This window comes from Kurthia massiliensis (genome assembly GCF_000285555.1).
Lineage (GTDB): Bacteria > Bacillota > Bacilli > Bacillales_A > Planococcaceae > Kurthia > Kurthia massiliensis.
Genome location: NZ_HE610997.1, coordinates 51769 through 109439, shown reverse-complemented (window position 1 = coordinate 109439; position 57671 = coordinate 51769). Strand labels below are relative to the sequence as shown.

The following is a 57671-nucleotide window of genomic DNA, read 5'->3' as shown; positions in this document are numbered from 1 at the left end:
TAAACAATTTATGTTTGTAATACAATGTATCATCTATTTGGACATAGCCACTTTTTGGCTTTCCACTTCCGTATACTTTGCCGTCATAATAAAACCGTTTGCCTTGACGAACTTCACCGTCTTTAAACATATACGTTTCATCGTTATACGTAGCTTTTCGTAGCCAGTTGCTAATTTCCCGTTAATGAATAGTCTTAAATCGATGTTGCTGCGACTGCCTAATCCATCATACATATTGAATACGTAACGACCTTTATGCAAGCTACCATTATCGTACAGACGTGTAGCGCCGTTTTTTAATTCTAATAAATGTGTCAGAACCCCGTTTTTAAAAAGGGCGTTCGTTCTTAATCCTGTCTCATCTTCGTATTCATAATCACCTTGAATGAGCGAACCATCTTTAAAGGCATACTTATAACCTTTTGAAATGTAAATTCCTTTTTCAAGGACGCCGTTACGGTACAGTTTCATATTTGGCACTTTACCATATTTAATGCGACCGGTTGTTAGCTTGCCATCTTTGTACAACTTTTCTTTATATACTTGATAGCCTTTAACAACCTTTCCTGTAGCCTTATAAACAAGGGAATTGTTTTTAAGCTTGAACGCCGAATTTGTGTCAGAACCGTTGACGATTAACGTATTCAATTCTACATTATGTGAAAGTGTGACACTATAGCGTCCTTTTTTAACGGTATACGTAAACGAACGAGAAGATTGGTCTGGTTGAATATGCACACGCTTTATGAGGCGATGTTGATCATCGTATAATGAAAATCTTTGATTATTGCCCTTTTTCCCTTTCGGATCCATTAACGTAAATTGTATTTTTGTATCTTTTTTCAGATTAAATGTATACGAAGCGCTTTCTAAAGATGTAGATGCGACCGTCGAATTTAATGGAAGGTGTTCACTTAATTCATATCTGATTTTCATTTTTCCGACGTATGGGTTTTTAATAAAAGCATCTGTTAACACAAGACTTACTTCATATGTCCCGTTTGGTGCATTTGAAGAAAATGTATACTCTGAAAGTTTTTTTGCGGTATATATTTTACCGTTATCGATGTTTCTAAGTTTGAGTGCTTTTACTGCGTCTGCTTTTTCAACAGTATGATTAATAAAGCGTATATGTTTGTCATCTGTTAATTGAATTTTGGCACTTGTTTTGCGTTCTGTGTAGTATGGAAAATCGATTTGATTATTCTGCGGACGAGTACTCACAGACCACACTTGATCCATATCAAATGTACGCTCAGCAAATTTGAAGTGATACGTTGCGTTTGGCGTGCCTTTGACTTTCACATAATACGTTCCTTTTTTAAGTGTGCGTAATTTAGAAGCGGCTTGAACCGGTTCGATTTTTAACGTTGCTTCACTCATTGTTACGGCTGTTTCGTATTGCTTTGTCTTGTTGCCGACAAGTCGATAAAATCCTTCTTGCGGAATGTTTAATTTGAAGTAGGCATAGCCATTTTTATCAAATTGTCCATCTTTTACTTCTAATAATTGCATCGGCATATAAGCTGACGCCGTCGTTGCTACTGCTGTTTCTGCAGACGCAACTGGTACCTCAACAACAGATGTTGCGATAGCTGCAGAAAGCGTTAAAGTGATTATTTTTTTCATTCCCGCTTCTTCATCTCCTTTTATTTAAGTGTGGCAGTTACTTGGATATCAGCTCCGTTTAAGCGTACGTAATAGTTTCCTTTTTTGACTGTGTACGTAAATGTACGCGTCTTATCGCCTTTTTTTAAAGTAACTTTTTTCACAAGTTCATGTTGATCGTTATATAATTTAAACGTTTGATTTTTTGAACTATCAATACCATGTTGCGTAGATAACGTAAATTGTGTTTTCGTATCGTTGGTCGTTACAAACGTAAATGCACCGTGTACACCTTGATCAATTAACCACGTTTGATTCATTGTAAGTGTTGGGGATACGAAATAACGTAATGCCACATGTTGACCGATTGATGGACTTGATGACTTAATTGAAACACTATATGTTCCTTTTAGCGCAAATGTTTCAAAACGATATGCAGATTGTTTTTTCGCTGTATATGTTTTGCCTGTTTGTTCATTTGTTAGTTCAAGGGCATCAATTACTGTTGTATCAGATGGTAAAGCTAAAAATTGAATATGTTGGTTTGCTGTTAAATTGATTTTTGCGTTTGGCTGATTTGTTTGATAAATCGGCACTTTCACGACATTTGTACGATCATAATCTGATGAAGCGGCGTTTAGTACGTTCATCGTTTCAACGCCATACGTACGACGTTTTAGTTTGAAATGATATGGTTGATTCGGTTGGCCTTTTACTGCCATATAGTACGTACCTTTTTCTAAATAGCGTAATTCTGTCGCACCTAATTGCTGAGATTGCTTAACATTTTCAGGATTCTCAGCAGCGAAGATCGTATACGATTTCACATCGTCATTACCAGCAAACGTATAGTTACCTGCAGCTGCTGTTAAATCGACTTTAAAGTACGCGTAACCTTTACCATCAAATGTCCCATCTTGAACATCTAATAATTTCATATCTTGATAAACCGCTTTCTCATCTAACTCATTAAAATCAATCGCTTTGTCTAATAATGCAAATCCTGCTGTCATCGCTTCTTGTAAATGTGCTAAATTTGCTTCAGCATTATAGGTGTTCATCACATTTTTAATGAAACGGAATGTTTTCATACTATCGTTAATCGTTGATGTAGCACTTTCTTTATATAAGTCTACTTTAGGATAATCTGGATTTTGAGACGCCTTAACGATCGCGTTTGCCGCATTGATATTTTTTGTTACCGCGTCAACATAGTCTTGTAGCTGTGCTTTAATTGCTTGTTCATCTTTTTGTTTCACAATGTCCCCGTAACCACTTGTTAAAAAAGTAGTTTGCGTTTCATTATACGCAATATTTAATGCAGCTCCGATTAACTCCCCATCTTCGTATACATTTCCTTCGTATTCACCATCTAGTAATGCCCCATTGTCATAATATAAATCAAATTCTTTGTAAATCTCTTTTAAACGTTGTTGTAATAATTCATGCGTTTCTAATGCCGCTTCACCTAACTGTGTAGCTACATCATCTATTTGTTGCAACTGTCCACCAATTGTACGAGCGATATTTAATGGATCGTCATAATAGAGAGAACCAATTCCATCATCTACTTCATGACCATAGTCATCATAAATCATCGACTCATTTTCATCTAAATAGGCAAGCACATCTGTTGTTTTTTCTTTTAATAATTGAGCAACTGCCTCATCTGACTGATGACCGATTTCTGATTTTAAAGCAACTGTGTCGGCCACTTTCTGTTCATATGTTTTCGTCATCACATAATATTGAGGTATACCCTTTTCGTAGTATCTGTCATTCAACGTACCTGTAAATAGTTGATGATCATAATATAGTGTACCTCCTACAGATGCATAACCACTTTTCGGTTTCCCGTTTTCATACACTTTTCCATCGTAATAAAAATTACCGAAACCAAATCGACTTTCACCTGTAACACCATTTTTAAACATATACGTTTCGCCTTGATACGTACCTTCTTCATAACCTGTTGCGAGCTTGCCGTTAATAAATAATTGTAAGTACGTGCCGTCAATTTCATTTTCGTCGTATGCATACGTATTTAGTACGTAACGGCCTTGATGGATTTTGCCGTTGTCATATAAAGTGTTATCCTTTAATTCCATTAAATGTGTGAGTACGCCATCTTTAAAAATCGCATCGACACCCATTTCCGTTTCATACGTGTAATTTCCTTTAATGAGTGAACCGTCTTTAAATGCATATTTATAATCTTTTGCAATATAGAGGCCTTGTTCTAATATCCCGTTACGATACAACTTCATATTTGGAACTTTGCCGTATTTAACGCGACCTGTTGCAAGAACGCCATCTTTATACAATTTCTCTTTATAAACTTGATAGCCTTTAACAACTTTCCCTGTGTCAGCATGAACAAGTACATTTTTTTTAAGTTTAAACTTCGTATTTGTATCAACAACATTTTTTACAAGCGCTTCAATGTCTGTATTATCTGCACTTACACTATAACGCCCTTTTTTAACGGTATACGTGAACATTCGAGAAGCTTGGTCTCGTTGAATATGCACACGTTTTACGAGGCGATGTTGATCATCATAAATTGAGAATCGTTGATTGTTTCCTTTTTTTCCTTTTGGATCCATTAATGTGAATTGGATTTTCGTATCTTTTTCTAAATTCAGTGTAAATGTTTCACCAGCCGTTGTTTTTGATGACACTCTTTCATTAAACGGTAAGTGTTCTGCTAATGTATATCTCAATTCCAGTTTCCCAACGATAGGATTCTTCTTGAATTCATCTGTATATACAAGATCAACGTGGTATGTACCGTCTGGTGCATTTGATGAAAATGCATAATTAGAGATTTTTTTTGCAATATATGTTTCACCTGTTGCGACATTTTTTAACGACAATGCTTTGACTGCTTTATCTGAAGTAGCAGAGTGTCCCATGAATCGAATATATTTATCATCTTTGAGTTCAAGTGTCGCATAAGCTTCACGCTCCATATAATAAGGTATAGCGATTTTCTTTGAAATTGGCCACGCTTGATCCATATCAAATGTACGCTCTGCAAATTTGAAATGATATGTTGCGTTTGGCGTGCCTTTGACTTTCACATAATACGTTCCTTTTTTTAGGATACGTAATTTAGAAGCGGATTGAAATGTTGCGTTTTCTAATTGCTCTTTATTTTGAGTAATTGCAGTTTTATATTGATCGATATTGTCACCTACAAGACGATAAAAGCCTTCTTGCTCAATTGTAAGGGTGAAATATGCTTCACCATTTTCATCGAATTGCCCATCTTTTACTTCCATTAATTTCATATCTGTATATGCTGATACAGGTGTTGTTACAGTTGTATCTTCCGCCATTACTGTCGGTACATCTATCATAGATGTCGCTACTGCTGCTGTAAGCGTAAGTGTCATCAATTTTTTCATATTTGATACTCCTTCAATATTTTTACCTATTTTTTCTTAAAACTAGGCTCGTAATACTATATTCTATTATGGCATTTTTTGTCTACTTGTTATATCCAACGTAGGTCATAAAAAAAGAGTGAGCCTAGTGCCACTCTTTTTTACTGCGCTATTATTGAATTATGGATGTTGTGACATCTACGCTCCGTTTCTTAATCGCATATTTGAACTCATTCGTTGAATAAATTGCTTTGCCGTCCAAATTAAAGGTCAGTACAAAACATCGAATATTTGTTACCTGTCCATACGCATTACTTTTCATAATACTATCAGTTTGCCTGTTAGCAAGCGTGATACTATGGATTGATTGTCACTCGCCAATCGCTGTATACGCTTTTTCCATCGTTTGTTGAAGCGGTTCTAAGTCTACTGCTATATCATATGTTTGTAACGCGTTTTCAATTGTTCGCAATGTTTCTTTACTCCCTTGAATACGATTTGTCGCGAATTCTATAGCTGGTTTCGCGTTTTCGTAAGTTGGTTGTTCGTGTTCTGCTAAGACAATCATCGCTTTTTCAAGCATTACTTGAAGTGTTTCCACCATTGGTATTACAGCCGCTTTTGCTTGCTCTGGTTTATTTTTATATTCAGCGTTTTCAAATGTTTGTTCTGCACGATATACATCTTCATAGGCAGCTGATAACTCTTTTTCGAATTTCGTATTTTCTAAAAATCCGTTACTGTAAATATTGCCGTTTATTTCGCCATCTAATAGATGTCCATTATCATAATAAAGATTGAAATGAAGATAAATCTCTTTTAAATTTTTCTCTATTTGTACTTGAGCGCTTTCTGTACCTTCAATGCTACGCGCTATTTGTGCAAGTTTTTGCATATCGCCTACTAATTTTTCTTGTGCAATCGTTTCATCATACGAGCCAACATCATCCATTTCCAGATAACTATTAGATAGTTCTGATAAATGTTCATGCATATATGCTGATAATATAGCTGTTGTTTCATTGAATTGTTGAGCGCGTGTTTCAGCTGAGATTGTTGCATCATCTTTTAATGCGATCAATGCTTTTAAATCTAACTCATACGGTTCTTGAATCGTTTTATATTGTAATACACCATCTTTATATTCAGTTTGATTATATTCACCAGTAAATGGTTGATTGTTGTAATATAATTTGTCGTCGTCGCATAATACGTATGTATCTTTTGGTGCTGGTTTTCCTTGTATATAAACAACGCCGTTATAATAAAATGGCGTTGTGCCAAAAAATTCTCCAGTGCCACCATCTTTAAACATATACGTTTCATTTTTATACGTAGCTTCTACATACCCCGTAGGCACTTTACCGTTCACAAATAATGTTAAATAGTCACCATCGAAGACTGTTTCTTTATAAAAGCTACGTTGCATCACATATTTTCCTGTTTTCAATTTACCATTATCATATAGTTTTCCGTTTTTAATTTCGATTAAATGCGTGCGCATGCCATTTTTAAATATCACCTCTTTATCAGTAGCGTGATGCGTATAATTACCTTTTATTAACGATCCATTTTTAAATGCATATTTAAAATCTTTTGTAACAGTGATACCTGATTTTAATACGCCATTTTTGTATATTTTCATTTTTGTACCTTTACCGTATTTTACGCTACCCGCTGCAAGCACACCATTTTTATATAGCTTCTCTTTATAAACTTTATAGCCTTTGACGATTTTTCCTGTTTTAGTATAGACAAGTTTATTATTTTTAATTTTTACTGTTGTTACTGCATTTGTTGTAGGTGCCCCAACAAATGTACATGTCAAAGCAGTTGTTGCCGTAATTGCTACTAATTTTTTCATAGTTTCCCCTCCAGTATAATGAATATTATGACATTTTATGCCTAACTATAATATAAGTCTTATTACATAAAAAACCTTTCCTTTGAATCAGGAAAGGTTTTTTGTATGTACGGATATAAATCCGAGCCTTTATAATTCTCTCAATAAGACATCGAATTGTTCTACAGGTAATGCTGGATGGAAGTAATATCCTTGAATCATATCACCTTTTGCACGTTCAATCACAGCTAACTCCTCAATTGTTTCAACACCTTCTACAACGACAGACATATTCATAATATGTGCTAAATTAATGATTGCTGTCACCATAGACTCGTCATTTGTGCCTGCTTTAATACCACGGACAAATGATTTATCGATTTTTAATGTATCAATCGGGAATGTTTTTAAATAACCTAATGCCGAATAGCCTGTACCAAAGTCATCGATTGCAATAGAAATGCCTAATTCTTTTAATTGGCGAATCGTCTGCGCTACTTCATCTGTGCCATGCATAAATGAGAGTTCGGTAATTTCAATTTCTAAATGGCTAGGATTTAAGCCTGTTTGTCTTAAAATATGTTTGACGTTGCATACAAAATCTTTTTCTTGCAAGTGAAGCGGTGAAATATTGACGGCGACACGTAAATCGATATCAGGATACCTTTCAAGCCAATGCGTCATTTGCTTACAAGCTGTCATCAATACCCATTCACCCAGCATTGGCATTAAACCGACTTCTTCGGCAAATGGAATAAACTTAATCGGTGGAATAAAACCATAATCTTCGTCATACCAACGCATTAATGCTTCCATACCGACAAGACGGTGTGTTTTCGCTTCGAATTTTGGTTGATAAAAGAGCATCATCTTATCATTAAATAACGCATCTCTTAATCTTTTTTCTAAGTCTAATTGTTGTTCAATCATCAAATTCATATTGCAATTAAATGTTAGAATGCGATTACCTTTTTCTTTCTTCGTTTCTAACATTGCAAGATCTGCATACTTTAATAATACTTCTAACGTATCAGCATGTTCTTTATAAAAAGCGATACCGATATTAACGGTAGAATAAAATTGTACATGTTCAATCGTGAAAGCATGTTCAAATAATTGCAAAATCTCATGTGTGATTGTTTCATAATATTCTTTTGTCGTTAAAATAATGAACTGTTTGCCGTTATAACGGAATAAATCGCCGTTTTTCGCGATAATCTCTTGGAATTTTTTTGTAAGCTCTAATAAAAATAAGTCGCCAATAAAATGCCCATAACCATCATTAATTTGTTTTAAACGTGTAATATTCAATAAAATCAATACAGAAGCTTTTTCATCTACTGTCTGATGTCGAATGCATTCTTTAAAGTGAATCTTCAATGAACGTGCATTTCGTAAACCTGTCAGTTCGTCATGATAAGCGAATTGTTTTAAGCGCGATGTATTTTTTTGTTCTGTAATGTCTGTTCGAATTGAAATGTATTGATAAGGTTTCCCTTTTTCATTAAGTACAGGCACAATCACTGTTTTAACCCAATACAATGACCCATCTTTTGCACGGTTACAAATTTCGCCATACCATGTTTCACCACTGCCGATCGTCTTCCATAAGTTTTTGAAAAAAGTTGGAGAATGATAGCCAGAGTTTAGAATGCTATGATCTTTACCGATTAATTCTTGAGTGCTGTATTGGGAAATTTCGCAAAATTGTTTATTCGCCGATATGATTTTTCCTTTTTCATCGGTAATTGCCACAATTACTGCCTCATTTAGTGCACCCATCAAGTTACCGGTAGAAACGTCATCTAATTCTAAAAAATTTAAAATAGGTGATGTTATATTAGAAAAGTCTTTCATCCATTCTCCCTCCAAGTTAAAAACCTAGATATCATAAAACTATTTTACCACAAAACTTATAGTATTTTTTCCGTAATTGTAAAACTATAAAAAAAGATGAATAAATATTTATTTATTCATCTTATATGATTATAAAAGCGTATATATATTAGTCTTTATGATTCAATGGGTTATTTTCAAACACACGCTTGATCATTTCATCTTCTACATGAGTGTAGATTTGTGTAGTAGAAATGTTAGAGTGTCCTAATATTTGTTGTAAACTTCTGATGTCTGCACCATTCTGGTACATCATTGTCGCTGATGTGTGACGAAGTTTATGCGGCGTCAAATTCGTTTTATTTAAATTTGATGAATTATTAATATCCTTAACGATTTTTGCAAGGCGTTGTCTCGTAAGTCTATTACCCTTCTGTGATAAAAATAATGCATCATTTCCACATTTTTCTACATTTTTTTGTCTTTCATGTGTCAAATATAACTTTAAAACTTCAATACAGCGATCGTTCATATAAACGATTCGTTCTTTATCCCCTTTACCGACCACCTTTATGTATCGACCTTCAATATCACTTAACGACAAACGACATAGCTCGGTTACACGTAACCCCATATTCAGTAGAAAAGTCATCATACAGAGATCGCGATAATAATGTGTTTTTGATGGAATATGGTCTAAAAACTGTTGCGCTTCAGGTACTTTTAAATAAACAGGTTGTTTTTTGCTGATTTTTGGTGATTCTAAATCTTCCGCCGGATTTTCAATAATCAAATGTTTTCGTGTTTTTAAATACTTAAAAAAAGACTTTAATGTAGCAACTTTCCGAGCACGTGTTGCTGCACTGTTGTGGCGAATTTCTTCACAGTATTCTAAAAACAAATACATATCTTCTAATGTAATCATTCTAATATGTTCGATTGTTAATTGCTCTAATGAAATGTTTTCTAATTGATCTGTTGGCAAATCGCGTGAAATTGCCAAATGGAATCTAAAAAATAATGTTAAGTCGTATTCATATTCATCACGTGTACGACGAGATTTCCCTTTAATCGCAGTTAAGTAGATTAAAAAGTCGCGTAAAATTTTCGGCTGTTTCTCCATAATATCACCTCATATAATGCTTATTCTAGCATAAAAAAGGTTCCCAAATGTATATTTGGGAACCTTTTTTGAAATTCCATTAAAATATCGCCGTTTTTCCTAAGAAACCCTCCGTCCAACGATATTTTATTTAAATAATCCAATGTGTACATTTCTAATTTATCTCCACTCCCAATGAACCAGCATAGTAACTATATGTAGCATTATAATCTGCCGAATTTTTATGGCAGGTACACCGTAGAGTAAATTAAATCATCATACGACATCTATTAATGTCGAAGCAGTACTTAAAAATCGATAATCGATTCAGAAAAGGAAAATTGATTATTCAAGACGGCTCATTTCTTTAAACTTATCCGCGATAAAGCTTCAAAATAGCAAATGAACATGTAGCAATAATTCCCTATCAAACAACCAACAGCTCACAAATGTCTTATACACGTAACTTCATCTGAAAATTCAGTCTAATTAGTTTTAAAAAATAATTTAATTATGTAAACTAAAAGTATGAACAGCTTATAACAATAAACTGTTTATACTTTACTTTGAAATAAATAGATACCATTTTTCATTGTCGCTTCAATTTCACCCCGTCGGTATAACGTATGTAGTTGACCGACAATTTCTGAAAGTACGAGTGAAAATTGTTTTTCGTAAAGTGGCCCGTAAAATGCCTTTGCTGCTTCACTTGCAGTTAATGGTGTTTTTAATAACGTTTTTAACTTCGCCGCTTTTTGATCGAGCTTTTTTAATTTCAGTAAAGTTGTTTGTGCGACATCTGTAATTATCGGTTGATGCCCCGTATAAATCGTTTCTAAATCCATCGTAGCGAGCTTTTGAAGAGATGCACGTTGTTGCCAATTCGCATGTACATATGTACCGTTTGCTAATGGATCGATAATCGCATTGGTAGACGTATTTTTCAAAACAGTATCCCCCGCGTACATTTCTTTACGTTTCACGTCATAAAAACCTATCGAATCTGTTGAATGTCCAGGTAATGGTATGATTTGAAACCGACCTAGTTGTGTATTGTCTTCTACGATACGATAATCTGCGTCAATTCGTAATTTATGCCTATTTTCATATGTATTCCGTAATGTTGATAATCTCGACTGCGCATCTTCTAAGCAATTCATTTGTTTGTAAAACGTCTCGAAAAATTGTATACGCATATCTAGGAAGTCTCCATCAAATGTTAAACGTGGTTTTGCTTCGGAATGAATGTATACGGGTACATTTTTCTCTTTTAAAACTCGTTTCACTAAACCGACATGATCTTCGTGGTGATGCGTTAAATAAATCGCATCAATATCACTGAAACTCAACTGATGCGCTGCTAGGCAATTTTCTGCGTAAGTTTCAAATGATGGATGTTGAATACCACCATCGATTAACACGAGTTTCCCATCATTTTCTGTCACATAGCAATTAAATGATTGTAACCCACTTTTTGGCGCATTGAATATAATTGGAATCGTTAACATAAGTCCCCTCCTTCTACACGATATTTTACCATGAATAGTATACACTTTCATTTAGTTTACATAATATTAATATCTTTAAAAATAAAATAAGTGCTTCCTAGAAGCTGAACATTTATAATAAAGAATGGTAAAGGAGAGAATTACGATGAATAATTTTGTCGCATTATGCTTAACGGCAATTGTCGGTTTAGTTGGTGCGTTTTTATTCCAACTTATCCATATTCCTGTTCCATTTTTATTAGGACCAATGATTAGCGTGCTCATTTTTTCACAAACGACGAAATGGCGCTTTTATTGGCCAAAGCAAATAAAAAGTTATAGTTTAATGGTGATTGGGTATACACTCGGTACAGCATTTACAATCGATATTTTAAAAAATATGTATACACATATTCCAATGATGGCGATCGTAACGATCATTACGTTTAGCGTTAGTTTACTATTTGCTTGGTTATTAAGTAAATTTGCAAAAGTGGACTTTCCAACATCCCTCTTAAGTAGTGTCCCTGGTGGGTTAACACAAATGCTCGTGCTCGCGGAAGATTTAAAAGGTATTAACGTCACCATCGTGACATTTTTCCATACGATTCGGGTCATGCTAATTGTCGTCTTGATTCCATTTATCGTTCATATTCCAGCGCTTCAAGGGACGGAAAATTATATGCCGACAGCAACAGTAGGTCAAGCAACGACGATACCAATATGGTTATTAGTACTGATTTATACGATTGCTTGCTATATCGCTTTTCGCTTATTTAAAAAATGGCATTTCCCTGCTGCAACGATGCTGGGACCGATTGTGATTACGATTATATTGAGTGTGTTTGTTGGGTTACCAACTTTTGAATTACCGAATTGGTTTATGGCACTTTGTCAGTTTGTCGTCGGTACTTCTATCGGATTGATGTTACACCCTGAACATTTAACGCATAAGAAAGTATTAATGCCGCTAGGACTACTTAGTGCACTAGCGCTCATTGCTATGGCATTCGTTATGAGTGTGTGGTTACTTCCGAGTACCGAACATACGACAATTATTACCGGATTTTTAAGTCTTGCACCTGGTGGTATTGATCAAATGGGGATTGTCGGTCATGAAATGAATGCCGATACGTCGATGATTACGATGTATCAAGTATTCCGCATGCTTTGCATCTATTTCTTTGTACCACCATTAATGACACTTTTAGTGAAAAAATACCGCATCGCACAAAAAAACGTGTAGCTACATGCTGCACGTTTTTTTGTATTTATTATTGATGCGCTGCTGTTTTCATTAAATTTGCAATATCTGATTCTCTTCCTTCATGGAAAGCTTGAACGATTGCGCTACCGACGATGACACCATCGACCGTTTGGTTCATATCTTCTACATGGGCACGCGTAGAAATACCGAAACCTGCGAGCACTGGGATATTACTCGCTGCTTTTAATTGCGATAAATGATTGTGCAGTGTACTATCAAATCCTTTGCGAGTACCTGTAATACCATTCACTGTTACGGCATAAATAAATCCTTCTGCCGCTTCAGCGAGCTGGTCAATACGTTGCTGTGGACTTGTTAATGAAATAAGTTGAACGAGTGCGATATCTTTTTGTGCTAATGCAGGTTTCATTAAATCCGATTCTTCAAGCGGCATATCTGGCACAATTAATCCTTTCACATTCGCTTCTTGTGCGGCCTTTGCGAATGCTTCAATACCGAAATTAATAATTGGATTTAAGTATGTCATCACAACAAGCGGTACGGTCACTTCATCTTTAATCGCTGTTAGTTCCGCTAAAATGTTGCGTAAATTCGCCCCCGCTTCTAATGCGCGAATACCTGCTGCCTGAATAACAGGACCATCTGCGACTGGGTCACTAAATGGAATACCGACTTCGATTGCAGTCGCACCATTTTGTTGTAGAAATAAAATTTGTTTTTTAATATTTTCTAAACCACCGTCACCCGCCATAATGTATGGGATAAACGCTTTATCATTTACCGATTCAATTGCACGTTGTAATGTTGTCATGTTATTTATCCTCCAATGCTTGTTGAACTGTTTGGACGTCTTTATCACCGCGTCCTGATAGACAAATGACTAATATTTCCTCTGGTGACATCGTTTTCGCTAGTTCTGCTGCATAATAAATCGCATGACTACTTTCAAGTGCTGGAATAATACCTTCTGTACGAGATAATAGTTGTAGTCCTTCTAACGCTTGATCATCATCAACTGCATCGTATTTAACGCGTCCTGTATCATGTAATAAACAATGTTCTGGGCCTACACCTGGATAATCAAGTCCAGCTGAAATCGAGTACGCTTCTTGTACAAAACCGTTATCATCTTGTAATAAGTACATGTAGGCACCGTGCAATACACCTTCTTTTAAATCTGCAAATGCTGCAGCATGTTCCCCTGATTGAATGCCTTTACCGGCTGCTTCTACACCGAATAATTTTACATTTTTATCATCAACAAACGGTGTGAACATACCGATTGCATTACTACCACCACCGACGCAAGCTACGACTGCGTCTGGTAAGCGACCTTCTTTTTCGACGATTTGTTGACGTGTTTCATCACCGATGACGCGTTGTAAATCGCGTACGATTGCTGGGAATGGATGAGGGCCAAGTGCTGAGCCTAAAATGTAGTGTGTATCTTCTACATTTGAAACCCAGTAGCGGAGCGCTTCATTACAAGCATCTTTTAATGTACCTGTACCTTGATCAACGGGCACCACTTTCGCACCAAGTAATTCCATACGGAAGACGTTTAACGATTGGCGACGAACGTCTTCTTTTCCCATAAAGACAATACATTCTAAATCGAATAACGCACAAACTGTAGCTGTTGCTACACCATGCTGACCAGCGCCTGTTTCAGCGACGATTTTCTTTTTACCCATACGCATTGCAAGCAGCGCTTGACCTAATGCATTGTTAATTTTGTGTGCACCAGTATGGTTTAAATCTTCACGTTTTAAATAAATTTTCGCGCCACCTAATTTTTTCGTTAAGCGTGAAGCAAAGTAGAGTGGATTTTCACGACCGACATAATCTTTTAAGTAATAATTCAGTTCTTCGTGAAATGTTGGATCTTGTTTCGCTGCTTCATAAGCGGCATCTAATTCATTTAATGCTGTCATTAACGTTTCTGGTACGAATTGTCCGCCAAATTTCCCGTAGCGGCCTTTTTTAGTTGCTGTTGTCATGTACAATCTCTCCCTTTGCTGCTTTAATAAATTGTGTAATTTTCACGCTATCTTTTATACCATCTGTTTCTACGCCACTCGATACGTCTACCATATAAGGTGAAACCGTATCAATTGCTGTTTCAATATTATCAATCGTTAAACCGCCTGCTAAAATCAAATTCGGAACGCTCGTTTTAAGTAACGACCAATCAAACGTTTCGCCACTTCCTGCAATCGGTGCATCTACTAGCATATATGTCGCTTCGTACTGAGATAAAGCCGCCACATCTGCCGCCGTATGTACACCAATTGCTTTAATCGTCGGATATTGTAACTGTTGAATAATGTCATTACCTTCTTGACCATGTAATTGAATAACATCTAGTGGGATACGTGCTGCGATGTCTTTCATCGTTTCAACTGTTTCATTTACGAAAACGCCTACTTTTAGTATGTGAGAAGGCACGTGTTTCGCAAGTTGCTGTGCACGTTCCACCGTAATTTGTCGTTTGCTTTTGGCGAATACAAATCCAACAGCATCTGCGCCGGCATCTACCGCGGCTTGTACATGTGCTTCTTCTTTCAACCCGCAAATTTTTACTTTTGTCATGCTTTCACCGGCTTTTTCACTTGGAATGCTTGAAGCGTTGCGGTAATATCACCGCTTTTCATCAGTGTCTCACCGACTAAAACAGCGCTCGCACCAGCTTGTGCTACGAAGGCTGCATCTTCTGCTGTTTTCATACCGCTTTCACTGACGAGTACGCGACCTTCATCGAATGGAAAAGCTTTCGCGATTTCTGTCGTATGCGTTAATGAGACGTCAAATGTTTTTAAGTTACGGTTGTTAACACCAATAATTTTCGCGTCAATCGCTAATGCGCGATGTAGCTCTACAACATCATGCACTTCGACTAATACGTCTAATCCGAGATTTGTAGCGTACGTATATAATTGTTGAAGTGCGGCGTCATCTAATGCTGCGACAATAAGTAATACGACCGAAGCACCGTTTGCATATGCATAATCAATTTGAATCGGGTCAATGACGAATTCTTTGCAAAGCACTGGAATATCGACCGCTTCAGTTACTTGTCGTAAATCTTCGAAAGAACCTTTGAAAAACGTTGGATCTGTCAGTACAGAAATACATGCTGCGCCTGCTGTTTCGTATGTCGTTGCTTGTAATACTGGATCTACCCCATCGTTAATAATTCCTTTTGAAGGTGATGCGCGTTTTACTTCTGAAATGACTTGTAATGTTGGTTGCTGAAATACATCTAATAATGATGCACGATTTTTACGTGTTGGTACTTCTGGCTTCGGTTGTATTTTTAATGCTGCCACTTCAATTGCTTTTTGCGCTAAAATTTTATTTAAAATCGTCATTATGCTAACTCCTTTATATGTGCTTTGCTATATGCAATGATTGCTTGTAATTTTTCGTACGCCGCGCCAGATGCGATTACTTTACGCGCTACGTGAATGCCTTCTTCAATCGTTTGCACTTTACCTGCTGTGAAGAAGCCAATACCTGCATTTAATAACACTGTATCTAAATAGGCGCTTTCTTTATTTTGTAATACTTGTCGAACGATATCGGCGTTTTCTTTCCCGTCTCCACCTTGAATCGCTGTCAGTGGATAACGTTTTAAGCCGACCGATTCAGGTGTGACAATCATTTCTCGAATGTCACCATTTTCTAAAATTGCTAAACGATTTTCACCTGCAAGAGACGCTTCATCTAAGCCACCTGCACCGTATACGACGACACCACGTTCACGTCCGAGTAATTGCATGACTTCTGCGTAATCACGAATGAACGTTTTACGATTAATACCTGTAAATTGAGCTGTTAATTCAACTGGATTTGCTAGTGGTCCAACGAGGTTGAAAATGGTCGGTTTTCCAATCTTTTGACGAACTTGACCGATTCGTTTAAGCTTCGGATGTACTTTCGGTGCGAAAATAAACGCCAGTCCTTCTCGATCTAATAACGTTTTTAATTCTGCTGTCGTGAAATCTGCATGAATCCCTAACTCTTCAAGCGTATCTGCACTACCAGCTAGACTAGAAATTTTACGGTTACCGTGTTTCGCGACGGGTACACCACCTGCTGCAAGTACGAATGCTGTCGTTGTACTAATATTGAAACTACCGATACCGTCTCCACCTGTACCACAATTATCGATGTAACGTTGAGGTGTTTCTTGAAGCGTTAATGCGTTTTGCTTCATCACTTGTGCAAGAGCCGCAAGTTCAGTTGCCGTTTCACCTTTTGCTGCTAATCCAACTAATAATGCTTCGATTTGTTCAAGCGGTGTTTCCTCTTGGAATAATCGCTCTGCCGCGACTGCCATTTCTGTAAATGTTAAATCTTGTCCTTTGTTGACTTTCTCGATATATGATTGCATATATATGCTCCTCTCAATAATAGAATATTCAAAATGTTTTAAATATAGCTATTCGAGATATTTGAGCGAGCACTGAATGATGGTATAAAAAAATCCTCATGAAAGAATACTCTTTCATGAGGACGATATGTACCGCGTTGCCACCTCAAGTTGAGACGATTGTCTCCCCTTTGCCTGATCATTCAGCATCCGTTAACGAGGATGAATCGTCATTTGCTACTTCGTTCACAAATGCTCTCATAAGTCCATTCACAAGACATTATTATCAGTTTGCACCAACCACTGACTCTCTTAAAATAACGTTTCTTGCTACTACTCTTAATCTTCAATTTCTCTACTATGCTCTGCTACTCTCTGCTCTGCTCTGGGAAGCCTTGCTCTCAAGGCTTTCTACCCGTCCGCTCGAATAAGTTGTTACTAGCTTATACCAACATTTACCTATCTGTCAAGAAAAAATGATAAAAGAATGGATTGCTCGTCTGCAACCCACTCTTTTATCATTGGAATCTTCTTTTCATACTGTACAAATAAATCGTCGAAATGAGCAATAATAAACCCGCACCGATAAAAATTGATTGAATGGCAATGCATTCCGCTAAATAACCTACAAGCAATGTTGCACTACCGAAAGCGATATAATTGAGGACGCTTTGTGCACTATACACTTGTGCTAAGACATGTTCTGTTGTATGCAATTGAATCCATGTTGTCATAGATTGACTTTTCATTTCTTCAAACAATCCGAAAATTATACTTAACACTAAAGCAAGAAGCGGCCATTCATTCCAACCAAATAACAATGTCGCAACTGCAGCACATAGAGAACTGCGAATAATCCAAGTCGTGACATGTTGATTGAAATGCGTTTCGTATTTCGTACATACCATTGCACCGATGAATAAACCGATGAAAAATGCGGTATTGATATAGCCCCACCATGCTTCCGAAACATGTAATACGTCGGCGACAAATATATACATAATTGCCGCAATCCAAACGACGCTAGCAAATGACTCGATGACGAATACGAGATGAATCGTTCTCATCGCCCGATGCCGCCAAATCCATGCAAAACCTTCTATTAGTTCGTCACTTTTCTTCGCGAGCGTTCGTTTTTGAAAAGGCTGACGGTCTTTTAAACCTATGAGGCAAACCGTTGATAAGGTGAATAATATAGCTGTCGTAAATACGGCGATTTTCCCACTCGTCGCCGCAACGAAAAGACCGCCAAGCGCCCATCCGCCAAGCTGTGTGGATTGATTCACCATCGATAAAATTGAATTGGCGCGCAATAAAGCCTCTTTTGATACGAGACGTGGAACGAGTGCGCTACTCGCGGGTTGTGCAACACCATCTAATAAGGCGATACACGATACGACCGTAAATAGAAGTGTTAACTCAAATGGCACCCAAATTAGCACACATAATAACATTGTTTTCATTAATTGTGTCGTTACGAGTAAATGTTTCAAACGGTAACGATTAAACAATAACGGCGCAATACTGCTGCTAATCATACGACCACATACGTTTAAAAATGGTAATAACGCAAGTGTGGTTGCTGTAGCATCATGGTGATATAACACCGATATAAAGCCAACGATGTATAAAACATCGCCTAAATTAGCAAATAATTGACTCGTCCATAAAAATTGAAATGACTGTTTCATCTTCACTACCCTTTCGTGTTTAAAAAATATAAGAAAGGTAGTGGTTACTACATCGGCATCGCTCCTTTTTTTCGTTGATCTTATGTTTGTTCAGCATGATATGTGATAAAGATGAAATATTCAGTCATTTTTGTAAAAATTATACCACATTTATCGGATAACATGAAAAAAAGAGGCTGGGACGAAACATTTTATTTTCCTTTTTTAGCGTTCGCAACAAAAAACCGGAACCGCGCCACAGCACGATTCCGGTTTTTCTTATGCTCATTTGAGATCGTGTTTTTACACTTATGTCCCAGCCTCTTTTAACATACTTATTAAAAGTGTTTTTTGAAGAAACGTAAAATTTCTTGTTGGATAGCTGGTGTTACACCGTGACCATCTTCAAATGATACGAATGTAACGTCTGCACCTTGTTCTTTAAAGAAGTCGCGTGATGCTTCTCCCCATTGGAATGGTAGTACGTAATCCATTGTACCGTGTGTAATTAACATCGGCATATTTGTCGTATCGTGTTTATAATATTCATCACGAACGTGCTCTGGTAAATATGCGCTTAAAGCAACTGCACCAGCTAGTTTCTCTGTACCGAGAACAAGTGCTATCGTTTGCGCTAAAACGCCACCTTGGCTGAAGCCCATTGTGAATAATTTTGTCGCATCAACCGGATATTCTGTAATGACTTCTTCAATAAAGTCACGAATATGCGCAACGATTTTATCGAAGATGATTTTGTTCGGTTTACCGAATTCTTCTACTGTGAAGAAAGCGTAGCCTGGTGGTTGTACAACTGGTCCACGTAAGCTGAAAATATGGCAGTCATCTTTAATTTCTGTTAGCAATTGTGGTAAATCTTGTTCGTTACTACCCATGCCGTGGAATAAAAATACTGCTGGATATAGCTTTCCTTTTTCTACGTTATTAGGAGCTTTATGCTCAAAAGTAAATGGTGATTTCATCGTAAAATCTTCCTTTCAACATACAAACATTTCAATATTATCGTAGCACAATAATGTTGAAACAAGAAACATTTATTATGAATCTAGTCATCTTTCAACGATTTTATTAATGCTTTTGCACTTTTTCGTTGATCGCGGTCTATTCCTTTATGAGAAATGTATGTGAGTGCCTGGATAATTTCTTTTGTACGATAACTTTCTGGCGACCAAAAATCTAATGTCCACAGTGCAACGTCAACCATTTCACGCTCATTCATCTGTAAGGCTTTTCCTAATAGCTTAACACCGATGCCTTCGTATTCATCTAATTGTTGAATGAGCAAAGAGACACTTTCTAGCTCTAACGGATTTAATGTCGCTAATTCAAATTGTTCAACGTGATCGACGGTTTTTTGAATCATTTCTCGATTGCCACTCGTTGCGATTGCTTCGTATAAATAAGGCTCAAAATGACCGTTCACAATCTTTTTGTAAACGAGTGGTACGTAATCTTCCTCTAGTGCGCGACAAATCGTTAATGCTTCTTCCATATTACGTTGCGTCGCAAATGCCTTTTCGATAGCAGGTCGCCAATCGGCGCTTTTTAAAATTGCTTCTGTACCAGATAACACTAAGTTTCGTGTCACAACACTAATATATTCCATATCTAACGCGTATTCGATATCTTCTTTCATGTATAAATGTAATTTTGCAATCGGATACAGCCGTTCATAAACGACAGCGCGCGTTTTCGCGTGTTTTACATATTCAAGTGTCATCGGCGCAAAATCGCTGTATTCATCTGGTGACATGTCACTATCTAACATTGGTAATAGAAATTGCGTCGCACGGTTATAGAGAGCATCATCAATTTCATTCGCTTGAAGTGCTTTATACAATCCGCCTTTTTCCGCAAAAGCAATCGCTGTTTCAGTATTTTTATAAGAAAGGGGTGCTTCCATTAAGTAATACTGCATCATGTCATCGGTGCGTGGTGTAATTGTACGTAAATATACTTGTTCATATGGCGTACCCACAAATTCAAACATCAATGCATCAGCTTCTTCTCCACGTCCCTCTAATGCAAGTGCCACAAAGGGCGCGAAAAATGGATGTGTTGAAAATTGTGTCCATAGCGCACGTTCTTTTTCAATCGCATATGCACGTCCTAATAAAATAAGCCCAAATGCTAGTACGTAACGATGCGCTGCGTGATCAATAAACCAGCGTGCTTCGCGGTATAGTGTTTGTTCATCTAATGATAAATCATTCAGTTGATCTCTAAATGGTATCGCATATGTTAAAAAGTCTTCATCCATCGTATCTTCATATAGTGAGATACGTGTTTTTTCTACAGGTTTCTCAAGCAACCAGTCTACCTTTTTAGCAAGCTTCCTTGCAAAACTTTCTTCATAACCTTCTTCTTCGTATAGCCACATTTCCTCTAATGGAGGGAGCGCTTTACCGTAATAGTGTTCATCAGGAAGCGGGGTTTCAGTATCATATTGTTGAACAAATTGTACGAGCATCGGCTGATGTCGCCACGGTTGCACGTTTAATTCTCTTTTTTCTTTCATAATTTTTTTGCCATTTATATAAAATGTACAATCGAGTGTCGTCGTCCCGTGAATTTTCACTTTCACCTCGATATCATCAATCTTTGTTTTTAACGTTTCAGAAATTCTTAATTTACCAAGCTTTGATGGGCGATGAACTTCATCTTTTAATTGACCATCGACATAGAGCCATGTGCTCTCTAATGATGTTTGCACAACGATTTTGTGTCCATCATGTACAATTTCGTAACGCTTTTTCATTTCTTCACGTAGAACGTGTTTCATCGAATCCCATTCACGTTTCATATGTTTTTTAAAACTTGCCATCATAGCCACCTACTTTTCTCTCTCTATTAAGCGTGGTAATACGCTGTTAATCTATACCCTAAACAACGCCGTCACATACATATAAAAAACGCCATTAACTGCTCGTTAATGACGTTTTTCGTTAAATCTTATAAATTCGAGCTTCATACGGTTGTAATTCAATCGTTGCAGTCGGTGTATGGTTTACTGAATGTGTTGCAAGTAATAAGTTTTCTGTATCGTATTGAATCCCTGTTACTGCTGGTAACGATGCATGAGTGGCTGTTAAGTTACTAATGATGACGATGCGCTCATCCGCTAGCGTACGTGTGTAAGCATAAACTTGTGGATGCGTGTCGTGAATTAAGTCATAACGTCCATAAACTAATACGTCCTGACTTTTTCGAAGCGCAATCATTCGTTGATAAAATGCCAAAATAGATTGTTCATCTTGCAACTGTTGTGCCACGTTAATCGTTTCATAATTTGGGTTGTTCGGCACCCATGGATCAACGGTTGAAAATCCTGCATAATCTTCTGTAGACCATTGCATCGGAATGCGCGCATTGCCACGATTTGTTTTCCAAATCGTTTTCTTCGCCTTTTCTTCAGCAACACCTTCTGCTAATAATTTTCGATACTGATTCGTCGTTTGAATATCTTGATAGTCTTCAATGTGCTCAAGCGGTGTATTCGTCATACCGATTTCTTGACCTTGATAAATAAATGGCGTTCCTTTCATAAAGAAATACATGACAGCGAGTGCTTTAGCGCTTTCTTGCCAATACGCTTCATTCCCCCATGTAGAAACGGCTCTTGGTTGGTCGTGATTTTCGATGAATAACGCATTCCAACCGCTTCCGTCTTCTGCAAGAGCTTGTTGCCAGCGTGTTAAACCTTCTTTCAGTGCAAGCACATCTAATTTCTGTTCTTCAACACTCCATAGCCCTAGCGTTTCAAATTGGAAAATCATATTGAAATAACCATCTCGTTCATTGACCCATTTTTCAATATCATTGATACCGACGCCATTTGCTTCACCGACTGTCATTACATCGTATTTTTGAAATGTTTGTTCATGTAATTCAGCTAAAAACGTATCGATGCCATCGACATTCATATATTGGTCCCAAGCTTTCACATAGCGCGCGCCATTTGATGGAGCATCTTTAAATGTTTGATCTTTTTTAATATGGCTAATCGCATCGACGCGGAAACCATCGATTCCTTTATCGAGCCACCAGTTGATCATATCGTGTAAAGCGTTTCGCACGTCTGGGTTTTCCCAATTTAAATCTGGTTGTTTCGGCGAAAAAACATGTAAATAATAATCATCTGTCGCTTCATTATATTGCCAAGCGGGCGTATCAAAAATACTTTCCCAGTTGTTTGGCTCTTGACCATCTTTACCGTCTCGCCAAATGTACCAGTCACGTTTCGGATTATGTTTAGATGATTTTGATTCAATAAACCATGGATGTTCATCAGACGTATGGTTAATGACTAAGTCTAAAATAAGTTTCATACCACGCGCATGCACACCCGTTAATAGCTCATCAAAATCTGCCATAGTCCCAAACTCGTCCATAATGTCTTGATAATCACTAATATCATAACCGTTGTCATCATTTGGTGACTTAAACATCGGTGATAACCAAATAACATCGATGCCAAGTTCTTTTAAATAATCAAGGCGCTGTGTTACGCCTTTTAAGTCACCAATGCCATCACCATTCGTATCTTGAAAGCTACGCGGATATACTTGGTAACAGACCGCTTCTTTCCACCAATTTCGTTGCATGTTTTCACCTCTTCGTACACGACGCACGCTCAATAAATGCTGTTTCAACAAATAAATGTGTTGCAGGTCGCGTTGGATTTTCTATACGTTGACATACGAGTTCAGCAGCTTTGTAGCCGAGCTCAAAAATATGAATGTCGACCGTCGTTAATGCGGGTCGCACATAGCTAGATAGTGCATGATTATTAATGCTTAAAATCGACATATCCTCTGGCACGCGAATGCGTTGCTGATTTAAATAAGTCACCATTTCATACGCGGTTAAATCATCTTGCGCGAGAATCGCAGTCGGCGGTTGTTTCAACTGTAGTAACTTCAAAATCGTTGCTTCGATATTTTCCGCATTATATTGATAATATGCTTCATTTACATCGAGCCCATGTTTGTCATAACTTTTTTCAAAGCCTTTGACCCGATCGCGTGTTACGCCATATTGAATGTCCCCGCCAATAAAAGCGATATGCTCATGGCCAAGTTTGATTAAATAATCCGTTAACTGTTCCGCTAACGTTACGTTATCATTATCAATATAATCGACTTCTGTTTGATGCGTAAAAGGTGTGCCGACGACGACAAACGGAAATTGTGCTTGCACTAAATAGTCAAAGACAGCATCTCCTTTTTTCGCATATAACAAAATGATGCCATCTACCTTTTTACCTTGTACCATTTCACGCACTTCATCAAAAATTTCTCGCTCTGTTGCGCCGGTTGATAATGAAATACCGTACTTTTTCGCATGCGCTGTAGCGCTAATCCCTCGAATGACTTCTGGAAAGAATGGGTTTTGAAATGCGAGCATCGCCGCATGCCCCATCACAACACCAAGCATCATCGTTTTTTTAGCAGCTAGATTTCTTGCTTGTACATTTGGGTAGTAGGCTAGTTCTTTCATAACAGCCCTTACTTTTCGTTTCGTTTTCAAACTAATGCGTGGATTATCTGCAATGACACGCGACACTGTGGAAGGCGAAACATTCGCCGCTTTTGCTACATCAATAATGGTTGTCATATGGAAAACTCCTTTTATTTCACAGCGCCATCAGAAACTCCTTTAATAATTTGTTTCTGTGCGAAGAAGTATGCGATGATGACTGGCACGATAGCAATCGTTAATCCAGCAAGTGCTAAGTGCCATTGTTTTGTGTACTCACCGAAGAAGAAGAACATCTTCAGTGGAATCGTCTGCATGCCCTCCGCATTAATAACAAGTGATGGTAGTAAGTAGTCGTTCCAAATCCAAATCGTATTTAAAATGGCTACTGTTACCGTAATCGGTTTTAACATTGGGAAAATAATATGCCAAAATACTTGCCAACGGTTTGCCCCGTCAATCGTTGCAGCTTCGTCGAGTGTTTTCGGAATAGATGTTAATGCCCCATGATATAAGAAAATTGATAAACTTGCACCAAATCCTAAGTACATGAAAATCAATCCACCGCGATTGAGCATTTCTAATTTTCCGAAAATCGTTACGAGTGGAATCATCACTGATTGGAAAGGAATGAGCATTGCTGCGACGAATAAGAAGAAAATAATTGTCGATACTTTTCCTTTCACACGCGATAGCGCGTATGCGGCTAACGCAGAGAAAATAATAATGATCACGACGCTTCCTACTGTAATCATTAATGAATTGAAAAACGTTTGTAAGAAATCAAGTTCTTTAAATGCTTGTACGTAGTTATCCCACGTAAACGTTGTAGGTGGTTTTAGCGTGTCACTGAAAATCTCTTTTTTCGTCTTAAATGAATTGACGAGCATTAAGTAAAATGGAGATAGCCAAATAAGCGCTAAGATGATGCCGAATATTTCAAGCGGCAATAAATATGCTTTTTTCATTTACATCTCCACCTCTCGTTTTTTATTCCAGTACACTTGTAGCAATGAAATAATCGCTACAATCAAGAAGAAAATGACCGCTTTTGCTTGTGCATAACTCATGTCTAACTGTTTGTAAGCTGTATTAAAAATGTTCATCGCAACCATCTGCGTAGAATTGTACGGTCCGCCGCCTGTTAACGATAAGTTTTGATCATACAGTTTGAATGTATTTGATAGCGTTAGAAACATGCTGACTGTAAAGGCTGGTGCGACGAGCGGGAAAATGATGCTGTGGAATTTTTGCCAACCATTTGCCCCGTCCATATCAGCCGCTTCAATTAACTCTGGTGAAATGCCTTCTAAATAGGCAATGTAAATGACCATAATATAACCGGACATTTGCCAACTCATTAAAATGACAAGCCCCCAGAAACCAGTTGTCGTTGTTGACAGCCAACCTTGTAAATTTTCAAAGCCGAGTGCTTGTCCAATACCATCAAATGCTTTCGTGAAAATAAACTGCCAAATAAATCCTAAAATTAATCCACCAATTAAATTTGGCATGAAGAAAATTGTTCGTAGCAATTTATTCGTTTTTAATTTTGCTGTCACGAGCATCGCCAACCCTAAACCGAAGAAATTGATTAAGAAAATCGACACGACTGCAAATAGTACAGTGAATTTCAATGATTGAATAAATTCTTCATCCTTGAACAAGCGCATATAGTTATCAAAGCCGACAAATGATTTAACTTCAATGCCGTTCCAGTTCGTAAATGAGTAATAGACACCCATCGCTAACGGTGCAACGACCACGGCTACGAGCGCAAATAGTGCGGGGGCAATAAATGCCCAATACCATAAGCCTTTTTTCATCGAGAAACCTCCTCACAAAAACAGGACCGCCGCAAGCAGACGTTGTCTACCCGACGGAGCAGTCCTATTATGCATTATTTATTGCGATCTTCATTCCATGACTTTTCAACAGATTTCACGACATCGTCCCAAGAGGCTTTATCGCTTAAATATTTCTGAATTTGTACACCTAATTTATTTTGGCCCCAATCTGTCGGATAACCCATGAACACCCAACCGATTGTTTCGCCTTTTTCTGAGTAATCATAAACTGCTTTTGATAATGGGTCAGATACTTTTTCTGAATCATAACCTTCATAAGCAGGAACGAATTTAAAGTCTTCTAGCACCGCTTTTTTACCCGCATCTGATGTGTATAGCCAATCGATGAACTCTTTTGAAGCTTCAACTGTTTCTTCATCTTTGTTGCTATTTACACCCCAGTACATCGGTACGCCGACTGGTAATTTTGCATCTGCATAACCTTCCACTGGAATTGGCATTAAACCGATATTGTTTGCTGCTAAATCTTCATCAATGCCTTCAATCGTTGGATATACCCAGTTCCCTTGTTGAACGATCGCAACTTTACCATTTGAGAACAGCTCTTCCATTTGTTTTGAGTAATCTAGGCTAACTGTTGGCTGTACAGAGTACTTATTTTGTAAGTCTAAAATTTGTTTAAATGCATCTCCGTATTCGAATTTAATATCTTTCGATTCGTATGCTTTCATCACATCATTATCAAATTCTGGCGAAATAAATGTATTTGATAAGTGAAGTCCAGTTACCCAAGTTTCTTTACCAGGTAATGCGAATACTGCATCAATACCAAGATCTTTTTTCTTCGCATCTAAATCTTTTACTGCTTTTTCAAGAGAGGCATAGTCTTTAATGCTGGCTGGATCGATACCTGCTTTTTCAAAGATTGCTTTATTATAAATAAATCCGTAACCTTCTTGGTTGTATGGTAAGCCTAATACTTTGTTATCTTTCGTAGCCCCTTCTAGCGTGCCGTCAAGCGCCGCTTTAGCTGCTTCTGTATCAGATAAGTCAGCTAACTTATCATTCCAGTCTTCAACATCTTGTGGACCACCAATGTTATAAATAGCAGGTTCATTACCTGATGCAAATTTAGAACGTAATGCTGCACCGTAATCTTCACCGCCACCAACTGTTGTAATGTTAATGTCTACATCTTCATTTTCTTTTTCGTATTGTTCAGCGATTTGCTCAAATTGATCTTTGAACTCTACTTTAAATTGGAAAACGTCAACGGTTACTTTTTCACCGTCACTTTTTCCTGAATCTGAATCTCCTGCGTTCCCACATGCCGCTAACGATGTTGCCCCTACGATTGATAATGCTAGTAATGCTGATTTCCACTTATTTTTTTTCATTTTTTTCGCCTCCTACTAATTTGAAATTGCTCTTGTATGATTACACGTGTTCGCTCGTTGCGAAAACGTTTGCATCCTTTTGCATGCCGATTCGTTCTTCTGTTTGTGCATCAAAGAAGTGTACATGATCCATATGGAAAAATAGTGGTAACTGTTGGCCTAGTTCGATTGTATATTTTGCATCTGCGCGGCCAATTAATGGCTGTCCCTCTAGCTCCGCATAGACCATTTGTTCAGCGCCCGTTAGTTCCACTGTGTCAACGAGTACAGGAATTTCAAGCGATGTTTCGTTGAAAGGTTGTTGGCTCGTAATATGTTCCGAACGTACCCCCATGACGACTTCTTGCCCTTCGTATGCCTCAATGGCTTCTTTGTAACGTGTTGGAATCTCAAAAGCGTGATTTGTGATAATAAATTTACCATTTTGAATCATGCCTCGGAAAAAATTCATCGCCGGGCTACCAATAAATCCACCGACAAATATGTTGTTCGGTAAATCGTATACTTCTTTTGGCGTCCCGATTTGTTGAATAAAACCATCTTTCATAATGACGATTCGACTCGCCATCGTCATCGCTTCTGTTTGATCATGCGTAACATAAATCGTCGTCGTTTTTAATCTACGATGTAACTTAATAATTTCTGTACGCATTTGCACACGTAACTTAGAATCTAAATTTGATAATGGTTCATCCATTAAGAAAATTTTCGCATCGCGGACGATTGCACGACCAAGCGCAACACGTTGACGTTGACCACCAGAAAGCGCTTTAGGTTTTCGCTTTAGTAAATGCGTTAAATCTAAAATTTCCGCTGCCTCTTCTACGCGACGTTTAATTTCTTCTTTTTTAAACTTCCGCATTTTCAAGCCAAAGCCCATATTATCAAAAACCGTCATATGCGGATAAAGCGCATAGTTTTGGAATACCATTGCGATATCACGGTCTTTCGGGGGCGTATCATTCATACGCTTGCCATCAATCAGAAAATCACCTTCTGATATTTCTTCAAGCCCCGCAATCATTCTTAGCGTTGTACTTTTCCCACAACCTGATGGTCCAACGAAGACGATAAATTCTTCATCTTTTACAGATAAATTAAAGTCTGTAATAGCACGTACGTTTTTATCATAAATTTTGCCGATGTGCTTTAGCTCTATTGTCGCCATCTTTAATCACTTCCTTTTTAAATTTCGAATACAGCAGCACCATAAGGTTCTACATGAATCATTTGTTGCTGTACGGAAACGGCTTGATTATCAATCCAAATCGATTGAACGGATTGGATATTTAACTCTTCAACTCTTAGTGCAAACGTTTGCTCAGAAAAGTTTGCAATTACAAGTAAACTTTCATCACCAAGGTGACGTTTATACACAAATAGCTGCGGGTGCGATGCAAGTAACAATTCGAATGAACCATCTTGAATAATCGCTTTTTCTTTTCTAAATTGAATCAATTGTTGATACGTATAAAAAATCGACTGTTGATTTTCAAGTGCTGCTTCGACATTAATAGATGTCGTATTTTCATTTACTTCAATCCACGGTGTACCTGTCGTAAAACCGCCCTGTTGATGCCATTGCATCGGTGTACGTGCGTGATCACGACTTTTCCTTGCAATCTCTGTTAATATGTCTTCTTGATGGCGACCGAGTGCTAATTGTTCATGGTAATAATTAATCGTTTCAATGTCTCGATATGCATCGATCGATTCAAAATGATTGTTTGTCATGCCAATTTCTTCACCTTGATAAATATAAGGTGTACCTTGCATCATGTGTAATACAATCGCTAACATTTTGGCAGAACGTTCACGATATGTCGTATCATTGCCGAACCGTGAGACGACACGCGGTTGGTCATGATTGTTCCAATAAAGACTGTTCCAACCTTGTCCATGAAGTTTTGTTTGCCATTCATTAAAAATTCGTTTAAGTTCGACTAAGTCTAACGGCTTGTACTGCCATTTAGGGCCTTCACTATCAACATCCATATGTTCAAAAGTGAAAATCATCGACAACTCTTTTGAGGCTGGATTTGTGAAAACGTTTGCACTTTCTGGCGTAGTACCAGGAGTTTCTCCAACCGTTATATATTGTCCTTGTGCTAATACGTTTGCATGCATTTCTTTTAAATAATCATGTACTTTCGGTAAGTTCATATAATATTGACTACCATCTGCATAGCCTGTTTCAGTTACTTCTTCCCCGTCAGGAAAAGCTTGGTCTTTCGCAATTAAATTAATGACATCCATTCGGAATCCTACAATGCCAAAATCTGTCCAATAACGCATCATGTCATAAATTTCTTGACGCATTTCAGCATTTTCCCAATTTAAATCAGGCTGTTTTTCCGAAAATAAATGCAAATAATAATCATTTGTCGGCTCATTGTATGCCCAAGCAGATCCTGAAAAGAATGATACCCAGTTATTTGGTTCATCTTTAAAAATATAATAATCTCGATAGGGGCTCTCTTTTGAAAGTCGTGCTTGTTTAAACCATTCATGCTCATCTGACGTATGATTAACGACTAAATCCATCATGATGCCAATCCCTAATTTTTTCGCTTCTTCAATGAGTTGCTTAAAATCATTCAAGTCACCATACTCTTTTTGAATTTTTCTATAATTACGGATATCGTAACCATTATCATCATTCGGTGAATCATAGATAGGACCGAGCCATACAATATCGATACCAAGATGGGCTAAATATGGTAATCGCTGAATGATTCCTTGTAAATCACCAATACCATCTCCGTTGGCATCTTGAAAACTTCTTGGATAAATCTGATAGACTGTGCTCTTCTTCCACCATTCTGTCATAAAAAGCCTCCTCTTAAAAACTATAATAATTGCATTAAAGAGAAAATACAAGCATAAAATAGATATTATTTATTTTTATGTAATAAATTAACATTTTGATATAGTAAAAAAAGCAGCGTTTTCACGCTACTTCATCATAAATATTATTTTACTATTTTTTCAAGCATTTTTTTTGTAACATCATTTTGAGATAGACGTTCTTCATAAGGCTGCCATACGAGCATCATTTCACGGCCGTTTAGTGTAAAACCATAGTCGTTTTCTTCTACCGTTAAAGCCTCCCCTTTTTTCAAACGAAAAACATCTACTGTATATAATTCATTACCTGACACTTGATATTGAATTGTATAAATAGGTTCTTTTTCAAATTTCTTTTTCGTTGCACGCTCTAGATTTTCAATTTTAGCTAGTGGTGTTGGTTCTGCATAAGTTTGTACACGATCATCATCCAACGTTGCAATCGTTTTATCGCCTTTTTTTACAATAATCGTATCAATATTTTGATGTTCGTTAATGATTTGTTCTACTGCTTTTTCTTCATCTTTCGTTTGTTGTAAAGACATAAACGCTGCCACGCCTAATACAATCATCAATACAACTAAAATAATCCCTTTTTTCTTCAATTCAATCATCCTTTTTGATAAACGATTACGAGTGGCACTGTAAATGTGAGACGTGTACCCGTTGGCAATGGTGTAATTTCCATTCTCCCATTTACAAACTCAATACGTTCTTTCATCCCTCTTAAACCGTTTCCATTCGAGCGTGTTAAAGACGTATCTAAACCTTTACCATCATCTTCAATCGTCATTACAATATCTTTCGTCGACTGTTCGACGGTAATGATACATTCTTTTGCGGCACTATGGCGCACGACGTTGTTGACCGCTTCTTTTAAACACATACTTAACGTATTTTCTAAAATTAATGGGACTTCATGAAGTTTGCGGTCACCTTCTAAGATGCAATCTATACCAGCCACTCGTAACAATTTTTCAACTTGTAATAACTCATCAGAGAGTTTTACTTTTTTCATATCAGAAACCATTTCACGTACTTCTTTCAATGCCATACTGGCCGTCTTACGTACGTCTTTTAACTCTTCTTTCGCTTTGCTCGGATCTTTATCGACTAAACGAATCGCTAAATCTAACTTTAAACCGACCATCGATAATTTTTGTCCTAACGTATCATGTAAATCACGCGCAATTCGTTGGCGTTCTTCATACACACTTAATTCTGAAATACGTTCATTCGCTGTTTGAAGTTGACCTTCTAACTCTGTATTTTGTTTACGGCTATACAAATAAAAGGGTCCTAAAATAGCGCCGAATACTACAAGCACCATGTAAGGGATTTGCTGTATATAAAGATGGGTTTCAATGAAAAATCCACCTAAAATAGCACCTACTGTAATGCCTAAATGAATGCCGTACATTACGTAAAATCCTACTGTATTACGAATACGTCCGATAAACATCGCTGTGAAAAAGGCAAAGTAAAAATAACCGTATAAAATCGCCATAACAGCATTAATGACAATCATAAATGCTAGCCACATATACACGAGTCCATTTGTTAAAACAGAGGCAAAATACGTACAAATTAAAAATGTAATGAGTAACGCTACCGCGATACTTAACACATATGTATCTTCATAACGGAAAATAAATGTAAATGGAACAAAACATCCTAAAAACCAAATCGCAAAGCTTTGAAAAGGACGGTTTGATATAATCTCAAAAGCCTTTGTATCCATGTGATCCGCTCCTTCCAACGTCTTTTATTATACGAAACCTCATTCGAAAAAGCACTCTTTAGACAAAAACGACTCATGCTCTATTTTTTGAATAACAATATTTTTGAACTAAATAGAAAAATATTGAATTTTCGAGAAATTTTAATTGATATACATAGTTCGCACCACTTATAATAATTAAAAATAGGAAAGGATGATGACGATGCGTTTTACTGCTTTATTTTTTAAAGAACATTTGTTTGAAACGAGTATCGTTGGCGCTTTATTTATTATTCTTTTCAAGTTTATGGGTATGTATTAAATTCAGCAAAAAAGCGATATGCCTCAATTGATGAATTGGGACATATCGCTTTTTACGTTCAACAATTTATAAAACATAAAAAAACTTATTACTTGGGCAATACTTGGCATATTGCAACATAGGCATATGTATTGGAAATGATATAAAAGAGATTATTTGCTGCTAATTCGGCTATAGAGTCATAACAAAATCAGAAAGGAAGTGCATCATGAAAAAGCTAACAAAATGGTCGGTCACGACGATGATTTTTGGCTCATTTTTATTTGGAACGCAAGTGTCAGCACCACAGGAAAACGTCGAAGCAGCAGGTGTCAGTAATTACACATACCAAAATTGTACCCAGTTTAATAAGAAGTACCGGTATGGTGTAAAAAAGTATAAGAATACAAAAAATAGAGTTAGATATGATAAAAGAGGAAGACCTGTATATAAGCCAACTAAAGCAAAAACCTCCCTTTCTATTTATAATGCCGCAGTAAAATATAATCCTGATTTAGATCGTGATAAAGATAATATTGCTTGTGAAAGATAGCTATAATAAAGTGGTTTTTTATTAGTCACTTTTTTTGTTTACTATATATACTAGCGAGTTATATATTTAAATCCCATATACTAAGTCTACCGTTCATTGATATCGACTTTGTTAACATTTGCATATTTTCAAAAACCCATGCATAACGTCCTTCTGAAAAATCTCCTAACTTATATGCTATGCCATCAATACGAGTCTTTTCAGTCATGGCATACCCTTGATGTGGGGCATTTTTGGTAATTTTCATACAATTAACTAACGTACATGTAGCAATGACTGCACCCAATGGTAACTCCTTCATGTTCTGATAGCCCGCTGCTTTTAGCAATTCTACAATTTCAGCATCTTCAAAAGCTTTTCGGTCCATTGTCTTTCCTGCATGTATAGCGAAATCCCCTCTGTACGTTGTCGCCCAGCTTCTCGTTTCATATTGTTTATAGCCAAGCGCTAAAAGTGTTGCATATGGTTGTTTAATCGTAATTGCTTTCATTAGTGAAATGTTTCCTTTCATTTATTGTTCATTTTCATAGATGAAAATGAACATGCCACAATAAAAGAGCGAATCATTTCGATCCGCTCTCGTCTTTTATGCTAATTTGTTTGCGTCATCTAACGCTTTGTATTGTTCTTCCCCTACTGCTTTACGAATAAAAAGATTGATTGCACTGTTCATTTCAGCTTCTGATACGATCTCTTTTTCGATTAAGATGTTTTTAACAACATCTACTTTTGCAGCGATTTTTAATTGTTCTAATTCTTGTTCGTTCATTCTTTTTCCTCCTACGTATCCCCAATATTCTCGCTACAGCAAATATTTTATGTATGCGTCGTAGCTACTCTCATTAAAACATGAAGGTGGAACTTTTGTAAATATATTACACGAACTTCATCGTTTCTCGTGTCAGAGCGACAGAAAATGGTCAATCTTTTCAATGAGCGTATGAATTTCTTGGGCATCTAGCTGAATATTTAAATGCTGTGCCTGGTCATGTTGGCGGAAATACGGTAAATGCGTCTGTTTAATATCCGATAGAATCGTTAAAAAGTTTTTTAAATCTCCTCGTCGAATCGATACTAAATCAATTTGCGTCAGCTTTTCTAAATTTGCCAAATGACGTTTCGAGACTTCTACGTACTGCTGCATTAATTGTATTGTCTTTGCGTCAACAGTTTGTGGCCTAAAAGTTACTTCCTTCGTATCGTTCGCATTTTTCACTGCTTGTGTCGTCGTATATTGATCTGCATTGTATTGCTCGTAAAGCGATAAAATGAGCAAATAATCTTCTTTTATATCGTGCAAATAAAATTTTAAAATGTCGTTCATTTTAGATTCTGCTTCTCTTTTTTCTTTTAACCGCTTATTTTCTGTATCTTTATTAACAATAATCGCAATAAGACCTGTGATTACAGCACCTATTAGAGCACCTAATAATGTTGATAACGGTCCCCAATGTGGCGCTGTTAAGTCAATCCATTCTAAGAATTTCACATCATCACCTCTTGCATATCTGTTTCCGTTCTGCCAATTTTTCAAACGAAAAACCGCTAGATGTTGACTACAACAACATCTAGCGGTTTTTTGAAATGTAATAAATTTTACGACACATCGTAATTAAAAAAGGTGATGCCCACTGGGAGAATCGAACTCTCGTCTGCGGATTACGAGACCGCTGTTCTACCACTAAACTAAGTAGGCATTGTTTTATGAAAATAACTTATTGCTCTCTCACTTACAAAAACTATTTTACACCTAATTTGTACTTTGTGCAATATTATTGTTAAAATAAACGTTTTCTTGTTTATAAAATATTTTTCTCTTTTATTCTAAATTTCACTATTATAATTTCAAAATTTCTTTTATCGTAAAAAAACAGATGCTTATACATCTGTTTTTTCTTCCGGATATGCGCTTTTTCTTTTAAAAAACCCAAGCCCAAAGGCGATCGCATGTAATGCGAAAAATGTCATTTCATTGATAAACCAACCATTTGTATAACTATTCCATATGTTCAAATGATAAATAGTCGATGAAGGGTCGGTTGTCGAACCGCCGAATAGCTTCAAGTCGCTATCAATTTGCACAAACGTTACGTAACTTCCTACGACAACGATTAATAACAAAATGCCTACATAATTCAAAAGACGTTTCATCGTAAAATCGTAAAAATATTGACTGCCTACGATAAACGTAATAAATAAGCTCAACAATAAAAAAGGTACGATAAAAATAAGTGGTATAAACGCTGGATTTAAAGCTTTCAACGGTTCATCGGGCGATAACGTAAAATAGTACCGTACGATTAAAAATCCAAATAGTGTGATCGCTAATGATATGTACCAAGCTAATTTGTTCAAAAAATCAACCTCCGCTATTTATTATAAAAGAAGGCGCCATAAAAAAATAGCCATAGCGTTTGTGATGGCTACTCTGTATATGCATTTAGCAAAACGAGTTGTTTCTGAATACGTTGAAACAATTCGTTTTCAACGATTGTTTCATTTCGCTGTTTTAACGTATTTAAATAATGGCACAATGTTGTTTTAAACGCATCAATGAATGCGATTTTTGGTAGTATCGACCGTCTGAGCGTTTTGAGTGTTTCGGGGTCAAAATTCCGAAACTCTATGACGCGTCCTAAAAAAATGACGTCATATGACTTCGATGTACTGTACGTATGAAAGGTTTGAGGGTTATCTGTTTCAAGCGCGCCTACTAAAGCCTTTCCGATATCTTCAATTAAAATACCGTGATTGACATTCGACTCAATCGACAATCTTTTCTGACCATCTAGTAGTACTGTAAAAATACCACCTCGCCAAAAAAATGGATTAAATTCCCCTTTTTCAATTAATTCGTCATCATGAAAAACATCCCATGTAATTTTCATGTTAATCCCTCCTATGCCTCGTATACGAGCAACGAAGCGGTGAATAATGTTACAAACGTTAATTCTAAAAACAAGATAATAACATCCCATCGTGTTTGGCGTAATTTTTCAAGAGGCATCCACAATACGTATAACCGCCCGATGGCTAATAACCCGCAAATCATTAACATCCAACTATGCGGATACAGCAAATAAGCATAAAAGTAAACGCCAAACTTCAAAGAGATGACAAGGATCGTTCGCATGAATCGCTTCTTCGTGAGCGTTGTATAAAGCATCCCTAAAAGCGGCTGTTTTACATGTTCTCCCCTTAAGCCTGCTTTATAACGCTTATATTGAATTAATCCATTCATACTAACGATAATTAGTACAATACAGTAGAGAAATACGAAAAAAATTGGCATTGTCATTGTCATGTCAACATCCCCATCCATCAACGATTGCCCTTATTATACTTACATTCCCGTTAAATTGCGATATTCTCACATAATGTTCGATTTTTCGTTTTCTTCACATCTTTGTAGTATAATTTTCCATAATATCGTCACAAAGGAGGGTTTCACGATGGATGTCCGTCAACTTACTTATTTTACGGAAGTTGCGAAACAACAAAGTTTTACGAAAGCAGCACATACATTGCATGTAACACAACCGACGATTTCGAAAATGGTACGTCAATTAGAAATGGAATTAGGTACGACGCTATTCGACCGTTCGAATAAACGTGTCGTTCTTACAGATGCTGGAGAAATCGTATTAGAACGTGCTGTTCAAATTATTCAAATGGTCGATGAAGTACATACTGTCTTAGAAGATATGGAACATTTAAAAACGGGGCATTTAAAATTAGGAATGCCCCCATTAATCGGCATTTTATTTTTCGCGAAAATGATGAAAGGTTTTCAGGCGCTATTTCCTGAAATCACTTTCCAACTTGATGAAATCGGAGCAAATGTGGTGAAAGAGCGTGTCTTATCAGGTGAGCTCGATGCAGGATTTGTGATGTTGCCCGCGCACGATGAAGATTATGATGTCATTCCGTTTGTGACAGCAGACGTTGTCGTCGTCGTTAACCGTGAGCATCGGTTAGCAAATCATCAAACGCTATCGATGAAAGACTTAATGGATGAATCACTTCTATTATTTTCAGAAGACTTTACATTACATGATCGAATCGTTCAAGAATGTGAAGCGTATGGTTTTGAACCACATATTGCGTTCGAAAGCTCGCACTGGGAATTTATTAGTCAAATGATTGAACATAATTTAGGCATTGCGTTATTCCCTGAGCCATTTGCTCGTAAAACAAATGATGAAAAAATCGTGTCAATTCCGTTAGAACGTCCGATTTTATGGGAAATCGCCTTTATTTTAAAAAAGGACCGTTATCGTTCTCGTGCTATTCGTGCATTTATTGATTACATACAAAATTCCAATTTGGCATAAACAGAATAATAATTATGTATTTTACGCATGACTTATTTTGTTATACACTTTATTTATTCAGTAACGAGAAGCTACTTGTGAAGGGGTAGCTTTTTTGTATATAAAGGTAGTGATTCTATTGTTAATCGTTCGAAAGGTTGCGCTCATTATTGTGCAAATCATTTTGATTTGGGGCTTTTTACTCGTCGGTACATGGATTAGTGATACATTCCATTGGAAAATACCCGGCAGCATTATCGGCCTCGTTTTATTATTTATTTGTTTAAAAATGCATATTATCCAATTAAAATGGGTAGATGCAGGTGCTGGTTTTTTAACTGGCGAACTATTATTATTTTTCGTTCCAGCGGCAGTTGGCGTTATTCAATACGATGAAATTTTCGGCATTATCGGCATTAAATTAATTTGTGTCATTATTTTAAGTACAATTATTGTTATGGCGACAACTGGCTTTGTTTCTGAACGTTTTGCGAAAGGAGATGCATCTAAATGATCGCTTTCCTTGCTTTAGTCGGCACGATTATTATTTTTTACACGAGTAAAAAAATATACGCCCACTACGCGAAAATATGGCTCTCTCCCCTACTTATTTGTCCCCTTATTTTGGTCGTTATTTTACTTTTAACAGGCGTAGACTATGAACAATATAATAGCGGTGCAACATGGTTATCCAAATTACTCGGTCCAGCTACAGTCGCATTTGCGGTACCGATGTATAAAAACTATGCATTGCTAAAACGAAATGCAAAAGCGATTTTTGCGAGCTTAATTACCGGCTCTGTCGTCGCGATTGCATCGTCATTTATATTAGCTGTGCTTGCAGGACTGAATAATGAAATGGTGAATAGCCTTGTCCCTCGTTCTATTACGACACCAATTGCGATGGACATTTCAAATATTATTGGCGGCGAACCGACAATGACCGCTGTATTCGTTATTGTTACTGGCTTAACAGGCAGCATCGTCGGACCACTTGTCATTCGATGGTTTCACTTTAAACAAGCCGCTTCTAAAGGTTTATTACTTGGTATGGGTGCACACGGCTGTGGTACGTCAAAAGCGTTTGAATTTGGCGAACGTGAAGGAACTTTCTCTTCACTGGCGATGATCGTTGCAGCGCTTGTAAGCATTGTGCTATCTGAAACATTTTTTCCTTATTTAGAACGTATATTGCTATAACTGATACGTCAGCATTTTGCTGGCGTTTTTTTATTTTTATATAGACTAGCGAGCTAAAATATTAAATCATTTTCGTCATTATTTTAGAACTTTCTAAAAATTTAAATTAATGGTACGATATTGTCATATTGATTGAGGGAGGATTTTAGCATGACAATTGCAGTAAACATCACGACGACACCGAAACAAAAGCCGAACGCAGATGAATTAGGATTTGGTCAAATTTTTACGGACCATATGTTTGTGCTCGATTACACAACAGAGAAAGGTTGGCACGGTGGTCGTATTGAACCTTATGCACCAATTCAATTAGACCCTGCGAGCAAAGTATTCCATTATGGACAAGCGATTTTCGAAGGATTAAAAGCATACATAACAGTAGATGGTGATACATTACTTTTCCGTCCTGATCGTAACTTTGCGCGTTTAAATCATTCAGCAGAGCGTTTATGTATTCCAGCAATTGATGAAGAATACGCACTTGAAGCACTTAAAAAATTAGTCGAAGTAGACCGTGAGTGGATTCCGAAAGAACCGGGTACATCTCTTTACATTCGTCCATTCGTCATTGCGACAGAACCAAATTTAGGCGTAGACCCATCAACAGCGTATAAATTCATTATTATTATGTCGCCATCAGGTTCGTACTACGCAGAAGGCATTAATCCTGTCAAAATTATGGTTGAACAAAAATATGTGCGTGCCGTTGTCGGTGGTACAGGTGAAGCGAAGACGAGTGGGAACTATGCATCAAGCTTAATTTCTTCAGAAGAAGCGCATGCAAAAGGTTATTCACAAACGCTTTGGTTAGATGGGAAAGAAAATAAATATGTCGAAGAAGTCGGCAGTATGAATATTTTCTTCAAAATCAACGGCACAGTTGTCACACCAGAACTGACAGGTAGTATTTTACCGGGGATTACGCGTGACTCGATGATTCAAGTGTTAAAACAAAAAGGAATTCCAGTAGAAGAACGTCATATCGCGATTGATGAAGTCATTGAAGCACATAAAAATGGCACGCTTGAAGAAGTATTCGGTACAGGTACCGCAGCGGTCATTTCACCAGTTGGTCGTCTTTTATGGGATGGCGAAGAATTAGTCATTAATGAGGAAAAAATTGGTGACGTATCACAACTACTTTATGATACGTTGACAGGGATTCAAACAGGAAAATTAGCTGACGAGTTCGGTTGGACGATTCGTTTATAACATATAAAAAAGGAGATCGCTTTTTGGCGATCTCCTTTTTTATTAACGGAAAATAATTTCTGGATTTTTCGTTACGCAATCAATATGAACCCCGGCATTTACTGTACCACCGAATGTATGATTAGAACCGAATGCAACGTGAATCGTATCATAAGCTTTTTCATCTTCTAAAATTGTTCCGATGATCCGCGCTTTATAATTCGTACCAATTCCTAATTCAGCGACGTTGCGACCTGCCCCTTCTCCTAAAATAGTTAACAGCGCTTTCCCTTGCGTACCACTTGCATCTACAAGTAAGCCGTCACGAATTGTTAACAATACAGGTTCGTCCACAAGACCTAGTGAAGCAATAGAACCGGTAATTAAAATTTCGCCATTGGCACGTCCTTCAAGTGGCGCAATATACGCTTCACCAGATGGTAAATTACCTGATGCAGCAGGTGTTTTAAATACGCCTGTTGATGGCAATCCTTTACGTCCTTCAAGTGGCAATCTCAATTCGTATTGACCACCTGTATGAATGATGACGCTTGAAGCTTCACTTAATTGTGTGGCGCGTACGAGCGTTTCTTGTTCTACTTTAGAATAATCAGCAGTCATTGCCCCATTAAAGAAAATATCTTCAGTAATGCCTGGCATTGTAATAACAGACACACCGCGTTTATTTGCTTCTTTACGCGCAACCGTGTGCGTTAAAGAGTAGCGTGTCAAACAAAAGACAGCTGTGTAGTCATACCATTTTTCAGCGATTGCTTTCGGTGGTTCTTCCCCATTTTTTGACCGATCTGCCATCACTTCTAATGTTGTGTCATAGCCATTTTGACGTAATCCTTCAGCAAATGCTGCGCCAAGTGTTTTTGTTGTGTCATCTGTTAGTACATAAAAGGTTGCTTGCGCATCAAATTGAAAATTGTTTGCAAGAAGCCCTTTTATAATTGTGTTCATTTGTTGCATGAAATCCCTTCATTTCTCATAGAGTACATTAAGTATACTGCAAAATGGCAATTACAGGAATAGTTTGTACGTGCGAAAGAAAACACTTTCAATTATGATAGAAATTGAGTAAACTTATATCGTAAGAAATATTTTTTCACAAAAACTAATATATAAATGAAATAAATTTTATGAACATTTATGAAGGGATGATTGTCTATGTCAAAATCAGCTTATTACTTAGGTGTCGACATTGGCACGACGAGTACGAAAGCAGTGCTCTTTTCTAACAATGGCGAAGTCGTGGCAATGCACCATGAAACCTATCCACTTTATAGCCCGACACCACAAGTTGCCGAGCAAGATCCCGACGAAATTTACCAAGCTTGTAAAAAAGCTATTGCCGGTACGATGAAAAAAAGTAACATCGATACAAGCGACTTACATCTCGTATCATTTAGTGCAGCAATGCATTCAATTATTGCGATTGATGCAAACGGCAAACCACTTACAAAATCAATTACGTGGGCAGATAGCCGTGCAACCGCTTGGGCAGAAAAAATCTTAACAGATTATAACGGTCACGATATCTATCGTCGCACAGGTACACCGATTCACCCGATGTCACCACTTGCAAAAATCACATGGTTACGTCATGACCAACCAAAAATTTTTAATGATGCTGCGAAATTTATCGGCATTAAAGAATATATTTTCGAGAAATTTTTCGGCGAATACGTCGTGGACCATTCAATTGCCTCTGCAACAGGTATGTTTAACTTAGAAAATAGTGATTGGGATGCAGAAGCACTTGAAGTTGCTGGCATCACAAAAGACCAATTATCAACGCTCGTACCAACGACACATGTTTTACGTACGCTACGTAAAGGTATTGCAGCTGAGATCGGTGTACCAACAGAAACGCCATTCATTATCGGCGCAAACGACGGTGTATTATCAAATTTAGGCGTTAATGCCATTGACCCTGGTGTCGTAGCCATTACAATCGGTACATCAGGTGCGATTCGTACAGTCGTTGATAAACCAGTAACCGATCCGAAAGGTCGTATTTTCTGTTACGTCTTAACAGACAAACATTACGTTGTTGGCGGTCCTGTTAATAATGGTGGTATGACATTCCGCTGGGTACGTGATGAGCTTGCTTCAAGTGAAGTCGAAACAGCGAAACGTTTAGGCATCGATGCATACGACGTATTAACGAAAATTGCATCACGTGTAAAACCAGGTGCAGACGGCTTATTATTCCACCCATATTTAGCTGGCGAACGTGCTCCATTATGGGATGCGAATGCACGTGGTTCATTCTTCGGTTTAGGCTTACACCATAAAAAAGAACATATGATTCGCGCCGTATTAGAAGGTGTTATTTTCAATTTATATACAGTATTTATCGCCTTAGAAGAAGTGATCGGTACGCCTGAAAAAATCCAAGCAACGGGCGGCTTTGCCCGTTCTGGTCTATGGCGTCAAATGATGGCCGATATTTTCAACCAAGAAGTCACAGTACCTGAAAGCTTCGAAAGCTCTTGCTTAGGTGCTATCGTATTAGGTATGTACGCACTTGGTGAAATTGAAGACTTCTCGATTATTTCGAAATGGGTCGGTTCAACACATGCTCATGCACCAATCCAAGAAAACTTTGAAGTATACAAAGAATTGATTCCAATTTATATTCGTATTTCTCGTCTATTTAAAGATGAGTATCGCGATATCGCTCGTTTCCAAGAAAAATGGGTACGTGAATCTTAAATCATATAAACGAAAAGAGACCCACCCTGTAAAGGTGCGTCTCTTTTTTAATGCGAATGCGCCATCGTACACACAATCATTTTACGAACAGCCGCGAACGTAATTTCATTGAATACGGTCATTTGTTCTAGTGATTTTAGCAGTTCGTAATGTGCCAGTGACAATACTTGCGTTTCGTATAATGCGTCGTATTGCAACATACGACAAGAAAAGCCGCGTGTAATATGTTGTTTTGCTAGCAACTGTGCAACAAAATGGTCGATTACTTGTTGTAAGTCTGATACTAACGTTTCGTACTGATAATTTGCATACTTTTGTTCTATCATTGCGAGCTGCCATAAAATATGTTTCCATTCTACTGTATAAAAAGCATCGTCTTGAATACGTCTTTTATACGTTTCCATATAATGATCGATAAACGGTCGATAATCGCCCGCTTCATTGTATCCTTGTCGGTCAAATCCGTCTCGGTTAAAACCAAACATCGTATAACCATCAATATCGTAGCCTTCTCGGTCATAGCCTTGTTTGTCGTATCCTAGTACATTATAACCGTCGATATCGTAGCCTTCGATATTGTAACCAGCTCGATTATAACCTTGTGTATTAAACCCGTTTTGATCATAACCACCGCGGTCGTAGCCGTCGCGATTATATCCTTGCGCATTGTAACCATCTTTCGCATATCCTTCATCATCTAATAACGTACCGTTTTGATGCACGCCACTTTCATTGAAACCTGCACGGTCATACCCGTCTTGCGTCACACCATTTCGGTTATACCCTTTTTTATCATAACCCTCAATATTATAACCATCTCGGTCGTAGCCTTTTTTATTGAAACCTTGCGCATCATAACCTTCCACATCATAGCCCGCTTCATCAAAATGCGTACCGTTTTCGTGAAGTCCTTCTAATGTAAATCCGTATTTGTTGTACCCTTGTCGGTTATACCCTTGTTCATTGTAGCCTTTTGCATTATAGCCCTCATCGTCGTATTTCGTACCATTACGATGCTTTCCTTTTTTGTTGAAGCCTTGCGCATTATAACCATCTCGGTCATAGCCTTTTACGTTATAACCGTCGATATCATAGCCGTCTTTGTCGTAACCTTGTGCGTTGTAACCTGCTTGGTTATATCCTGCGACATCGTATCCATCGACGTCGTACAGCGTACCATTTTCATGTAAACCAGCTAAACTAAATCCGTTACGATTAAAGCCTTTTATGTTATAACCCGCTTCATTATAGCCTTCTCGGTCATAACCTTTTTGATCGTAGCCATTTACGTCGTAGCCTTCAGCATCGTAGCCATGCGTATCATATTTTGTGCCATTTTCATGCATTGCATTTCTATTAAAGCCACGACGATTGAAACCCGCAAAATTATAGCCACTCACATCATAGCCCTCATCATCATATGGTGTGCCATTGCGGTGTAATCCTCGCTTGTCGAAACCTGCTTCATCATACTTTCGTTGTTGTTGCCGCTCCATTTCGTTTGCCCCCATCACTGCCACTCCGTTTCTGCTCTTTCTTTCATTATAAAATAAAACGTAAATTCTGCAAATTTCACGCTAACATCATAATGTTTCTTTCTAAATGAAACGGGTATTATGCTCATAGAGGTGATCATAATGCCAAAGAAACTAAATGTATCACAACAGCCTAATGAATATACGTTGTTAATTCGTTCGATGCAGCAAGAAATTATGATGTTACGGCAACAAAATAAAGAGTTAAAAAAAGATATCGTTCAAAAAGATTCACAATATATAGCACTCGAAAAATTTGCGATGGATGAAATTAACACTTTACAACAACAATTAACGGACGTTTTGATTGAAAAGACGTAAAAAACCCTTTCACAACGGAAAGGGTTTTTATTATTATTGAATTTTGATTTTTTGCCCTTTATATACAAGGTTTGATGATAAATGATTCGCTTTTTTTAACTTCGTTTCTGTCGTTAAAAATGTACGGGCAATCGATGCTAATGAATCACCTGATTGTACTGTATAGTAACGTGCATGAATTTTCGCTTGTTTTTTGGTTGCTTTTGCTGTTTTTGTTGTGACAGGTGTTTTAATCATCTCTGTCGTTTCCGGTTTTTTCTTCGCTACTTTTTTCTTCGCTTTTACTTCTTTCACCGCAACAGCTAATTTTTGACCTTTCGTTAATGAAGCGTCTGATAAATCATTCCACTCTTTTAACTGTGCTGTCGTAATATTGTATTTTTCAGCGATTGATGATAATGAATCACCTTTTTTTACTTTATATTTCTTTTTCGCTGTATATGTTTTTTTCACAGGTGCTGGCGCTTGCTCTGTCACGACACCTGGTTTAACTGAATGTTCTTCTACTTCATTTTGTGCTATTGGTTGCGCATTTCCATCTGCTACTTCAACGATTAATTCATCACCAATAGCTAATAGCGTTGATTTCAAACCATTCCATGTCATTAATTGTTCAACTGTCGTATTGTACGTTTTTGCAATCGCACTTAACGTATCACCAGCGGCTACTTGAATAATTTTATTCGCTTCAAAATTTGTCGTTGTTGTACCGTCTTCGTTTGCAACAATCGTAGCTGTGCCCGCCATATTGTCAAAACGTGTTAAATCATACGCATCAATAATACCTTGCAATTTACTTGCATATGATTGGTCTGTCGCGTAACGTCCTTCTAACGCTTGAAGCGCTTCTTTGTACGACATCGTATTTTCTTTTAATACGCCAGCATAATACCCACTATTGCCAGATGTACCACCTGATAATAATTGCGCATAATCTGTTAATGATTCTTTATAAGAAGCATATTTACGGAATGATGCTGTCGTACGATATACAGCACCATCTACTGATTGTTCATTCGTCGCGAATGATACGCTTTGACCGTTATATTGGCCTTTAATACCGAATAAGTTATAGTTCGGTGCTGAAGCTAAACCACTTTGGCCATACGTACTTTCTAACGATGCTTGTGCAAGCATAATGGAAGCGTATAAGCCATAATCGTTCGCAATTTGTACGACATCGCTAGAAATGCTATCAATAAAAGCATTTCCTGTCACTGTTGTTGTAATAGGTGCTATCGTTTTTTGCGTTGACGTCGTTTCTTCAGCATATGCTGAATGCGGCGCTAATGGCGATGAAAGCGCGGTAAATGCTGTTAAAATAGCCGCGGCTACTTTCAATTTATATTTCATCGTGTCATCTCCCTGAATTTTATCTATAGGATGTTGCTATTGTGTACGAGTCATGAGGCTCTTTCCCTTGTAAATCATATCACGTTATAACTTTTTTAGGAAATATGGCGTAAGTAATTTTTCTATAAAAAATTGTTACAGTTTTCGTGATTTTTGACTTATTTGTTCGATTTTTAATATTACAGCTATTTTTGATGACGAAAAAATATAATTGAATTTTTCAGAATAATGAAATAACATTGTACTATTACATAAGAAAGAGGCATTTACATGAAAAAACTTCATTATAGTTGGTTGATCCTTATCGTGACGTTTTTTTCGATTATCGTCGCAGGGATTATCCGTTCATCATCGGGTGTATTTATCGAGCCATTTGAACAGCAATTTAATTGGGATCGCCCAACCATTTCGTTCGCATTCGCCATTGGACTGTTCTTATATGGATTTTCTGGTCCATTTATGGCGGCATTCGTCGAAAGATTTGGCTTAAAGCGCATCATGATTGCATCGATGGCTTTATTAGCATGTGGCTTGGCTCTTACATTTCTAATGACAGCTTCCTGGCAACTAATTTTAATTTGGGGTGTCATGATTGGTATTGGTTCTGGGTTATTTTTAACCGTCCTCAGCACACAAGTTGCCAATCGATGGTTTGTCAAACGTCGTGGGCTCGCTGTCGGAATTTTAACAGCTGCGACAGCGACCGGACAACTCGTCCTACTACCTGTATTAGCAGCACTCGTTGAACATTATACGTGGCGTCACGCAATCGGTCTCATCCTCGTCCTTAGCATCATCATGCTCCTATTCATTTTACTTTTCATGAAAGAATGGCCGCGTGATGCAAATACGACAGCACTTGGATTAACGGAAACAAAACAAGCCGCGCAACCAGCAGAACAACGTATAAGCGGAAATCCATTTAAAATGGTCTGGAATTCGTTAATAGAAGGATGTCGCAGTAAAGCATTTTGGCTATTAGCGGGCAGCTTTTTCATTTGTGGTTTATCGACGACCGGGCTCGTCGGAACACATTTTATCGGCTATTGTATGTCATTTGGTTTGCCAATGGTATTTGCAGCATCGCTATTAAGTTTTATGGGCATTTTTGATTTGATCGGTACAACACTTTCTGGTTGGTTAAGCGACCGCTTTGATAATCGCTGGCTACTGTTCTTTTATTATGCGTTACGAGGACTATCGCTCATCTTTTTACCGTTCGCGTTAGAAAATGGTTCTGTCACATTACTCGTCATCTTCGCCATTTTTTATGGACTTGATTGGATTGCAACTGTACCACCGACAATCGGATTAACGAGACGTGCGTTCGGCATGAAAAAGTCGGCAATGATGTATGGTTGGATGGTCGCGTTTCACCAAGTCGGTGCGGCGGTTGCAACATACGGCGGCGGTCTTTTATATAATGCATTTAATTCTTATACGAGCGCATTCGTATTAGCAGGACTATTTTGTGCACTTGGAAGTTTATTCGTTATTTTGCTCAAAAAACATCATCCTAAATCAGATGTTATTGCACCGTAAAGATCCAATATATTCGCATTGCGATGAATCGATATATTTTTATACATTTAAAAAATGTTAAAAAAGCAACCTCTCCCTATAGAAATCGTTTATAATGTCATATGGAAAGAAGGTTGTTATCTTGAACTATGAAGTATTAAAAGATATTAACGGCCTTGCTGGTGACGGTTCAACATTTATGGATCATTTTATGATTTTCGTCACAGATGGCTCGTTATATATTCTTGGCATCATTTTACTTGCAATGTGGCTTTTCGGAAATACATATACGAAGAAGTCTGCGATTTATGCAGCCGTTGCAGGAATCGTTGCCATTTTAATTAACGTATTAATTTCACAATTTTACTACGAACCACGTCCATTCGTTACGTATAACGATATTAACGTGCTCGTACCACATGATGCAGATGCATCATTCCCAAGTGATCATACAGCGGGCGCAATGGGCTTAACATTCGTCCTTTTACTACGCCATTTAAACAAATGGGGTGTGCTTGCAGTCATCTTCGGTTTATTAACAGGTTTCTCTCGCATTTATGTCGGTAACCACTACCCTGGTGACGTATTAGCAGGGATTGCTGTCGGTTTCATCTCGGCTGCAGTTTTCACGAACTTCCGCGTATTAATGGAACCTATTACAACCTTCATCGTTGGCATTTGGTATAAACTACCACTCACTGGTCACGAACGATAATGAAAAAAGGAACTATGCACATAATTGCATAGTTCCTTTTTTATGATTATTTTACAGGTAAAAACATAAATACGCTGACAACGAAAATGCCTAAGAAAATTGCGACTAAGTTTATCCAACGTAGTGGTGTTTTTGAACGTAGGAAACCGAATACGCCTGCAATTACGCCAACAAAGTAAATTAAAAAGCCAATGAAAACGACTGTCCAACTGGCAAGTGCTTCAATGCGCATTTCTTCACTAAAAATTTGTGTCATTAAAAATAAACCGACGTATAGGCATAAAAATCCTATCCAGTTTAGTTTGCTATCCATATGTGACAAAACCCCTTCTCTATCATTATCTTTAGCATAGCATAACTTTTGAGACATACCATCATCGACGTTCACTTTGTCACGAATTCGCTAAATTTAGGTACGCGTGACAACGTCTTTCAGACATAGTACAATGAACTTAATTACTAAAGGGGAGCTTTATCATGACTGAACATAAACAAATCACAAAAGAAATGATTCAAAAAGAATTACTTCGTTTAAGTGAATTATTAAATGACCCAACTGTTTCACAAGCACAATACTTAAAAGAAAAAGAAAATTAAATGACATGCTAAAAGCATTTCAACAACAATCAAATTAAGCTCGAAAAGGCAACGCTAATGCGTAGCCTTTTTTTATTCGTGAAAAAAAGAGGCGCGCTCCCGCTGTACCCAATCATCTAACGCGTCATCTTCCGTTTTTTTCACGAGACGGTTCACGAGTACGTCATGCCAAATATAATCTTCTAATATATAAATATGCATTGGATCATCTGTTAAAAAAGCTGACAAGCGTTCTGTCACGGGCGATCCATAAATCGCTTGTTCGTGATCAATCGTCATAATGAACCAATGAGGGTTTTTCGTCGTTTCTGTATAATTCGTAATGCGATGTGTATCAACCGTTGGCAAAACGTCTTTCGCATGAATCGTTACACCTTTCACATGAACACGCTTGCTCGCTTTCTCAATGTCTGCTCGCAACAATTCATACATATCATCCCACATCGACATAAAGACGGTCTCTTTTGCATTCTCTAATAAATGGCGACAATATTGTAAAATCGTTTCGCGCTCCTGCAAAGTCATAACTTGTACAGGTTGTTCTTGAGGCTTTTGCGCAAGCTCTTTTAAAGCACGCTCTACATCATTGGCATTTTTCTCAAAGTCTTGTTGTGCTTTTTCGATAAATAGTTCTACCGGTAATGCACGATAAACTGCTGTTTTCTCGGCTTGTTCTTTTAGAACGAGCCCTTTTTCCACTAAACTATCTAACGTGCCGTATACGCGCGCACGAGGCACTGTAGAACGCTTACTAATGTCTGCCGCTGCCGAAGGACTTTGTGTAACGAGCGCTACATATACTTTTGCTTCATATTCCGTCAAACCGAACTGTTTTAATGTTGTAATGAGCGATTCCATTTATATCACCTATTCACTTTTTGATATTTACAATCATAACACATTCAGTTACTATTACGGTAGTAACTAAACAAAGGGGATGACAATTTGTTTTTTTGATCTAGATCCACAGCTGCTGATCATTCTCGTACTTTTCGGATTTTTAGCTGCTTTTATCGATTCTGTCGTAGGCGGTGGTGGTCTTATCGGATTGCCGGCATTGCTATTTGCCGGCTTAAATCCAGCAGCCGCTGTTGCGACCAATAAGTTAGCGGGCACAATGGGGAGTTTAACGTCCGTCATTACGTTTTACCGTTCGGGCAAATTAGATTTGTCTGCTGTAAAAAAACTATTTCCACTCGTATTTGTAGGTTCGATGTTTGGCGCATTTGCGGTTCATTTAATTGATCCAGCCGTCATGAAACCGTTAATGCTTATTATGTTGTTCGTCGTACTTATTTATACATTGCTTAAAAAAGATTGGGGCAGCATTTCAACGTATAAAAAATTAACGACGAAACGTTTAGCTGGCTTTATGATCGTCGTGACTTTAATTGGGGCTTATGATGGCTTTTTAGGACCTGGCACAGGCTCATTTTTCATTTTTGCCTTTTTAATGATTGGTTTTGACTTTTTACGTGCTGCAACGAGTGCTCGTTTTTTAAACTTCGGCAGTAACATTGCCGCATTACTCGTTTTTGCTTGTCTTGGTCAAATTAATTACGCCTACGGTATTCCAATGGGGATTGCACAAGTGTTTGGCGCCATTCTCGGCACACGTTTTGCGATTAAAAAAGGTAGTGGTTATGTACGTGGATTATTTATCGTCGTAACCGTGGCATTGCTTGCAAAAAACACATACGATTACTTTTTCGGGTAATAAAAAAAATCCAAGTGCTTGTTAGCACTTGGATTTTTTTATACTATTAGTGATTTACGTATACTTTATCAACGTGTGAACGTTTGCCGTCTACGTAGAAATCAAGTACTTCTAAGTTTTTAGAGTTTTGGAATTCGTAGATTGCTTCGCCTTCTGAGGCATCAGATACTGGTTCAGTTGTAATATCTACACGGTAGTTAGGTTCACGTGTGTTGTTTTCTTTTGTGAATTTCATGTCAGTAATTTTCACTGGGTTACCTTCAGCATCAGTGAAGTCTTTTACGTATAAGTATTGTTTTGTTGCGTTTTCAATAACGATTAAACCTTTGTCATCGTTATCTTTTGCTTCGTTGTAATACTCAGTTGCAAATTCTTCTAAATCAGAAGCTTTCACTTGTTCAGATGTTACATCTTTGGCGCCACAACCAGCTAATAATACTGCTGAAAGTGCTGCAGCAGCAAATAAAGATTTTTTCTTCATGATTGTCATCTCCCGGATCTCATATAAATTTATACGACAGCTTACGATGTTGCATTATATCGTCTTGCCTATTCTAGCAAACATCATAGACAAAAAGCAATATAACGCACTAAATGTTCGAGGAATTGTAATAATAACTTTTTACGCTACAATTGAGGTCCCAGTGTATTCAATGCAAAATATGCTATACTACTATTATCTAAGAAACAAGGGAGTTTTCGACATGAATATGGAAACGTCAAAAAATCCAAGTGTATTAACAAATGACGAACGTAACGTCTACATTTACGCATTGCACGATGAATTTAATAGTATGGGTATTGAGCCGGCAAAACAAGACTATTACATCGATAAAATCATTAATACGACGCCGGAAAATATCGTTCACTTACGCCGCTTCGGTGCGATCACCGTTTCACGTGAGGTGACACAGCCTGGTAACGTCTTTGGGGCATAAAAAAAGAGCATCGCAGTAATTGCGACGCTCTTTTTTATTAGCGATACATTGAAAAACTACCGTAGTAGTTGTTTTTTGGACGGCGTAGCATTAAAATCATTGCCACAACATTTGCAATAAATACGAAACCGCCTGCGATAAATGTCATATACGCTAACGTCGTTGATCCCGCGTCTAATGCATTTAAGCCGACGATCATTGCAAGTACGACGGTAACAATTAAGCCGATAGCTAATAAAACGATATGTACCACTTTTGCTTCTTCTAAAAACATATATAGCGCTGTCATCATGATATACAAAATTGCTACAAAAATGAGCGCTAACCACATGCCTGGACCCATCCATTGGTTATCCATCGAGCCTGTTTGTGATAATGCAGATTTCGCTGCACATAACACAAATAGCACGACGCCGATGAATGATAGCCCGTAACATAACATTACTTTATTATTCACGTCGATAGCCCCTCTATCATGTTTTTTCCTAGTATACCATAAACTATTTTTATGTATGAAAAAAAGATTGGTAACCTTCCTTCATGGCAACCAATCTTTACCTATAAATTTGCACGAATGGCTTATGCAACTGTGATTTTATGTTCATATAATTCTCCCGGATATTCGATACGTAAATAAGACATGAAATTGTTTAGCAACTCTTTCGGTAACTCAAAGTGAACGTCATTTAAATGCATTTTGCGTCCTAATGTATGAATACTATCAATAAATGACTCTGCCGTATGAATCACCTTATTTTCTACATTTTCCGAAATATATGCGACAACATAATGGGCATCTTGCTTAGACACTGAAACATTTAACATATTATTCACTCCTCATATAAGTTTTGTTGAAACCATCTATTTTTTAGATGATAGAATAAATATAACACAAAATAGCTAAAAGTAAACATAAAATACTTAAAATAGTACATTTTTAATGATATTTTAACATTTTAGTCATGTTTTTGAAATATACTTAGATTTATAGACGGGCAAACCGTTCATATACATCTTGTAAATGATTACACCCGAGTAGCTGCGCTTGTTTTACATAATTCACCCATACTTTTGCAGTCATTTTTGCATCGCCTAATGCATGATGGCGGGCTTCAATCGGAATACCTTCATATTCGCATACATCATCTAACGTCACTAAATTCGCATGTGCCGCACAAATTTGAATTAAAAAAGCGGTATCGACGATGCGCTGCCTAAATGGTAAATGAAACATTTCTTGCGCGAAATGTTTCATAAAATTTCTTTCATGGTTCGCATGATGGGCCACGAGCGTCGCCCCATTCGTAAAATGTAAAAATTCAATTAGTGCTTCCCGAATCGATGGCGCACTTGCCGTCATCTCTTCGTCAATACCAGTGAGCGAAACGATATTTTTCGGAATACGTCCTGTCGGTTTTACGAGTGTATAAAACGTTTCTTTCGTAATCGTCGTTCCTGTCACTTTGACTGCACCGATAGAAATAATTTCATCACCTTTTTGCGGCCGAAAACCTGTCGTTTCAATATCAAAAATGACGAGTTCTAGTTGGTCTAATGGCGTTATTAATGAACTATTGATCGGGGTTTGTTGTTTTTTCAAATCTCTTAAAAAGGCAATATGACGGGCATTTTGTAAATCGTGAATATTTGTAATTTCACGCCTACCCGTTAATGTGCGTACGAGCTGAGACAAACTTTCAAATGCAAACATCGTCATCATCCTTTACCTATAGCGTGCAACGACCGTATCATGCAATCGCTTTGCACGCTTTAATATCTTTTTCAACATTTGTCGTTCTTGCGAGGATAACCGTTTTACCGGTATATAGTACGTATCTTTATATTGCTGAGGACGCTTATAAGAAAAACGCAGTTGTAACAACTGTTCAAATGTTTCTTCAATGCCTTGTAGCATTTCTTCTACCTTTTCAAGTGTTTGAATGCGTTCTAACGTCGATGTGGCAAGAATACCATGCTCGATTGCTAAAAGACGAACGCTATTAATGTACGGCAAAAATGCACTGTATTTTAAATTAATCGCTCCTTGATGCTCACCGTATCGTTCTGTTAACAATTGTCCGAGTGGCCCGAGCGCAGGTTTTAAATGCATCATATTTTGCGCAAATCTCCGCAAACTACGTGGTTGTATCGCCACGTACCGAATAATGCGCTGTTTCAAGGCGATGAGGGGTTCTTGGTCTCCATATAGTACGCGTGCATCATAAAAGATTTGCACATAGCGTACTTGTTCCCACGCGGCTTCTGTTAGCCAACGACCTAATTGCACTTCCCACGCTTCATAAGACTGATTCCATTGCGGATTAGATGTCATAATCCCACCTTCACAATACACGTATCCAGCCGCTTGGAGACGGTCAGAAAATGTATGGCCAAACGCTTCAAAATAAGATTGCGCGCCGACATCTTTATAAATAATGCCATGGTCTTGATCACTCCACACACTTTGCTCTTTTCTACCACCACTCCCCGTAATGAAAATGGTAAATGGACATGGCGCTGGACCATGTGCTTCGATTGTTTCTTCAATGACACGCTGCATTAATTCATCATGACGTTCATTTAACGCTTGAACGGAATGACATTGTGCAAAATAATCGAGCCTTCCTTGCTGATTATGAAATGTTGTCACATGCTCACTTCCTTTACGACAAAAGAAGCTGTTCTAAGGCTTATTATGCCTCAGACAGCCCCTGTCTTTTCAATATTAAATATGTTTCGGTTGCTGATTCACATCGACTGCATTTTGTTCATCTTTTGCTGATGATACAGTTGGCTCAGCACCTAAATGTTCTGGATAACCGTAGCTACCGTGCTCAGAAATGTCTAAGCCCATAATTTCTTCCTCTTCTGATACACGAATACCGCCCATCGCTTTTTTCATTACCCAAAGGATTGCGAATGATACGACGAACGCGTAGATACCACATACTGCGACACCCATAAATTGTACCCAAAGCTGTTCAACACCGCCACCGTAAAACAGACCGGCTTGACCAACACCTGTTGATTCTGCTAACGCACCTGTTGCGAAGAAACCTGTTGATAATGTACCCCAAATACCAGGCACACCATGCACAGCAACTGCAAAAATCGGATCATCAATGCGACTTGCTTCTAAGAAACGAGCTGCGAAGAATGTGATGACACCTGCCATTAAACCGATAACAACAGACGCCCATACGTCTACGAAAGCACAAGATGCTGTAATAGCAACTAAACCTGCTAATAAGCCATTTAAAATTGTTGGAATATCCGATTTACCAAGTACGACCCAAGAAATAATCGTTGCAGCTACAGCGCCTGCTGAAGCGGCTAATACTGTGTTTAATGCAACGTACCCGAAAAATGCACCGTCTACTGATACTGTTGAACCAGCATTAAATCCTAACCAACCGACGAATAAAATAAGTACTGCAAGTGCAGAGTACACTTGGTTATGACCTGCAAATTTATTTGCAGAACCGTCTTTATTAAATTTACCGATACGTGGTTTTAAAATAATTGTTGCGGCTAACGCTGCCATCGCACCTGTTAAGTGAACAACTGTTGAACCAGCGAAATCTTGTTTACCGTGTTCTGCTAACCAGCCGCCACCCCAAATCCAATGTGCGATGACCGGATATACTAAAATACCAAATAAGATTGTAAATACGACATACGCGGAGAATTTTGCACGTTCTGCAAAACCACCTAATGCGATTGTAATTGAAATACCTGCAAATGCTAATTGGAATACGAAGAAGACAGTTGCTGCTAAACTATCACCTTCCGTTAATTCACCGCCATAAAAGAAATTCGACATGCCTGTAAAGAAATTGGCGTTGTCACCAAAGATCAATCCATAACCGACTGCCCAAAAGACAAGTGAAGCAAGACCGAATGTGAAGATTGTTTTACCAGCAACGTGACCTGCGTTTTTCATCCGAAGCGAACCCGCTTCTAAAAGAATAAATCCAGCAATCATGAAAATGACTAAAATCGCAGCGACCATTGTCCAAAGACTGTTCATCAAATACATTACTTCTTCCATATACTGATGCCTCCTATTGATGTTAGAAAATCTATTTTTTTCATGTCATGTTTTCTAACATTTATTTTATACACTCATTTTTACGCATTTTGCGATAGTTATCAATATTTTTTCAGAAAATTCAGCTTATTTTTGATACATCTTTTTCTAAAAGTAAGCGTTTTCATGCATTATTTGATATGAATTTATCTCAATCTAAGATATGAAAAGCGTTTTCATCTCACGTTGCTATTGTTTTTATCACTTAAACCGAAAAAAAGACCCGCTATGAAGCGGATCTTTGACAAATGGTTATAATTGTCGTTCGCGTCTATATTGATCGATTCTTTTTGATGAAGCATGTAACGATTTTGATGCACACGTTTGGCAAATATAATTCGATTCTTGCTTAGACATGCGTTTCGTTTTTTGAGGTACAGCAAAGGCTGTTTCTTCAGGCATAATGCGGCCACTACAACGATAGCAATAATGTTTCGTCATCACTTTTATTGCACGGACATTATCATATAAATACATACCATCTCGCAAAATCTCATGCGCTGGAATGTGTGATTGCAAGTAAATGGCATCTTCTTGCATTTGTGCCGCAAATTTTTGTCCATCTTCTAATGTCATATGAGTTAAATGTGTTGAATTTAATTTAGTAGCCGTTTGCAATTGATCTGCATGCTTCGCTGAAATATGCGCTGCAGTATCGCGGCGTACTTTTGTCATACAATTCATACACATATTATGACGATGTATTTGACCATCATTTTCAGACGTTGATAAGTACACATTCACCGGTTCCATGTAGTGAATGTGTTCATGACAGATAGAACACTCTTGGTCTTTTCGAGCGTTAATCGTACGCATTTTTGCCCACGAAGGATCAAACCCTTCATAATCTTCATCCATCATTTTTACAATATATTGTGCATTCACCATTAGTTCACGTGTTTCACGTTGTGCTTGAATGATATCCATTCAGTATTCCTCGCATTCTTCTACTACTTTTTATTAATACTTTAGAACCTTTTTGCATATCGTTTTAAATAGTTTATTTATACCACTAATTAATCATATTGTAACATATATAAAATGTTTTTGAAGGTGTTTTGTATCATTACTGCACATAAAAAGGGCTGTGCACTCGCACAACCCTTTTACATCGGTGTATAGAAATTAATCGTATAGTAAGGGACGTTCTCATCATCAAACGCCACACCAACGCCTACATTTGTAGCTTCCTTACGTAAAATATTTTCTCGGTGACCGAGACTATTCATCAAGCCTTCATGTGCAAAAACTGCACTCACCTGTCCATATGCTAAATTTTCCGCATATAAATGCTCATTCGTATATCCTGCCGCGACCATACGATCTTTTGGCTGACTACCATCACTACCTGTATGTGAGAAGTAATGATGATCAATCATATCTTGGCTATGCGCGCGCGTTGCTTGCTTTAAGTTTTTATCATATAGCAAAGGTTTTAGTCCTGCTTCTACACGACTTTGATTCATTAATAATACCATTAATTTCTCGTAACTAACACGTAATTTTGGATTACTCGTCGTGTAATATTGATTTAATCGATTTTCCGTTTCCACAGTTACATACTGTACAGCACGTAAACGGTCTTTATTATGATTGTCGATAAAGAACCATATATAATACCCATCTTTTTTGTATACGAGCTGTTCACGTTGATCATCTTCTGCAAATTTATACATCTTTAAACCATGGCGAATACCTGTTAAAGGCGTTCCGTATTGCCGACGAATATCTGCTGCGGTCGTTTCACCAATTGTCACATCTAACAATGTCCGCCCTTTTCCGGCGACGTAGCCTCCTGTATCATCCGCTAATGTCATCGTAAAATTACGATAATGATCATGAGAAACGATCCAATCTACGCCGTACTCACTACGCAGTCGTGTCACTTCATCTAACGTGTCTACCGTAATTTTCTTAGACGGTTGCTCCTCCTTCAATTTAGAAAGCGTTTCAGCCCCATCTTTTGCGATATCAACGACTTCATTGCCACCTTCTATTAATTGATTTGCAGCCATTTTTGCATCTTGTAGCAACATAGGATGTTCTGTGCGTACGTATTGATAACTAAGTGCAACGACGAGTGCAATCATGACAAGTTTAAATAATGCTCTCATATTACACCTCTTTCTACTTCATTATACATAACAACGTTTATCAGCTCTAATAAGTTCGCTCATATAAAAAAGCGTGCTGCATTTTATTGCAACACGCTTTCATTATTGTTTTAACGTTTCTTTTAAGTGATCTTTTAACAGCTTGCCAGATGTGCTACGTGGTAATTCATCAACAAATACAAATTTCTTCGGAATTTTGTAACTTGCTAAATGCTCTTTACAATATTGAACGAGCGTTTCTTCTAATAACGTTTCCCCTTTTTTTAACACAATCGTTGCAGCGACAATTTCTCCCCATAATGGGTCAGGAATGCCCATAACGACGGCATCTTCAATTTTAGGGTGGCCGATTAACGCTGTTTCAATATCTACCGCATACACCGTTTCACCACCAGACAAAATCATATTATCTTTACGCCCAACAATCGAAATGAAACCTTCTTCATCTGCTACAGCTAAGTCACCGGTAAAGAGCCATCCATTTTTTTTTGCTGTAAATGTCGCCGCTGGATCGTTATAGTATTCCTCCATAACAGCTGGACTTTTAATGACAATTTCTCCCTGCTCCCCTTGCGGTACATCTTCCATATATTCATTCACAATTCTTACAGCGGTAAGTGGCATCGGTTTGCCTGTTTTTCCTTTATGCGCCGCATGACGCGTCGGTAAAAGCGTTAAACCC

At 37.6% G+C, this 57671-nt stretch carries 56 protein-coding genes, 1 tRNA gene and 1 other annotated feature (1 of these 58 running past the window's edge); of the genes, 12 read left to right on the top strand and 45 right to left on the bottom strand.

What is annotated here, in order from left to right; translation table 11 throughout:
- The 7 genes from KMHG_RS04880 to KMHG_RS04850 all read right to left on the bottom strand — a co-directional run.
- Positions 1-25, bottom strand: partial view of a hypothetical protein gene (locus KMHG_RS04880; protein WP_010287492.1) — the beginning only. The gene continues 404 nt to the left of window position 1, outside the view; the window shows 25 of its 429 coding nt (coding positions 1-25); it begins with the start codon at positions 23-25; its stop codon lies beyond the left edge, outside the window.
- An 8-nt stretch (positions 26-33) separates the two neighbouring features.
- Positions 34-1629, bottom strand: a complete 1596-nt coding sequence (locus tag KMHG_RS04875) for a hypothetical protein (protein ID WP_010287491.1) — start codon at positions 1627-1629, stop codon at positions 34-36.
- Between the two features lie 20 nt (positions 1630-1649).
- The gene (locus tag KMHG_RS04870; protein WP_010287490.1) at positions 1650-5018 is read right to left on the bottom strand and encodes a hypothetical protein; all 3369 of its coding nucleotides are present in this window, start codon (positions 5016-5018) and stop codon (positions 1650-1652) included.
- 349 nt (positions 5019-5367) lie between these two features.
- Positions 5368-6861 (bottom strand): hypothetical protein, encoded by a 1494-nt coding sequence (locus KMHG_RS04865; protein ID WP_010287489.1) that lies wholly within the window; start codon positions 6859-6861, stop codon positions 5368-5370.
- A 129-nt stretch (positions 6862-6990) separates the two neighbouring features.
- Positions 6991-8697 carry a sensor domain-containing protein gene (locus KMHG_RS04860; protein ID WP_010287482.1) on the bottom strand — a complete coding sequence of 569 codons (1707 nt, stop codon included), beginning with the start codon at positions 8695-8697 and terminating at the stop codon, positions 6991-6993.
- Between the two features lie 148 nt (positions 8698-8845).
- On the bottom strand, positions 8846-9799 hold the full coding sequence (locus KMHG_RS04855; RefSeq protein ID WP_010287481.1) for a tyrosine recombinase XerC: 954 nt from the start codon (positions 9797-9799) through the stop codon (positions 8846-8848).
- A gap of 533 nt (positions 9800-10332) precedes the next feature.
- Positions 10333-11286, bottom strand: a complete 954-nt coding sequence (locus KMHG_RS04850) for an MBL fold metallo-hydrolase (RefSeq protein ID WP_010287480.1) — start codon at positions 11284-11286, stop codon at positions 10333-10335.
- A 145-nt stretch (positions 11287-11431) separates the two neighbouring features.
- Here KMHG_RS04850 and KMHG_RS04845 point away from each other — a divergent pair, with 145 nt between their 5' ends.
- Positions 11432-12511: an AbrB family transcriptional regulator gene (locus KMHG_RS04845; protein WP_010287479.1), complete on the top strand. Its 1080-nt coding sequence runs from the start codon at positions 11432-11434 to the stop codon at positions 12509-12511.
- A 28-nt stretch (positions 12512-12539) separates the two neighbouring features.
- On the opposite strand, the gene trpA is transcribed toward KMHG_RS04845, so the two are convergent.
- From trpA to KMHG_RS04760, 17 genes are all read right to left on the bottom strand, one after another.
- Positions 12540-13304 carry a tryptophan synthase subunit alpha gene (trpA, locus tag KMHG_RS04840; protein ID WP_010287478.1) on the bottom strand — a complete coding sequence of 255 codons (765 nt, stop codon included), beginning with the start codon at positions 13302-13304 and terminating at the stop codon, positions 12540-12542.
- 1 nt (position 13305) lies between these two features.
- Positions 13306-14493 (bottom strand): tryptophan synthase subunit beta, encoded by a 1188-nt coding sequence (trpB, locus tag KMHG_RS04835; RefSeq protein ID WP_010287477.1) that lies wholly within the window; start codon positions 14491-14493, stop codon positions 13306-13308.
- Positions 14477-15085 carry a phosphoribosylanthranilate isomerase gene (locus KMHG_RS04830; RefSeq protein WP_010287475.1) on the bottom strand — a complete coding sequence of 203 codons (609 nt, stop codon included), beginning with the start codon at positions 15083-15085 and terminating at the stop codon, positions 14477-14479. The genes trpB and KMHG_RS04830 overlap by 17 nt, the downstream gene beginning before the upstream one ends.
- The gene (trpC, locus tag KMHG_RS04825; RefSeq protein WP_010287470.1) at positions 15082-15864 is read right to left on the bottom strand and encodes an indole-3-glycerol phosphate synthase TrpC; all 783 of its coding nucleotides are present in this window, start codon (positions 15862-15864) and stop codon (positions 15082-15084) included. The genes KMHG_RS04830 and trpC overlap by 4 nt, the downstream gene beginning before the upstream one ends.
- A complete protein-coding gene (gene trpD, locus KMHG_RS04820) occupies positions 15864-16889 on the bottom strand; it encodes an anthranilate phosphoribosyltransferase (RefSeq protein WP_010287468.1) in 1026 nt (341 codons plus the stop codon). Before trpD ends, trpC begins: the two co-directional genes overlap by 1 nt.
- A gap of 115 nt (positions 16890-17004) precedes the next feature.
- Positions 17005-17224 (bottom strand) — a binding site (T-box leader).
- 162 nt (positions 17225-17386) lie between these two features.
- Entirely contained in the window at positions 17387-18559 is a 1173-nt protein-coding gene (locus tag KMHG_RS04815) for an MFS transporter (protein WP_010287467.1), read from the bottom strand.
- A gap of 317 nt (positions 18560-18876) precedes the next feature.
- On the bottom strand, positions 18877-19518 hold the full coding sequence (locus KMHG_RS04810; protein ID WP_010287466.1) for an alpha/beta hydrolase: 642 nt from the start codon (positions 19516-19518) through the stop codon (positions 18877-18879).
- Between the two features lie 83 nt (positions 19519-19601).
- The gene (locus KMHG_RS04805) at positions 19602-21380 is read right to left on the bottom strand and encodes a hypothetical protein (RefSeq protein ID WP_010287465.1); all 1779 of its coding nucleotides are present in this window, start codon (positions 21378-21380) and stop codon (positions 19602-19604) included.
- 121 nt (positions 21381-21501) lie between these two features.
- On the bottom strand, positions 21502-23160 hold the full coding sequence (locus KMHG_RS04800) for a glycoside hydrolase family 13 protein (RefSeq protein ID WP_010287464.1): 1659 nt from the start codon (positions 23158-23160) through the stop codon (positions 21502-21504).
- 4 nt (positions 23161-23164) lie between these two features.
- Entirely contained in the window at positions 23165-24172 is a 1008-nt protein-coding gene (locus KMHG_RS04795; protein ID WP_010287463.1) for a LacI family DNA-binding transcriptional regulator, read from the bottom strand.
- Between the two features lie 14 nt (positions 24173-24186).
- On the bottom strand, positions 24187-25002 hold the full coding sequence (locus KMHG_RS04790) for a carbohydrate ABC transporter permease (RefSeq protein ID WP_010287461.1): 816 nt from the start codon (positions 25000-25002) through the stop codon (positions 24187-24189).
- Entirely contained in the window at positions 25003-25860 is an 858-nt protein-coding gene (locus KMHG_RS04785; protein WP_010287460.1) for a carbohydrate ABC transporter permease, read from the bottom strand. It abuts the gene before it with no gap.
- A gap of 74 nt (positions 25861-25934) precedes the next feature.
- On the bottom strand, positions 25935-27239 hold the full coding sequence (locus tag KMHG_RS04780) for an ABC transporter substrate-binding protein (protein WP_010287459.1): 1305 nt from the start codon (positions 27237-27239) through the stop codon (positions 25935-25937).
- 40 nt (positions 27240-27279) lie between these two features.
- Positions 27280-28407 carry an ABC transporter ATP-binding protein gene (locus tag KMHG_RS04775; protein ID WP_010287458.1) on the bottom strand — a complete coding sequence of 376 codons (1128 nt, stop codon included), beginning with the start codon at positions 28405-28407 and terminating at the stop codon, positions 27280-27282.
- A gap of 17 nt (positions 28408-28424) precedes the next feature.
- Positions 28425-30068: a glycoside hydrolase family 13 protein gene (locus KMHG_RS04770; RefSeq protein ID WP_010287456.1), complete on the bottom strand. Its 1644-nt coding sequence runs from the start codon at positions 30066-30068 to the stop codon at positions 28425-28427.
- Positions 30069-30211: 143 nt separating this feature from the next.
- Positions 30212-30700, bottom strand: coding sequence for a hypothetical protein (locus tag KMHG_RS04765; RefSeq protein WP_238984669.1), 489 nt, complete (start codon positions 30698-30700; stop codon positions 30212-30214).
- Positions 30697-31827 carry a sensor histidine kinase gene (locus KMHG_RS04760; RefSeq protein WP_010287452.1) on the bottom strand — a complete coding sequence of 377 codons (1131 nt, stop codon included), beginning with the start codon at positions 31825-31827 and terminating at the stop codon, positions 30697-30699. Before KMHG_RS04760 ends, KMHG_RS04765 begins: the two co-directional genes overlap by 4 nt.
- 509 nt (positions 31828-32336) lie before the next feature.
- Between KMHG_RS04760 and KMHG_RS17395 the strand changes: the two genes are divergently transcribed.
- The gene (locus tag KMHG_RS17395; protein WP_010287451.1) at positions 32337-32660 is read left to right on the top strand and encodes an excalibur calcium-binding domain-containing protein; all 324 of its coding nucleotides are present in this window, start codon (positions 32337-32339) and stop codon (positions 32658-32660) included.
- A gap of 58 nt (positions 32661-32718) precedes the next feature.
- Here KMHG_RS17395 and KMHG_RS04745 read toward each other — a convergent pair whose 3' ends face one another.
- From KMHG_RS04745 to KMHG_RS04715, 7 genes are all read right to left on the bottom strand, one after another.
- Positions 32719-33150, bottom strand: a complete 432-nt coding sequence (locus tag KMHG_RS04745; protein ID WP_010287450.1) for an ASCH domain-containing protein — start codon at positions 33148-33150, stop codon at positions 32719-32721.
- A gap of 96 nt (positions 33151-33246) precedes the next feature.
- Positions 33247-33429, bottom strand: coding sequence for a hypothetical protein (locus KMHG_RS04740; protein WP_010287448.1), 183 nt, complete (start codon positions 33427-33429; stop codon positions 33247-33249).
- Positions 33430-33561: 132 nt separating this feature from the next.
- Positions 33562-34149, bottom strand: coding sequence for a hypothetical protein (locus KMHG_RS04735; RefSeq protein WP_010287447.1), 588 nt, complete (start codon positions 34147-34149; stop codon positions 33562-33564).
- Positions 34150-34285: 136 nt separating this feature from the next.
- Positions 34286-34356 (bottom strand) — tRNA-Thr (locus KMHG_RS04730).
- Positions 34357-34538: 182 nt separating this feature from the next.
- Positions 34539-35015 (bottom strand): hypothetical protein, encoded by a 477-nt coding sequence (locus KMHG_RS04725; RefSeq protein WP_010287446.1) that lies wholly within the window; start codon positions 35013-35015, stop codon positions 34539-34541.
- 68 nt (positions 35016-35083) lie between these two features.
- On the bottom strand, positions 35084-35548 hold the full coding sequence (locus KMHG_RS04720; RefSeq protein ID WP_010287445.1) for a hypothetical protein: 465 nt from the start codon (positions 35546-35548) through the stop codon (positions 35084-35086).
- A gap of 11 nt (positions 35549-35559) precedes the next feature.
- Positions 35560-35964 (bottom strand): hypothetical protein, encoded by a 405-nt coding sequence (locus KMHG_RS04715; protein WP_147608079.1) that lies wholly within the window; start codon positions 35962-35964, stop codon positions 35560-35562.
- A gap of 148 nt (positions 35965-36112) precedes the next feature.
- Here KMHG_RS04715 and KMHG_RS04710 point away from each other — a divergent pair, with 148 nt between their 5' ends.
- The 4 genes from KMHG_RS04710 (at position 36113) to KMHG_RS04695 (ending at position 39385) form a co-directional block, all read left to right on the top strand.
- Positions 36113-36994 carry a LysR family transcriptional regulator gene (locus KMHG_RS04710; RefSeq protein ID WP_010287442.1) on the top strand — a complete coding sequence of 294 codons (882 nt, stop codon included), beginning with the start codon at positions 36113-36115 and terminating at the stop codon, positions 36992-36994.
- Between the two features lie 94 nt (positions 36995-37088).
- Positions 37089-37487: a CidA/LrgA family protein gene (locus KMHG_RS04705; protein WP_238984668.1), complete on the top strand. Its 399-nt coding sequence runs from the start codon at positions 37089-37091 to the stop codon at positions 37485-37487.
- Positions 37484-38173 carry an LrgB family protein gene (locus KMHG_RS04700; RefSeq protein WP_010287439.1) on the top strand — a complete coding sequence of 230 codons (690 nt, stop codon included), beginning with the start codon at positions 37484-37486 and terminating at the stop codon, positions 38171-38173. Before KMHG_RS04705 ends, KMHG_RS04700 begins: the two co-directional genes overlap by 4 nt.
- Positions 38174-38323: 150 nt before the next feature.
- The gene (locus KMHG_RS04695) at positions 38324-39385 is read left to right on the top strand and encodes a branched-chain amino acid aminotransferase (RefSeq protein ID WP_010287437.1); all 1062 of its coding nucleotides are present in this window, start codon (positions 38324-38326) and stop codon (positions 39383-39385) included.
- 42 nt (positions 39386-39427) lie between these two features.
- Here the strand turns inward: KMHG_RS04695 and KMHG_RS04690 are convergent, their stop codons facing one another.
- On the bottom strand, positions 39428-40339 hold the full coding sequence (locus KMHG_RS04690) for an aminopeptidase (protein WP_010287435.1): 912 nt from the start codon (positions 40337-40339) through the stop codon (positions 39428-39430).
- 198 nt (positions 40340-40537) lie between these two features.
- Between KMHG_RS04690 and gntK the strand changes: the two genes are divergently transcribed.
- On the top strand, positions 40538-42088 hold the full coding sequence (gntK, locus tag KMHG_RS04685; protein WP_010287434.1) for a gluconokinase: 1551 nt from the start codon (positions 40538-40540) through the stop codon (positions 42086-42088).
- Between the two features lie 47 nt (positions 42089-42135).
- Here the strand turns inward: gntK and KMHG_RS19415 are convergent, their stop codons facing one another.
- A complete protein-coding gene (locus KMHG_RS19415; RefSeq protein ID WP_010287433.1) occupies positions 42136-43584 on the bottom strand; it encodes a hypothetical protein in 1449 nt (482 codons plus the stop codon).
- A 141-nt stretch (positions 43585-43725) separates the two neighbouring features.
- Between KMHG_RS19415 and KMHG_RS04675 the strand changes: the two genes are divergently transcribed.
- Positions 43726-43944: a hypothetical protein gene (locus KMHG_RS04675; RefSeq protein ID WP_010287431.1), complete on the top strand. Its 219-nt coding sequence runs from the start codon at positions 43726-43728 to the stop codon at positions 43942-43944.
- A gap of 33 nt (positions 43945-43977) precedes the next feature.
- Here KMHG_RS04675 and KMHG_RS04670 read toward each other — a convergent pair whose 3' ends face one another.
- Positions 43978-45297 (bottom strand): LysM peptidoglycan-binding domain-containing protein, encoded by a 1320-nt coding sequence (locus KMHG_RS04670; protein ID WP_010287430.1) that lies wholly within the window; start codon positions 45295-45297, stop codon positions 43978-43980.
- 270 nt (positions 45298-45567) lie between these two features.
- Here KMHG_RS04670 and KMHG_RS04665 point away from each other — a divergent pair, with 270 nt between their 5' ends.
- Complete coding sequence (locus tag KMHG_RS04665) at positions 45568-46839, top strand: MFS transporter (RefSeq protein WP_010287429.1); 1272 nt, start codon at positions 45568-45570, stop codon at positions 46837-46839.
- A gap of 121 nt (positions 46840-46960) precedes the next feature.
- A complete protein-coding gene (locus KMHG_RS04660; RefSeq protein WP_010287428.1) occupies positions 46961-47533 on the top strand; it encodes an undecaprenyl-diphosphatase in 573 nt (190 codons plus the stop codon).
- A 46-nt stretch (positions 47534-47579) separates the two neighbouring features.
- Here the strand turns inward: KMHG_RS04660 and KMHG_RS04655 are convergent, their stop codons facing one another.
- Positions 47580-47846: a hypothetical protein gene (locus KMHG_RS04655; protein WP_010287427.1), complete on the bottom strand. Its 267-nt coding sequence runs from the start codon at positions 47844-47846 to the stop codon at positions 47580-47582.
- Between the two features lie 356 nt (positions 47847-48202).
- Positions 48203-48988, bottom strand: coding sequence for a TrmB family transcriptional regulator (locus KMHG_RS04645; protein WP_010287426.1), 786 nt, complete (start codon positions 48986-48988; stop codon positions 48203-48205).
- A gap of 79 nt (positions 48989-49067) precedes the next feature.
- On the opposite strand from KMHG_RS04645, the gene KMHG_RS04640 reads away from it, so the two are divergent.
- Complete coding sequence (locus KMHG_RS04640; RefSeq protein ID WP_010287425.1) at positions 49068-49847, top strand: TSUP family transporter; 780 nt, start codon at positions 49068-49070, stop codon at positions 49845-49847.
- Between the two features lie 46 nt (positions 49848-49893).
- Here the strand turns inward: KMHG_RS04640 and KMHG_RS04635 are convergent, their stop codons facing one another.
- Positions 49894-50328, bottom strand: coding sequence for a hypothetical protein (locus KMHG_RS04635; protein ID WP_010287423.1), 435 nt, complete (start codon positions 50326-50328; stop codon positions 49894-49896).
- Positions 50329-50551: 223 nt separating this feature from the next.
- Here KMHG_RS04635 and KMHG_RS04630 point away from each other — a divergent pair, with 223 nt between their 5' ends.
- Positions 50552-50785, top strand: coding sequence for a hypothetical protein (locus KMHG_RS04630; protein WP_010287421.1), 234 nt, complete (start codon positions 50552-50554; stop codon positions 50783-50785).
- A 37-nt stretch (positions 50786-50822) separates the two neighbouring features.
- Here KMHG_RS04630 and KMHG_RS04625 read toward each other — a convergent pair whose 3' ends face one another.
- The 8 genes from KMHG_RS04625 to KMHG_RS19265 all read right to left on the bottom strand — a co-directional run.
- Entirely contained in the window at positions 50823-51242 is a 420-nt protein-coding gene (locus tag KMHG_RS04625; protein ID WP_010287419.1) for a DUF5391 family protein, read from the bottom strand.
- A 122-nt stretch (positions 51243-51364) separates the two neighbouring features.
- Positions 51365-51610, bottom strand: a complete 246-nt coding sequence (locus KMHG_RS04620; RefSeq protein WP_010287418.1) for a hypothetical protein — start codon at positions 51608-51610, stop codon at positions 51365-51367.
- A 160-nt stretch (positions 51611-51770) separates the two neighbouring features.
- Positions 51771-52496 carry an exonuclease domain-containing protein gene (locus tag KMHG_RS04615; protein WP_010287417.1) on the bottom strand — a complete coding sequence of 242 codons (726 nt, stop codon included), beginning with the start codon at positions 52494-52496 and terminating at the stop codon, positions 51771-51773.
- Positions 52497-52508: 12 nt separating this feature from the next.
- Entirely contained in the window at positions 52509-53435 is a 927-nt protein-coding gene (locus tag KMHG_RS04610) for a DUF294 nucleotidyltransferase-like domain-containing protein (RefSeq protein WP_010287416.1), read from the bottom strand.
- Positions 53436-53510: 75 nt separating this feature from the next.
- A complete protein-coding gene (locus tag KMHG_RS04605) occupies positions 53511-54836 on the bottom strand; it encodes an ammonium transporter (protein ID WP_010287415.1) in 1326 nt (441 codons plus the stop codon).
- A 291-nt stretch (positions 54837-55127) separates the two neighbouring features.
- Positions 55128-55802: a hypothetical protein gene (locus KMHG_RS04600; RefSeq protein ID WP_010287413.1), complete on the bottom strand. Its 675-nt coding sequence runs from the start codon at positions 55800-55802 to the stop codon at positions 55128-55130.
- A 179-nt stretch (positions 55803-55981) separates the two neighbouring features.
- Positions 55982-56989 (bottom strand): CAP domain-containing protein, encoded by a 1008-nt coding sequence (locus tag KMHG_RS04595; RefSeq protein WP_010287412.1) that lies wholly within the window; start codon positions 56987-56989, stop codon positions 55982-55984.
- Between the two features lie 102 nt (positions 56990-57091).
- Positions 57092-57671: class I adenylate-forming enzyme family protein (locus KMHG_RS19265; protein WP_010287411.1), on the bottom strand; the 580-nt coding region annotated here is incomplete at its 5' end.

Bases quoted from the DNA above. Each gene is read 5' to 3' on its own strand.
- KMHG_RS04875 (WP_010287491.1), bottom strand. From the start codon at position 1,629: ATGAAAAAAATAATCACTTTAACGCTTTCTGCAGCTATCGCAACATCT.
- KMHG_RS04870 (WP_010287490.1), bottom strand. From the start codon at position 5,018: ATGAAAAAATTGATGACACTTACGCTTACAGCAGCAGTAGCGACATCT.
- KMHG_RS04865 (WP_010287489.1), bottom strand. From the start codon at position 6,861: ATGAAAAAATTAGTAGCAATTACGGCAACAACTGCTTTGACATGTACA.
- KMHG_RS04860 (WP_010287482.1), bottom strand. From the start codon at position 8,697: ATGAAAGACTTTTCTAATATAACATCACCTATTTTAAATTTTTTAGAA.
- KMHG_RS04855 (WP_010287481.1), bottom strand. From the start codon at position 9,799: ATGGAGAAACAGCCGAAAATTTTACGCGACTTTTTAATCTACTTAACT.
- KMHG_RS04850 (WP_010287480.1), bottom strand. From the start codon at position 11,286: ATGTTAACGATTCCAATTATATTCAATGCGCCAAAAAGTGGGTTACAA.
- KMHG_RS04845 (WP_010287479.1), top strand. From the start codon at position 11,432: ATGAATAATTTTGTCGCATTATGCTTAACGGCAATTGTCGGTTTAGTT.
- trpA (WP_010287478.1), bottom strand. From the start codon at position 13,304: ATGACAACATTACAACGTGCAATTGAATCGGTAAATGATAAAGCGTTT.
- trpB (WP_010287477.1), bottom strand. From the start codon at position 14,493: ATGACAACAGCAACTAAAAAAGGCCGCTACGGGAAATTTGGCGGACAA.
- KMHG_RS04830 (WP_010287475.1), bottom strand. From the start codon at position 15,085: ATGACAAAAGTAAAAATTTGCGGGTTGAAAGAAGAAGCACATGTACAA.
- trpC (WP_010287470.1), bottom strand. From the start codon at position 15,864: ATGACGATTTTAAATAAAATTTTAGCGCAAAAAGCAATTGAAGTGGCA.
- trpD (WP_010287468.1), bottom strand. From the start codon at position 16,889: ATGCAATCATATATCGAGAAAGTCAACAAAGGACAAGATTTAACATTT.
- KMHG_RS04815 (WP_010287467.1), bottom strand. From the start codon at position 18,559: ATGAAACAGTCATTTCAATTTTTATGGACGAGTCAATTATTTGCTAAT.
- KMHG_RS04810 (WP_010287466.1), bottom strand. From the start codon at position 19,518: ATGAAATCACCATTTACTTTTGAGCATAAAGCTCCTAATAACGTAGAA.
- KMHG_RS04805 (WP_010287465.1), bottom strand. From the start codon at position 21,380: ATGGCAAGTTTTAAAAAACATATGAAACGTGAATGGGATTCGATGAAA.
- KMHG_RS04800 (WP_010287464.1), bottom strand. From the start codon at position 23,160: ATGCAACGAAATTGGTGGAAAGAAGCGGTCTGTTACCAAGTATATCCG.
- KMHG_RS04795 (WP_010287463.1), bottom strand. From the start codon at position 24,172: ATGACAACCATTATTGATGTAGCAAAAGCGGCGAATGTTTCGCCTTCC.
- KMHG_RS04790 (WP_010287461.1), bottom strand. From the start codon at position 25,002: ATGAAAAAAGCATATTTATTGCCGCTTGAAATATTCGGCATCATCTTA.
- KMHG_RS04785 (WP_010287460.1), bottom strand. From the start codon at position 25,860: ATGAAAAAAGGCTTATGGTATTGGGCATTTATTGCCCCCGCACTATTT.
- KMHG_RS04780 (WP_010287459.1), bottom strand. From the start codon at position 27,239: ATGAAAAAAAATAAGTGGAAATCAGCATTACTAGCATTATCAATCGTA.
- KMHG_RS04775 (WP_010287458.1), bottom strand. From the start codon at position 28,407: ATGGCGACAATAGAGCTAAAGCACATCGGCAAAATTTATGATAAAAAC.
- KMHG_RS04770 (WP_010287456.1), bottom strand. From the start codon at position 30,068: ATGACAGAATGGTGGAAGAAGAGCACAGTCTATCAGATTTATCCAAGA.
- KMHG_RS04765 (WP_238984669.1), bottom strand. From the start codon at position 30,700: ATGATTGAATTGAAGAAAAAAGGGATTATTTTAGTTGTATTGATGATT.
- KMHG_RS04760 (WP_010287452.1), bottom strand. From the start codon at position 31,827: ATGGATACAAAGGCTTTTGAGATTATATCAAACCGTCCTTTTCAAAGC.
- KMHG_RS17395 (WP_010287451.1), top strand. From the start codon at position 32,337: ATGAAAAAGCTAACAAAATGGTCGGTCACGACGATGATTTTTGGCTCA.
- KMHG_RS04745 (WP_010287450.1), bottom strand. From the start codon at position 33,150: ATGAAAGCAATTACGATTAAACAACCATATGCAACACTTTTAGCGCTT.
- KMHG_RS04740 (WP_010287448.1), bottom strand. From the start codon at position 33,429: ATGAACGAACAAGAATTAGAACAATTAAAAATCGCTGCAAAAGTAGAT.
- KMHG_RS04720 (WP_010287445.1), bottom strand. From the start codon at position 35,548: ATGAAAATTACATGGGATGTTTTTCATGATGACGAATTAATTGAAAAA.
- KMHG_RS04715 (WP_147608079.1), bottom strand. From the start codon at position 35,964: ATGACAATGACAATGCCAATTTTTTTCGTATTTCTCTACTGTATTGTA.
- KMHG_RS04710 (WP_010287442.1), top strand. From the start codon at position 36,113: ATGGATGTCCGTCAACTTACTTATTTTACGGAAGTTGCGAAACAACAA.
- KMHG_RS04700 (WP_010287439.1), top strand. From the start codon at position 37,484: ATGATCGCTTTCCTTGCTTTAGTCGGCACGATTATTATTTTTTACACG.
- KMHG_RS04695 (WP_010287437.1), top strand. From the start codon at position 38,324: ATGACAATTGCAGTAAACATCACGACGACACCGAAACAAAAGCCGAAC.
- KMHG_RS04690 (WP_010287435.1), bottom strand. From the start codon at position 40,339: ATGCAACAAATGAACACAATTATAAAAGGGCTTCTTGCAAACAATTTT.
- gntK (WP_010287434.1), top strand. From the start codon at position 40,538: ATGTCAAAATCAGCTTATTACTTAGGTGTCGACATTGGCACGACGAGT.
- KMHG_RS19415 (WP_010287433.1), bottom strand. From the start codon at position 43,584: ATGGAGCGGCAACAACAACGAAAGTATGATGAAGCAGGTTTCGACAAG.
- KMHG_RS04675 (WP_010287431.1), top strand. From the start codon at position 43,726: ATGCCAAAGAAACTAAATGTATCACAACAGCCTAATGAATATACGTTG.
- KMHG_RS04670 (WP_010287430.1), bottom strand. From the start codon at position 45,297: ATGAAATATAAATTGAAAGTAGCCGCGGCTATTTTAACAGCATTTACC.
- KMHG_RS04665 (WP_010287429.1), top strand. From the start codon at position 45,568: ATGAAAAAACTTCATTATAGTTGGTTGATCCTTATCGTGACGTTTTTT.
- KMHG_RS04655 (WP_010287427.1), bottom strand. From the start codon at position 47,846: ATGGATAGCAAACTAAACTGGATAGGATTTTTATGCCTATACGTCGGT.
- KMHG_RS04645 (WP_010287426.1), bottom strand. From the start codon at position 48,988: ATGGAATCGCTCATTACAACATTAAAACAGTTCGGTTTGACGGAATAT.
- KMHG_RS04640 (WP_010287425.1), top strand. From the start codon at position 49,068: ATGACAATTTGTTTTTTTGATCTAGATCCACAGCTGCTGATCATTCTC.
- KMHG_RS04635 (WP_010287423.1), bottom strand. From the start codon at position 50,328: ATGAAGAAAAAATCTTTATTTGCTGCTGCAGCACTTTCAGCAGTATTA.
- KMHG_RS04630 (WP_010287421.1), top strand. From the start codon at position 50,552: ATGAATATGGAAACGTCAAAAAATCCAAGTGTATTAACAAATGACGAA.
- KMHG_RS04620 (WP_010287418.1), bottom strand. From the start codon at position 51,610: ATGTTAAATGTTTCAGTGTCTAAGCAAGATGCCCATTATGTTGTCGCA.
- KMHG_RS04615 (WP_010287417.1), bottom strand. From the start codon at position 52,496: ATGTTTGCATTTGAAAGTTTGTCTCAGCTCGTACGCACATTAACGGGT.
- KMHG_RS04605 (WP_010287415.1), bottom strand. From the start codon at position 54,836: ATGGAAGAAGTAATGTATTTGATGAACAGTCTTTGGACAATGGTCGCT.
- KMHG_RS04600 (WP_010287413.1), bottom strand. From the start codon at position 55,802: ATGGATATCATTCAAGCACAACGTGAAACACGTGAACTAATGGTGAAT.
- KMHG_RS04595 (WP_010287412.1), bottom strand. From the start codon at position 56,989: ATGAGAGCATTATTTAAACTTGTCATGATTGCACTCGTCGTTGCACTT.